General features: G+C 41.5%; 29 protein-coding genes and 1 tRNA gene. 6 read left to right on the top strand and 24 right to left on the bottom strand.

Going from position 1 to position 48,178, the window contains the following annotated elements; all coding sequences use genetic code 11:
* Positions 1-72 precede the first annotated feature (72 nt).
* On the bottom strand, positions 73-246 hold the full coding sequence (locus HMPREF9010_RS25450) for a transposase family protein (RefSeq protein WP_083792326.1): 174 nt from the start codon (positions 244-246) through the stop codon (positions 73-75).
* 363 nt (positions 247-609) lie between these two features.
* On the opposite strand from HMPREF9010_RS25450, the gene HMPREF9010_RS12795 reads away from it, so the two are divergent.
* Positions 610-4,557, top strand: a complete 3,948-nt coding sequence (locus HMPREF9010_RS12795) for a two-component regulator propeller domain-containing protein (protein WP_008648834.1) — start codon at positions 610-612, stop codon at positions 4,555-4,557.
* Between the two features lie 107 nt (positions 4,558-4,664).
* Here HMPREF9010_RS12795 and fsa read toward each other — a convergent pair whose 3' ends face one another.
* The 8 genes from fsa to HMPREF9010_RS12755 all read right to left on the bottom strand — a co-directional run bounded on the left by fsa (position 4,665) and on the right by HMPREF9010_RS12755 (position 16,754).
* Positions 4,665-5,321, bottom strand: coding sequence for a fructose-6-phosphate aldolase (gene fsa / locus HMPREF9010_RS12790; RefSeq protein WP_008648835.1), 657 nt, complete (start codon positions 5,319-5,321; stop codon positions 4,665-4,667).
* A gap of 67 nt (positions 5,322-5,388) precedes the next feature.
* A complete protein-coding gene (locus tag HMPREF9010_RS12785; RefSeq protein WP_004300825.1) occupies positions 5,389-6,441 on the bottom strand; it encodes a class I fructose-bisphosphate aldolase in 1,053 nt (350 codons plus the stop codon).
* Positions 6,442-6,467: 26 nt separating this feature from the next.
* Positions 6,468-7,214, bottom strand: a complete 747-nt coding sequence (gene gpmA, locus HMPREF9010_RS12780) for a 2,3-diphosphoglycerate-dependent phosphoglycerate mutase (RefSeq protein WP_004300826.1) — start codon at positions 7,212-7,214, stop codon at positions 6,468-6,470.
* A 313-nt stretch (positions 7,215-7,527) separates the two neighbouring features.
* The gene (locus HMPREF9010_RS12775; RefSeq protein ID WP_004326491.1) at positions 7,528-10,032 is read right to left on the bottom strand and encodes a zinc-dependent metalloprotease; all 2,505 of its coding nucleotides are present in this window, start codon (positions 10,030-10,032) and stop codon (positions 7,528-7,530) included.
* Between the two features lie 20 nt (positions 10,033-10,052).
* Complete coding sequence (locus tag HMPREF9010_RS12770) at positions 10,053-11,480, bottom strand: RagB/SusD family nutrient uptake outer membrane protein (protein ID WP_008648836.1); 1,428 nt, start codon at positions 11,478-11,480, stop codon at positions 10,053-10,055.
* A gap of 20 nt (positions 11,481-11,500) precedes the next feature.
* A complete protein-coding gene (locus HMPREF9010_RS12765; protein WP_008648842.1) occupies positions 11,501-15,097 on the bottom strand; it encodes a SusC/RagA family TonB-linked outer membrane protein in 3,597 nt (1,198 codons plus the stop codon).
* A 19-nt stretch (positions 15,098-15,116) separates the two neighbouring features.
* Positions 15,117-16,184, bottom strand: a complete 1,068-nt coding sequence (locus HMPREF9010_RS12760) for a FecR family protein (RefSeq protein WP_004326488.1) — start codon at positions 16,182-16,184, stop codon at positions 15,117-15,119.
* A 66-nt stretch (positions 16,185-16,250) separates the two neighbouring features.
* A complete protein-coding gene (locus tag HMPREF9010_RS12755; RefSeq protein WP_008648845.1) occupies positions 16,251-16,754 on the bottom strand; it encodes an RNA polymerase sigma factor in 504 nt (167 codons plus the stop codon).
* 492 nt (positions 16,755-17,246) lie between these two features.
* Here HMPREF9010_RS12755 and HMPREF9010_RS12750 point away from each other — a divergent pair, with 492 nt between their 5' ends.
* Positions 17,247-19,067 (top strand): PAS domain-containing sensor histidine kinase, encoded by a 1,821-nt coding sequence (locus HMPREF9010_RS12750; RefSeq protein WP_004311422.1) that lies wholly within the window; start codon positions 17,247-17,249, stop codon positions 19,065-19,067.
* Positions 19,068-19,102: 35 nt separating this feature from the next.
* Here the strand turns inward: HMPREF9010_RS12750 and HMPREF9010_RS12745 are convergent, their stop codons facing one another.
* The 10 genes from HMPREF9010_RS12745 to HMPREF9010_RS12700 form a co-directional block, all read right to left on the bottom strand.
* Positions 19,103-20,557, bottom strand: a complete 1,455-nt coding sequence (locus HMPREF9010_RS12745; protein ID WP_008648847.1) for an ATP-binding cassette domain-containing protein — start codon at positions 20,555-20,557, stop codon at positions 19,103-19,105.
* A gap of 107 nt (positions 20,558-20,664) precedes the next feature.
* The gene (locus HMPREF9010_RS12740) at positions 20,665-22,803 is read right to left on the bottom strand and encodes an alpha-glucuronidase family glycosyl hydrolase (protein WP_008648848.1); all 2,139 of its coding nucleotides are present in this window, start codon (positions 22,801-22,803) and stop codon (positions 20,665-20,667) included.
* 37 nt (positions 22,804-22,840) lie between these two features.
* Entirely contained in the window at positions 22,841-23,818 is a 978-nt protein-coding gene (locus HMPREF9010_RS12735) for a glycoside hydrolase family 43 protein (RefSeq protein WP_004300838.1), read from the bottom strand.
* Between the two features lie 26 nt (positions 23,819-23,844).
* On the bottom strand, positions 23,845-24,975 hold the full coding sequence (locus tag HMPREF9010_RS12730) for an endo-1,4-beta-xylanase (RefSeq protein WP_008648849.1): 1,131 nt from the start codon (positions 24,973-24,975) through the stop codon (positions 23,845-23,847).
* 39 nt (positions 24,976-25,014) lie between these two features.
* Positions 25,015-26,430 carry an MFS transporter gene (locus HMPREF9010_RS12725; RefSeq protein WP_008648852.1) on the bottom strand — a complete coding sequence of 472 codons (1,416 nt, stop codon included), beginning with the start codon at positions 26,428-26,430 and terminating at the stop codon, positions 25,015-25,017.
* A 16-nt stretch (positions 26,431-26,446) separates the two neighbouring features.
* Positions 26,447-28,105: a sialate O-acetylesterase gene (locus tag HMPREF9010_RS12720; protein WP_004304379.1), complete on the bottom strand. Its 1,659-nt coding sequence runs from the start codon at positions 28,103-28,105 to the stop codon at positions 26,447-26,449.
* Positions 28,106-28,425: 320 nt separating this feature from the next.
* Complete coding sequence (locus HMPREF9010_RS12715; protein ID WP_008648854.1) at positions 28,426-30,651, bottom strand: endo-1,4-beta-xylanase; 2,226 nt, start codon at positions 30,649-30,651, stop codon at positions 28,426-28,428.
* Between the two features lie 24 nt (positions 30,652-30,675).
* On the bottom strand, positions 30,676-32,079 hold the full coding sequence (locus HMPREF9010_RS12710) for a glycan-binding surface protein (protein WP_004311416.1): 1,404 nt from the start codon (positions 32,077-32,079) through the stop codon (positions 30,676-30,678).
* 14 nt (positions 32,080-32,093) lie between these two features.
* On the bottom strand, positions 32,094-33,740 hold the full coding sequence (locus HMPREF9010_RS12705) for a RagB/SusD family nutrient uptake outer membrane protein (RefSeq protein ID WP_004311415.1): 1,647 nt from the start codon (positions 33,738-33,740) through the stop codon (positions 32,094-32,096).
* A gap of 19 nt (positions 33,741-33,759) precedes the next feature.
* Entirely contained in the window at positions 33,760-36,933 is a 3,174-nt protein-coding gene (locus HMPREF9010_RS12700) for a SusC/RagA family TonB-linked outer membrane protein (protein ID WP_004311414.1), read from the bottom strand.
* 395 nt (positions 36,934-37,328) lie between these two features.
* On the opposite strand from HMPREF9010_RS12700, the gene HMPREF9010_RS12695 reads away from it, so the two are divergent.
* A complete protein-coding gene (locus HMPREF9010_RS12695) occupies positions 37,329-41,462 on the top strand; it encodes a two-component regulator propeller domain-containing protein (RefSeq protein WP_008648857.1) in 4,134 nt (1,377 codons plus the stop codon).
* 80 nt (positions 41,463-41,542) lie between these two features.
* Here the strand turns inward: HMPREF9010_RS12695 and pulA are convergent, their stop codons facing one another.
* The 3 genes from pulA to HMPREF9010_RS12680 are packed head-to-tail and all read right to left on the bottom strand — an operon-like array spanning position 41,543 to position 44,466.
* Entirely contained in the window at positions 41,543-43,549 is a 2,007-nt protein-coding gene (gene pulA, locus HMPREF9010_RS12690) for a type I pullulanase (protein WP_008648858.1), read from the bottom strand.
* Positions 43,550-43,600: 51 nt separating this feature from the next.
* Positions 43,601-44,167, bottom strand: a complete 567-nt coding sequence (gene ruvC, locus HMPREF9010_RS12685) for a crossover junction endodeoxyribonuclease RuvC (protein WP_004300848.1) — start codon at positions 44,165-44,167, stop codon at positions 43,601-43,603.
* On the bottom strand, positions 44,164-44,466 hold the full coding sequence (locus HMPREF9010_RS12680) for a DUF4286 family protein (protein WP_004311411.1): 303 nt from the start codon (positions 44,464-44,466) through the stop codon (positions 44,164-44,166). Before HMPREF9010_RS12680 ends, ruvC begins: the two co-directional genes overlap by 4 nt.
* Before the next feature lie 115 nt (positions 44,467-44,581).
* Here HMPREF9010_RS12680 and HMPREF9010_RS12675 point away from each other — a divergent pair.
* The 3 genes from HMPREF9010_RS12675 (at position 44,582) to HMPREF9010_RS12665 (ending at position 46,172) form a co-directional block, all read left to right on the top strand.
* A tRNA-Ala gene (locus tag HMPREF9010_RS12675) sits at positions 44,582-44,655 on the top strand.
* A 97-nt stretch (positions 44,656-44,752) separates the two neighbouring features.
* Positions 44,753-45,751, top strand: a complete 999-nt coding sequence (locus HMPREF9010_RS12670) for an AAA family ATPase (RefSeq protein ID WP_004311410.1) — start codon at positions 44,753-44,755, stop codon at positions 45,749-45,751.
* A 1-nt stretch (position 45,752) separates the two neighbouring features.
* Complete coding sequence (locus HMPREF9010_RS12665; protein WP_004304388.1) at positions 45,753-46,172, top strand: hypothetical protein; 420 nt, start codon at positions 45,753-45,755, stop codon at positions 46,170-46,172.
* A 55-nt stretch (positions 46,173-46,227) separates the two neighbouring features.
* On the opposite strand, the gene HMPREF9010_RS0124400 is transcribed toward HMPREF9010_RS12665, so the two are convergent.
* Both HMPREF9010_RS0124400 and HMPREF9010_RS12660 read right to left on the bottom strand, forming a co-directional pair.
* Complete coding sequence (locus HMPREF9010_RS0124400) at positions 46,228-46,440, bottom strand: hypothetical protein (protein ID WP_004312688.1); 213 nt, start codon at positions 46,438-46,440, stop codon at positions 46,228-46,230.
* A 128-nt stretch (positions 46,441-46,568) separates the two neighbouring features.
* Complete coding sequence (locus tag HMPREF9010_RS12660; RefSeq protein ID WP_008648861.1) at positions 46,569-47,435, bottom strand: hypothetical protein; 867 nt, start codon at positions 47,433-47,435, stop codon at positions 46,569-46,571.
* Positions 47,436-48,178 lie beyond the last annotated feature (743 nt).

A 48,178-nucleotide genomic window follows, 5' to 3' on the forward strand; every position in this document is an offset into this window, starting at 1 on the left:
CTTTATTATACTAGAAGAATCTAATTAAAAGTATCATGACTAGGGATGAACTCCAGACCAGGTATGCGACTTTTAGAAAAAAGCTAATTTCGCATTGCCAAATTCCTCAATCTCATTCCAGGATTGAGCGCCACAGATTACAGCAGCAATGGATATATAGATAATAGTTTCCATTTTATGTACTTTTTTGCGGTTCATCCTAGGATCTTCTATTTGTTTACAAAGGTCAATTATGCCAATTTTCATGTTAGTTTATGTTTTAATATATCTTATAAAGATAAGGAAAATAATCGACATTAGCAAATGATAATATGTTAATAACCAACAATATAGTAAGGAAATTACAAACGAGAATATAGTAAAAAATATAATGCGTCTGCCCTGGCATCTTATAGAATGATAAATAGCACCTTATAAGATGACTATTATCCCATTACAAGGGGACAACTTATCTTTAGAAGGACGGAAAGCTTTAAAGATACAAAATTAAATAGAGAAAAGCAACTATATATAACTCTTTTACCTGAAGGAATACAAAATAAGTTTGCTTTTCAACAAACATTCATCCGAATGTATTATCTTTGTTTTTAGTTTAACTGACCTGATCTCATGAGAACAAAAACCTTTTTACTACTATGCATCGCATTTGTCACACTGTTTATCGGCATACCCCCTCTTCAAGCCGGTCATTATTACTATAAGCAAATCTCCCTAAAAGATGGTCTTCCCTCCACCGTGAGATGCATTTTAACGGATAAACAAGGTTTTGTATGGATTGGAACCCGCTCCGGACTGGGACGATATGACGGACATGAACTTAAAAAGTATGTCCATCAGTCAAACAACCCTCATTCCATTCCTCACAATTTAATCTACCAGCTGATAGAAGATGTACAAAACAATATATGGATTCTGACAGATAAGGGAGTGGCACGTTATCAGCGGCAAAGCGATGACTTTCTTATACCGACTGATGAAACAGGAAATAATATCATCGCCTATTCCGTCTGCCTGACTGATGATGGAGTGTTATTCGGTTCGAAAAATAAAATCTTTTTCTATAATTATCAGGATGCCACTTTCCGCCTCCTGCAAACGTTTGACCTAGAGCCCAATTATAATGTGACTCTGCTAAGTCTATGGGATAAACGAACATTACTTTGTTGTAGTCGCTGGCAAGGACTACTCCTGCTCGACCTGAATACCGGAAAATGCCGCCGTCCTCCTTTCGATTGCGGAAAGGAAATCATGAACGTACTTATAGACTCACAAAAAAGAATATGGGTAGCCCCTTACAACGGAGGGCTGAACTGCCTGACACACGACGGTAAACTACTGGCTACATATACTACCCACAACTCTTCTCTAAGTAACAATGTTGTACTAAGTCTCGCCGAACGGGAAGGAGAAATCTGGATTGGAACAGACGGAGGAGGCATTAATATTCTCGACCCGGAAACCGGACATTTTTCTCTGCTGGAACATGTGCCCGGAAGTGACAACTATTCACTTCCCGCCAACTCTATCTTATGCCTATACAACGACTACAACAACAATATATGGGCAGGCAGCATCCGCAACGGACTAATCAGCATCCGGGAAGTTTCCATGAAAACATATACAGACGTACCACCCGGCAACGACCGGGGACTTAGCAACAATACCGTTCTAAGTCTTTTCCAGGAATCTCAAGATCAAATCTGGGTAGGCACGGACGGAGGAGGTATCAACAACTTTAATCCGCTCACAGAGAAATTTACTCATTATCCCTCAACCTGGGAAGACAAAGTTGCCTCTATCTGTCAGTTTACTCCCGGTAAATTATTAATTTCTATTTTCTCACAAGGAGTATTTATTTTCAATCCGGCAACTGGAGAAAAACAACCTTTCACCATTGTCGACGCTGAAACAACAGCACTCTTATGCAATCGAGGCAAGGCTGTAAATCTACTCCGGAACACTCATCACAGCATTCTGTTCCTTGGAGAACATATCTATATATATGATTTGAATACACGTACTTTCAGTACCGCTATAGAACAGGAAGAACAAGATATTATCGGTGCTCTCCTGCCAATCGGCAATTATAGGAACACCACTTATCTAAATGATACGAAGCACATATATGAACTGGACAACCATACAAACCGGCTGAAAGCCCTATACAGATGCTGGAAAGACACGACCATCAACTCCGTTTCAAGAGACGAAGAGGGAAACTTCTGGATTGGGAACAATTACGGATTGGTACACTACAATCCCGCCACCAAAATACAGACTCCGATCCCGACCTCTCTATTTAGTGAAATCACTTTGATCGTATGCGACCAGCAAGGAAAAGTATGGATAGGAGCTGACAGCATGCTTTTCGCTTGGCTTATCAAAGAAAAAAAGTTCGTTCTATTCGGCGAATCAGACGGCGTAATCCAGAACGAATATCTTTCCAAACCCCGCCTGTTAAGTATGCAGGGAGACGTCTATATGGGTGGAGTAAAAGGTTTACTGCACATTAACTGCAAAATACCATTAACAACTTCTGAACTTCCCCAACTCCAATTATCCGATGTCATCATCAATGGAGAATCCGTGAATAACGAATTAACCAATCGACCAACAGGGATCTCCGCTCCCTGGAACAGTAATATCACTATCCGGATCATGTCGAAAGAGAAGGACATTTTCCGACAGAAAGTGTACAGATACCAGATAGAAGGGCTGAATGACCAGCAAATCGAATCGTACAATCCCGAACTGGCTATACGTTCACTTCCTCCGGGAAGTTATAAGATTATGGCTTCATGTACAGCTAAAGATGGCAGTTGGATTCCCAGTCAGGAAGTACTGGAACTAACCATTCTCCCTCCCTGGTATCGGACATGGTGGTTTATTCTTAGCTGTACCGTTCTTACTGCTGCCGCTATTATTGAAACTTTCCGAAGAACTCTAAAGCGTAAGGAAGAAAAACTGAAATGGGCAATGAAGGAACATGAACAACAGGTATATGAAGAAAAAGTACGTTTCCTTATTAATATCAGTCATGAGCTGCGCACACCTTTAACGCTCATACACGCACCGCTTAGCCGGATACTGAAATCGCTTTCTGCCGAAGATACACAATATTTACCTATAAAAGCAATCTATCGCCAGTCACAGCGAATGAAAAACCTTATTAATATGGTACTCGATGTACGCAAAATGGAGGTTGGGGAAAGTAAATTGCAGATACAGCCGTATGCTCTCAATCAATGGATTGAACATGTATCCCAAGATTTCGTCAGCGAAGGTGAAGCTAAAAACGTCCGTATCCGCTATCAGCTTGACCCACAGGTCAATACTGTAAGTTTCGATAAAGATAAATGTGAGATTATTCTAAGCAATCTGCTTATCAATGCCTTGAAACACAGTCCACAAGATGCAGAAATAACAATTACATCGGAGTTGCTTTCCGAGAAAAATAGCGTACGTATCTCCATCATTGACCGGGGAAACGGATTGAAACAAGTAAATACACAAAAACTCTTCACCCGTTTCTATCAAGGTACAGGAGAGCAAAGCGGCACAGGTATCGGATTATCTTATTCCAGGATTCTGGTAGAACTACACGGAGGCTCCATCGGTGCACGGGATAATCAGGAAGCTGGTGCAACATTCTTCTTTGAACTACCCTTGAGACAACAATCGGAAGAGATCGTCTGTCAGCCGAAGGCATATCTGAACGAATTGATGAACGATGATAGCAAAGAACTGTTACCGGAGGAAAATACGTTCGATACGAGTCCTTACAGTATTCTAGTGGTGGATGACAATCCGGATTTGACGGATTTTCTGAAAAAGTCACTGGGAGAATATTTCAAACGGGTAGTGATTGCTTCCGATGGTGTGGAAGCCCTTCAACTGACCAGAAATCATGCTCCGGATATTATCGTCAGTGACGTGATGATGCCGAGAATGAATGGATATGAACTTTGCAAAAATATAAAGGAAGATATTACGATCAGTCACATTCCTATCATTCTGCTGACAGCAAGAGATGATAAACAAAGTCAGTTGAGTGGCTACAAGAACGGGGCGGACGCTTATCTGACTAAGCCCTTTGAGATAGAAATGCTAATGGAAATCATTCGCAACCGATTGAAAAACCGCGAATCTATCAAGAAAAGATATTTGAATACAGGATTAGTCCCTGCGCCGGAAGAGAGCACTTTCAGCCAGGCAGATGAAACATTTCTGCTGAAACTGAATAAAATTATTCAGGAACATCTGGATAGCAGCAATCTGGACGTCACTTTTATCTGCAAGGAGATAGGTATGAGCCGGGCTTCCCTTTACAATAAGCTAAAAGCTCTGACCGATATGGGAGCCAATGATTACATTAATAAATTCCGGATGGAGAAAGCGATCACATTAATCACCAGTACGGACATGTCGTTCACGGAAATTGCCGAGAAGGTCGGCTTCACTACTTCACGCTATTTCAGTACGGCTTTCAAACAATATACAGGAGAAACGCCAACTCAATATAAGGAGAAGAGAAAACAGGAACGGAAAAAAGAGTAATGAGCAGCTACCCGAAAAAACAAATATTCTTTAGGCACGGAATTCTAAGACCTGAGCAAATAATCCGTGCCTAAAAATTTTAATATACTGCAAGTTTCATTACTTACTCAACCATTGACTTTTTTATAGTCTTCCAGAAACTTCTTCAATCCCGAATCCGTCAACGGATGATTCAATAAACCCTTGATAGCACTCAACGGACAAGTAGCAACGTCCGCTCCCACTTCCACACATTCGATAATATGTTTCGTATTGCGGATAGAAGCAGCGAGCACTTGTGTCTTGTAATCATAGGTACGATACATACGTACAATATCTCCCACAAGCCCTACTCCATCTTCACAAATATCGTCCAGACGACCGACAAAAGGCGAAACATAGGTAGCTCCGGCTTTAGCTGCCAGTAATGCCTGTCCTACTGAAAAGACTAATGTACAGTTAGTACGGATTCCCTTTTCCGTGAAATGTTTGATCGCTTTAATGCCATCGGCAATACAGGGAACTTTTACTACAATATGCGGATTGAGCGCGGCAAGTTCTTCACCTTCACGAATCATTCCTTCATAATCGGTTGCTATCACTTCGGCACTGACATCTCCGTTGACAATCTTGCATATCTTGATATAATGTCCACGCTGATTCTGCGTTCCTTTGATACCTTCTTTCGCCATCAGCGAAGGGTTGGTAGTCACTCCGTCAAGTACTCCGAGGTCATAAGCCTCCTGAATTTGCTCCAAATTAGCTGTGTCAATAAAAAATTTCATACTCTTAATTTTTAATGGTTAACGATCTAATAGTCAAAGATAATAATTTATTTCCATTCATCTCTGATTATGCAATCGTTATTGACGAATCAAGATATACATCCTGAATAGTATTCAATAATTCCACCCCTTCGTTCATTGGTTTCTGGAACGCTTTACGTCCGCTAATCAATCCCATACCTCCTGCACGTTTGTTGACTACAGCTGTAATGACTGCATCACGCAAATCGGAAGAACCGTGAGATTCTCCACCGGAGTTAATCAAACCAACGCGTCCCATATAGCCGTTGGCTACCTGGTAGCGGCAAAGGTCAATCGGATGTTCGGAAGCAAGTTCGGTATACATACGCTCGTCGATCTTTCCGAAACCGATAGCTTTGAAGCCACCATTATTAGTCGGAAGTTTCTGTTTCACAATATCAGCTTTGATAGTCACTCCCAAACGGTCGGCCTGTCCTGTCAGGTCGGCGGCAGCATGATAATCGACAGCACCTTTCTTGAAATCATTATTGCGCAGGTAACACCAAAGAATGGTTGCCATCCCCAGTTCGTGAGCATATTCAAAAGCTTCGGCTATCTCCACGAGCTGACGGCGACTCTGTTCCGAACCGAAATAGATAGTGGCGCCTACCGCTACTGCTCCCATATTCCAGGCTTCTTTAACGGTACCAAACAATACTTGGTCGAAACTGTTAGGATAAGAAAGTAATTCATTGTGATTCAACTTAACGATAAAAGGTATTTTATGGGCATATTTACGTGCTACGGATCCAAGAATCCCAAAGGTAGAAGCTACTCCATTACAGCCTCCTTCAATAGCCAGTTTTACGATATTTTCCGGATCGAAATAGATCGGATTGGGGGCAAACGATGCTCCGGCAGTATGTTCGATGTCCTGATCGACAGGAAGTATAGACACATAACCGGTATTTGCCAGGCGGCCATGTCCCAACAACGTTTGCAGACTGTTCAATACTCTGATGCTCCGGTCCGAATCAATCCAGATTTTATCTATTGTATCGGGAGACGGAACATGAATCAATGATTTATCAATGGTTTCGCAAGTGTGGTCCAGGTAATAACAGGCCTTATCTCTTAATAATTCTACTACTTTACTCATAACTTCTTTTTTAATGTGTAACTTTTCTATTTTTTCTTTCCCTGATTGGCTACTGCTTCCATCAGTTTTTTGATCTCTTCCGGGTTTCCCAGGAAATAGTCATTAGCAACGTTCAGGTTTTCATCAAACTCAAATACGTAAGGCACAGCCGTAGGTAGATTCAGCTTGACAATATCTTCATCGGAGATGTTTTTTAGATGCTTGATGATGCCTCTCAAACTATTGCCATGAGCGACCACCAACAGCGTATGAGCTGTTTTCAGACTAGGAAATATATCACTTTCCCAATAAGGCATAATACGTTCAATGGTATCTTTCAACGATTCAGTACGAGGCAACTCCGCATCGGGTACTTCATGATAACGGTAATCAAAACGGGGATTTCTCAAATCACTTTCTGAAAGAGGATGGGGAGCTATATCATAGCTACGACGCCACACTAGCACTTGTTCTTCTCCATATTTCTCGGCAGTCTCGGCTTTATTCAATCCCTGCAATTCACCATAATGCTTTTCATTCAAGCGCCAGCTTTTCTCTACAGGTATCCAGTCCAGATTCATCTTATCGAGAACACAGTTCAAGGTTTTCACCGCACGCTTCAAATAGGAAGTATAAGCCTTATCAAAATTGAAACCATATTCTTTCAATGTCTCTCCGGCTTTTTCAGCTTCGGCAACTCCCTTTTCTGTCAGATCTACATCTGTCCAGCCCGTAAAACGATTTTCTTTATTCCATGCACTCTCTCCGTGACGAAGTAATACTATCTTTTTCATTTCTAAAATTCTCCTTTCTTCTTTTTATATATACAACAGATTGTTTCTTCACAAAGTTCACTAGAAAATAAATAGTTGTCAATACCCAGAAATAATGATTCTTTCTACAAAGAAGCGGGATGCAGTAATCAGGGATATAAAAAAATACCCTCCTCTAATTCTAAGCTTGCATTATGGATGATGATTCATCAAAGCAAGGTTATCATTAGAGAAGAGTAAGTCTGTAAAAGTAAAAAGAGAGAGTTTATATATACAAGAAAATGTTCTACTGTTCTATTTTTCTATTTTTTTCTATTCTTCGTTTTCCTCAAAGCTATTTATCAGAAGACCGCGTATCAGCATCTTTTCCATAATATCCTTCTTTTATTTTCTGAACGTTGCGCAGCAATGCCGCATAATGCCGGTAATTGAGATCTCCCTCCTTAGAAGCAGCAAGTTGCTCTTTTACTGACTCTTCAATCTTATCTAAATGCTGTTCTACAAAAAGCTGAATATCAGAACGGCTGATTGCCAGATTTGCATTGGCACCATCTTTGCTACTAGGTTTAATCATTCCTTCGACAAACCCCAGATAAGTCCGGTGCAACTGACGGCGGAAATTATTCTCCAGTTCACTGGGATCATTCAACGGTTTCCATATTGCAGTAAATACATCGTTCAAATAATCATCGAGTGCATACGATTCCGAAGAACACAATGAGGTTGAGTAAATATTATACAACATTCCCGGTGCAAGTAGCAAAGCTACAACAGAGCTTTGGCGGTCACGAATCTCATCCACCGGCTTGACTCCGGTACGACTCACCACTTCATCAGGATAGAGCCAGAGCGGAGCTACAAACAAATTGCGTCCCAACCATTCAACAGCTTCTTTCTGCAAACTGCGTGGCAGATAATCATGCACTTTGAGATCCGGCAAATTATTGGTATAGCGTCCTCCTATGTTCTTCTGCACTTGCAGGGTATACTTCAGATGTTGGGCACGAACCGAATTATAAATGGTGGTTAAGTCAGTGTACTCTCCGTCAGGCTGTGCTGTCCAGGTCAGTATGTTTTCCATCACTCTTTTCAGGTTCTTTATACCATATTCATTGGCTTTCATATTATTGTCGCCCAAGTCCTCACTCTGGCTACGGGGATCAAATCCCTTTCCTTCATCACCAACAAACCACAAGCGATGATCTCCCCGCAGTTTTTTGGTTACTTCGGCACGTAATACGTCTTTTTCTTTATAAGGATCCTTAAATTCCGGACGATAGCGATACCCCCATTGGATAGCCCATTTGTCATAAACACCGATACGAGGGAACAATCCTTTTTCGGAAATCCGATCTTCCGGTTGGGCTACATAATTAAACCGCGCATAATCCATGATTGATACCGTATGACCATTGGCTTCTACCCAAGCTTTATCACGCAGTTTCTCTACCGGAGTAGCCGAACTGGCTGCCATATTGTGCCGTAAGCCGATACTATGCCCCACTTCATGTGAAGAGACAAACTGAATCAGACTGCCCATTAATTTGTCGTCAAAAGTCATCGTGCGTGCGCGCTTATCCAGTGGCCCGCACTGCACCATATACCACTTTTTGAGTAAGTTCATTACGTTGTGATACCAACAAATATGACTTTCCATAATTTCTCCACTACGCGGATCGACAATACGCGGACCGTAAGCATTCTCCGTTTCGGAGGGTAGATAACGTATCACACTATAACGCGCATCGTCCAAACTCATATTGGGATCGTTCGGCCATTCTTTAGCTATTATAGCGTTCTTGAATCCGGCAGCTTCAAATGCTGTATTCCAGTCTTCGACACCTGCTTTAAGATAAGGTATCCACTTCTTCGGTGTTGCCGGATCAATGTAGTAGATAATGGGATTTTTCGGTTCGGAGAGTTGTCCCCGACGGTAACGTTCCGGATCTTTCGGTTCCAACCGATAGCGCTGGATGATGGCTCCACGATCGGTAGTCTGCTGGTCGTCCGAAAATTCGGTCAACGAGTTTTGGAAAAATCCCACCCGGTCATCGGCAAACCGTGGCTGCATCGGTTCTTTGGGTAACATCACGATGCTTGTATTCAGTTTCACAGTCACCGAACCAGTCTGTGCAGCCGGTAGTCTACCAGCACTAATACTATAAGTACGCAAAGTCACTGCCTCCACGTTGATAGGATAGGTTTTTATCGTATCCATAAATGTGCGGTCCTGGGCTAAAGTACCGATGCCAAGAATGGAACGGTCGCTTGAGGTAAAGCCGCACAATTTATTATCACCTAAAAAGAGTTTTGATACATCAATGAGCTGTGCCTGAGTCTCCGGATTTCTACCGATTACATCAAACTTATAGATTACAGGATCTACAGTCGATTGTTTCAATGCCTCGGCAATGTTATCACCCGGACGGGCAAACTGTGATTGCACATATTCGCGTAAAAAGAGAGTCTTATCATCATGCTGTTCCCAATAAACAACACTCCGGTTCACCTCTTCTCCGCTAAGCATTTTGAAACCCTGTGGCACTGCTTTAAACCGGGTCACAGCCAACAACAACCGTCCTAAAAGAGTATCCGGCACTTCAAAATACCAGTTATCTTTGATGTGGCGTACCGTAAACATACCCTCACATTCACTTCCTCCATCTTTCAACAGTTTTTCATAAGCCGTTACTTTCTTAACAGTGTCTTTCTTGACCGTATCTTCCTGTGCTACCAGTTTCTTCTTTCCACTTTCCAGAAGAGATATACCACTGGCACGAGCTCCCACACCTTGCAAGGACAGGAACGCCAACACAGCCATCATCAAAATCTTTCGCATAGTTTTCTTCTTTATTTTTTTTATTCGTTAGTGTTCATTGTCAGGTTCGGATTTTTTTCACGGGCAGCCAACGGGAATGGAATGATATACAACCGTGAATCCGGCTTCAACGTATATGTCTTTTTCTCGACATCCGTAGATACCAGCGGGAAAGTACGGGTGATTGTCTTTGCGTAATCAGCTTCCGTATTGTATCGTTTCAAATCCCAGAAGCGACTAAATCCGGAGATTAACTCCTTACGGCGCTCATCAATGACTGCCTGCACCATCGCACGTTCGGTAGCAGGTTCCGGCAATACAGCTTCGGCTCCCTTGATTCGTTTTTCACGCAACTGATTCAATGTTTGGACAGCTCCCGGTATATCTTTCAGCCGTGCTTTCGCTTCTGCCAGAATCAGGTAAACTTCGGCAGTACGCATTCCCACAGACATAGGCTGAAACTTAGAATAAGTAATCGAAGTATTCCACAAAGCAGCTCCTGAACCTTCGTCAAAGTAGTATACACTGTTGTCACTCGTTTTAAAGAATTGGTTCAAACGTTCATCATTCTGCCCGAAAAGTTGTACCATCTCCGGGCTAAGCATACCATAACAAAAGGCCAAAACTTCAGTAGGACCACCCATATAAGCATAGTTCAGCACTTCCGGGTTACCGCCTTTGGCATAAGTAGTAACCTTAGTCGGACCTCCTTTAGCTCCCAAATCAATATAATCAATCAGGGTATTATTCAACTTCAATGATTCTTCGGCAGCTTCTTTCGCTTTTTTCCAATCTCGATGGAACAGATAAACACGGGCAGCCAACGCATATCCAAAAGCTTTTGACGGATGATATACATTCACCGGCTCTTCCTGTAAATAAGGAAGCGCTTCTTCTATATCCTTAATAATAAAATCGTATACTTGAGCAACCGTAGATTTGGTTGGAGTAGCCTCCAAATCATATTTATCAATGATAGCAACTCCACCGTCAGTGGCTGCAGTTTCCGGATTATATGCTTTCGCAAATGTATTTATCAGAATAAAGTGATCCCAGGCACGCATGATCTTTGCTTCCGCTTTTGCCAATTCCTTAACATCTTTATCACCCAGACTAGCATCAACCAATGAAATTACGATATTTGACCGTAGGATATATGTATAACAATTTTCATATAAATTGTTATCACTTAGCTCTTTCCGGTTAGCTGCCTCATTAAAAGTCATGTTAATACCATCCCATGAAATAAATTCATTACCTATGATATTCGATTCTTTCGACCAGACATTATCGCTCAACAAGGCAAAAGCTGCCGGATGGTAGGCCCGGTTGGGCAGGGCTATCAATTCATAATAAGTATCAGTAGAATCCACCGTTTTCTTGCCTGTAGGAGTAATATCCACATAGTCTTCACAGGCTGCAAAACCCAATATGAGAATAACTGGCAATATATAAAGTAATTTACGCATATCTTATATCTTTTAAATGGTTAGAAACTTGTTGATAATCCGATGGAGTAAGTCTTAGGAGAAGCGATGCCACGTGTACCGTCATTCATTCCATAGCTTTCCGGATCAATATCACTTCCTGCCTTACACCAGGTAAACAGATTATTTACCTGCACTTTCACTTTCAGAGAAGAGAGGCGGAGGTACTGGCAAACCATAAACGGCAAGTTATATCCTACACTCAAACTACGCAATTTCACATAACCTGCATCTTTCACATTGATGTCACCAAATTGCCACCAATCCTGGAAAGTTGTTGCATAAGTTTTTACCTGTGCCGGTATATCGAGGTACATACGTACCTGTGCATTCGAATCATCCGCAGTCCAACGGTTGGCAATTCCTTTCAAGGTTTGAGTACCTAACTGGTCATCCATTTTTAATACACTGTTACGCAGTTTATTACCACCAGCATACACAAAGAATGCATTCAAATCAAAATTCTTATAGTTGAATCTTAACCCTACTGACCCGCTGAATTTCGGAGTCAGCGAACCAAGGTTCACCAAGTCATCAGTACCTTTGAGCGAAGAACCAGAAGTGATACTGGCTACCGTACCATCTTCATTGAATTTCACCAGATCATTTCCATCTTTGTCCACTGCTACCGGATATCCATTCTCCATACGATCTATACGGTAAGCCCATAACGTATTATAACTAGTACCTTCCATAAAATAGTTCAGCGGACTCTTTATAAAGAGGCTCGCATTGTCGGATTCACTATGATCCACCTTCAACATTTTGTTCTTATTATGGTCAAAGTTAAAATCTACAGCGAAGTTCCAGTCTTTCTTACGTATGATATTGGCTGAAAGGGAAAGCTCTACACCACGATTACGCATCTCACCATTATTTACTACACGTGAGCCAGCTCCTAAAGTCGGATCCATATATCGGCGTACCAACAAATCAGATGAGTGACGATTATAATACTCCAGAGTTCCACTTATCAGATTCTTGAAAAGACGGAAATCTAATCCTATATTGTAAGTAGCCGTTTTCTCCCAGCGAAGCTTCGGATTCGGCAGATCATCATCCTCGTAAGTCAAATAAGTCGTTTTGATGGGATTGCTCTGTGTTTTTTTCTTTACAACAAAATAGGTAGTCGAAGCTTGATCTACATTACCGTTAATACCGTACGTCATACGTAGTTTAAGGTAATCCAGCCAGGAAATCTCTTTCATGAATGATTCTTCCGACAGAATCCAAGACGCACCGACTGACCACAAAGGATGGCGCTGATTACGTATATCGAGCCCGAACAAATCGGCTTGATCCCAACGAATACTTCCGGAAAGATTATAACGTGACAGATAAGAGTATCCTGCATTTGCATAAAAAGACGCATAACGATGGCGTGACTCGTGCAAAGTAGCAGACAGCCCCGATAAAGTAATCGTTCTGTCAGAAAGAGCACTGGTTCCTACACCGTCACGATAGGCTTGCCAATTCATAAAATCAGAAGTTAATGTTTGCGGATCGTAGCCATACAACAATTGGCGGGCAGGTGTCGGAATCTTGTTTTCACGAAATTCCAGACCGGCAATGGCAGTTACTGCATGGTCCTTCCAAGTTTTATCAAAGTCTATTTGGTTTCGTACCGTGTAACGCTTACTTTCAACTTCTGTCTGAGAAAAACGTCCCCCTTGCGGCAATTGTGCTTTTCCATTTGTATCAACCATACTGTTATGTAGCATACGCATTGCATAAGTATTTTCCGACTCAAATAGTTCACTCTTACCTTTATTCCATTCATATTGATACATGAAGTTGTATTTGAACATTTTCAGGAAACGAGCCTGTAAACTTACAAACGGACGAATACTAACATCATGTGACTTTGTTATGCTTTCCTCCAATGCATCAAGTACATTGAAACCAAACGTTCTATAAGGTGAGACACCTTCAGCTTTTCTTACAACACTCCCATTATAGGAAGGATATGCACCTACATTCACATAAGGAGAAGTATAATGGTTACCGTCGGCATCCAATATCCGCTCATATCGTTGTTGCAGGGTATAGCTGGTATAACTGCTATTCGGAGTATGACTACGTCCCATACGTACGTCCACTCCGGCATTCAGATTCAACCAGTTTGTGACCGCATAATTCGATTTATAGTACAAAGAAATTTTATTGCTTTTACTACTAATAACGCGCTGACTATCCTTTTCATAATTGAAAGAAAGGAAATGATTGCTATTTCCGGCTTTCTGTGATACAGTTACATTATAGCGCTGGGTTATAGCCGTACGCCAAGCATTATCACGATATTCCTTATAATAATCATTATTACGCCATTGTCCCAACGTAGCATTTACTTCACTACTGGTAATATCTCCATTGGCCTGATCCAGATAGAGTTGGAACAAGGGATTATAATAATTGTACTGAAAAGAAGATAAAAAATTCGCCGCACTTCCTTTTTCCGCTACATTAGCATCAAAAACAGCTGTTTGATAATCAATAATATCACTTGTTGAAGCTAAGTTCAAGCTCTTGAAACTTGGTTTGGTAGTGATAAACCAGTCTGCATTAATACTCACGTGCGCACCTTCTTTCTGAGCTTGTTTCGTGGTCACTACAATAACACCATTGGCTGCCAAAGCACCATAAATACTAGCAGCGGCAGCATCTTTCAAGACTGTGATACTTTCCACATTATAAGGATTTATCTCGCTCAAGCTTAAATTGGTTGACATATCGTCCACAACGATCAGCGGATTTGTTCCTACGTCATCCGAGAACGTACCTACTCCACGAAGAATAGGACTCATATCACCCGTATTCGGATTAATATTCATACGCAAACCTGCTATCTGCCCTTCCAGAGATGAGGCCAGGTCACTGTGCATCTGTCTGTTCAGTTGTTCGGAATCAACGAAACCGAAAGCTGCAGTAGAACGTTCACGGCTAATACGCTGATAGCCCGTCACCACAACATCCCCCAATTGTTGCTTGTCCTCATGCATTATCACCCGGATATTGTTACGGTCTTTAACAGAAACCTTTTCCGACTGCATACCGACGAAAGACACTTCCAATGTATGTACATCCACCGGAACTTTACAAGTAAAGTTTCCCTCTGCGTCCGTAATAGCACCAAAGGGACTGTTAAGCACCTTTACATTTGCTCCCGGCAAGGGATCACCACTTTCATCCACTACCTGACCTCCAACATTTCTGAACTTACCTGAAGCAGTTGTCGAGGTAGCTTTCACTTTACGGACAGTGATGAAATTTTGTTTCACATCATACTCAAAAGGCTTTCCTTCCAGAATCTTCTGAAGTGCTGCAAAAGGAGCCATCTGATATATACTCACAGTTACACGATAGGGTGCAACGTCTTCACTGGGAAAATTCACCTTATAACCAGATACATTGCTGAACTGTTTCAAGGCCGAACCGAGCGGTTCGTTTTTCATCTCTAAAGAAATCTGCCTGTTTTCTGCATTCTGCGCCCATCCTTGCAAGGCTGTTGCTGTAAACACCAGCAATAGAAAGGCAGTTCTCATCCACACAAGCTTTTTTTTAGTTCTTTTTTCTAATAATGTAATTTGTTGCTTTTTCATAAGAGTTGTATTTGTATAGTTAAATCTGCTTGATTGTAATGGTCCCGTCCTGATAGTCCACCTGCACTTTCTCCAACTTATTCAGCAGTTCCAATGCTTCATCCAAATGGGTATTTTTATTAGCCCAGAAGTTCAACCTGATATGGTACAGTTCGCACCGCTCAAAATCGATATTCACATTATACCATCTTCCCAAAGCACCCATGATTTCTTCCAACGGCACATCCTCAAAGTAGAACATTCCCTCTGTCCAGGCTGTATATGTAGCGATATTCACTTCTGATACTTTTTCCTCTCCGGTTTCCGTATAGGTCAAATCCTGTCCCGGACGTAATGTTACCGACTTATTGTTAACTGTGTTTGTGACCTGCACCTTACCATTCACCAAAGTTACATGACGATCTTCAACACTATAGGAACGCACGTTGAATTTAGTTCCCAGCACCATGGTATTCATGCCATTAGCACATACAATAAACGGATGTTCGGCATCTTTTGCCACTTCAAAGCAAGCCTCCCCTTCTAGTTCCACACGTCGTTCTTTTCCATTAAATGCCACAGGGTAGCGCAAACGACTTTCAGCATTGAGCCATACCTTAGTCCCATCAGCCAGTACCAGCAGAAAATCTTTTCCACGTGGTGTAGTCAAAGTCTGACAGCATACAGTGTCTGCCGAGACAGTTTTCCAGTCTTTCACATCCATCACACTGTCTGTCAATAACTGCTGTTCACTACGACCATCCATTTGTAGGACCACATGTTCATCATTGTTGTTCGCAGCAAAAAAACGTATCGGCTGTTCTGCAGGTAAAGAAGTGGAAGGAAGCAAAGAAGGAATCAGAAAAGCCAGTATCAAGACAGCTGCAGCAGAAGAAGCAATTGCCAAGATACGCATTTTCTTTCTGTACTTGCGTTTCCGTTGCAGATTCTCACGTATCACAGCTTCCTTACAAGCCATTAATTCCAAGAAAAGTTCTTTATTTTCAGGTATACCTATCCACTGAAGAAATTCATCAGTTTCTCTTAATTGTGGATGTTGTATGGCACGAAGTGCATAATCTAATTTTTTATCTGAATGGTCTATCATAGTGTCAATAGTTTCATTAAACACGTAAAGGTTACTGAAACTGATGACACCCCGATAGGATTTTTTTTAAAAAAAGATGGTTAATTGTTTTCGGAGTATCTTTAAAGCTCTGGCAATGTGCGTTCTAACGGTATTATCACTAATACGTAACTTTTCACTGATTTCCGCACATTTCTTTTCATTTAAGAAGAATTCTTCCACTACGGTTCGCATTTGTGGAGCCATCTGGCGAATACTCTCCTGCATCCGGTTTATCTTGTCTTCATACTCACGGTATTCTTTCACAGTCCAGCCACTGTAAAGTTCTTCCAGATATCTTTCCGCATTTTTATGCACCACGTTCTGATGACGTATTTGGTCAATACAACGATTTCGCACCATGATGAAGAATAACGGCAGCAGATCCTCTTCCGTTGTCAACCGTTCGTTGCTCTCAAGCACCGAACAAAAGACATCGTTCACCACATCTTTTGCGCTTTCCTCATCATTCAGCAGATTATATGCATGAATATAGAGTTTTTGCCAATGTTCCCTGTATATAACAGTTATAGCATTTTGACTATTATTCATGTATTTATAGTTACTTTTTGCGTTTCATAGAGCGCAAAGATAACCAATTGGAGCAAAAAACATTCTATTTATTAAAAAAGATTATAATTCATATAAATACATTTGTTGTTATAGACATATTCTATTCCCATCGTCTGACTCTTAATATTTTGACACTATGTTTCTCTCCAGAAAGATACGATTCACAACTATATCCGGCCGTTTCCATTCATCTGGACGTTGATTTAATCTTCGCTTTATCTTTACGCGTACAGAATGCTTCGATTACTTTTTTTACACGAAGATAATTTATTGATACTCTGCTCATATATGCCCATTTTCTTTGTAATACATACTTTCCTTGTGATACAATCATACTATCTTTTACTTTTTTAAGGTGGAATTCAACAAAAATGATTATTTTTACGAGCAAATTATTGTCTAACTACCTGATAATACAGACATACCTTGAAAATAAACGAACAAAACGAAAACGAATTCCTACAAAAGCTTATGAACAAAGCGAATATAGGATGGTGGGAAGCTGACTTGAAAGCAGAGACTTACAAGTGTTCGGAACTTATCTCCCAACTACTCGGAATAGGAGAAGACGGGCTCATCAGTTTCGAAGATTTCAACAAGCGTATTCTAAAAGAAGATCAGGGATACGCAACTTTTCCGTCTTTTGACAAAGTACAACAGACTGTAGAAGAAATATACTTGTTTGATACTCCCAAAGGTCATGTATGGATTCGTAGCAAGGCATGCTTCCAGGAAACAGACGAAAATGGTAACACCAAAGTATATGGAATTGCCGAAACCCAAGAGGGAATTCATATAGCATCTGCACATCAAGCTCTACAAAATAGCGAGCGGATCCTACATAATATTTATAAGAATCTTCCGGTAGGCATCGAATTATATGATAAGGACGGTCAAATGGTCGACCTGAATAAAAAAGATATGGAAATGTTCCGTATTTCCAATAAAGAAGATATTTTGGGAGTCAACATTTTCGAGAATCCTATATTGCCGGAAGAGATAAAACAGAAAATAAAAGACAATGAGAACGCAGATTTTACATTCCGGTACGACTTTTCCAAAATCAACAAATATTATCAGCCTAACAGTACAACCGGTTTCATTGACTTAACAACCAAAGTCACCACTCTATACGATCACAATCACGAACCTATCAACTACCTCTTAATTAATGTAGACAAGACCGAAGATACAATTGCTTATAATAAGATTCAGGAATTCGAGAGTTTTTTCGACCTGGTAGGAGATTATGCCAAAGTAGGTTACGCGCACTTCGATGCTTTGAGTCGGGATGGGTATGCTTTGAGAAGCTGGTACAGGAATGTAGGTGAAGAAGAGGGTACCCCATTGCCGGAAATCATCGGCATTCATTCCCATTTCCATCCAGAAGATCGAGCTGTGATGATCGACTTCCTGGATAAAGTGATAAAAGGAGAAAGTTCCAAGCTATCCCGCGATGTCCGGATTCGCAGAGCAGATGGAAATTACACTTGGACACGGGTTAACGTATTAGTCAGGAATTACCAGCCCCAGGACAATATCATCGAAATGCTGTGTATCAACTTTGATATTACCGAACTGAAAGAGACAGAGCGGATGCTGATTGGCGCCAAAGAGAAAGCTGAAGAAGCCGACCGGCTAAAATCTGCTTTTCTTGCGAATATGAGTCATGAGATACGTACCCCGCTCAATGCGATAGTAGGCTTTTCCAGTTTGCTTGAGGAAGCGGAGGATGCAGAAGAAAAACATCTGTATGCAACGATTATTGAAGAAAACAACAAGCTCTTGTTACAACTGATCTCGGATATTCTTGACTTGTCAAAGATTGAGGCAGGGACTTTCGACATTATCCCGGAACAAGTGGATGCACAACAACTTTGCAACGAACTGCTACAATCTATGCAGGTAAGGGCTACAGAGCAAGTAGAGATTCTCTTAGCACCGGAACTGCCCGAGCTTACTTTTACCAGCGACAAAAACAGGTTGTATCAGGTATTGCTGAATTTTGTAACGAATGCTCTGAAATTTACTTCCGAGGGCAGTATTGTTATTGATTACCGAATCAACGGAAATGAAGTCAGATTCTCGGTTCAAGATACGGGAATGGGCATCGAACCGGAAAAGCAGGAAGCTATCTTTACCCGATTCGTGAAATTGAATAATTTTATTGCCGGCACAGGGCTGGGACTCCCTATCTGTCAAAGTATCGTCACACAGTTAGGCGGCAAAATCGGAGTGGAATCAGAACCGGGGAAAGGTTCTTGTTTCTGGTTTACGCATCCGATTAACTAAAATCTAAATTCAAAATAAATATCAGAAAACAATGTTTACCGGTTTCTCTTTAAGAAAATACGATCTGTTATAGTGTTGGGAAGTTCCGATTCATAATGTGTCACCATAATCATCGTCTTATCTTTGCGTCGGCAGAAAGCCTCAATCACTTTCTTTACCCGTCGACGATTATAAGTATCCAAGCCATGAAGCGGTTCATCCAGAATCAGCAGTTCCGGGTCTTTGACGAAAGCTCTTGCCAACAAGGACAAACGTTGTTCTCCACTGGATAGTTGCAGGAATGGTTTATCTTTCAAATCTGCAATGCCAAATATATCCATCCACCACTCACAGATAGCCATCTGTTCCGGTTGAGGACGTTTATACAGACCGATACTGTCATGCAAACCACTGGCTACAATCTCAATAGCGGGCAGATTTTTAAGATAAGCACGGTGCATCTCCGGACTTACGTAACCAATATGTTTCTTGATTTCCCAAATACTTTCTCCCGTCCCTCTTTTCCGTCCGAAGAGACTGATGTCACAGGCATACGATTGCGGATTGTCTGCACAGACAAGGCTCAACAGAGTCGATTTCCCAGCACCGTTCTCACCACTCAACGCCCACTTCTCACCACGACGGACTGTCCAGTCCAGTTCTTTCAGAATAGTTCGGTCGCCATAACGGATACTGACCTTATTAAGTTTTACTACTTCCTCCGAATCGTAATTGTTGCCATCAGATGGCAAATCTATAATCCGTTGCTGCAAATCATCCAAAGCGGTAACCACATCTCTACTGCGGAAAGCTTCCAGATAGGCTTCACGTTCCATTTTAGGAAAGACCTCCATTTTGTCCACAGGAATGACATGAGTGATGAATGAAGGTATATCATCGAGCATGGAAAGTACCAGAATGATCTGTACGGACGACATTTTTGTCAGACGTTCGAGCAAAGAAAACAACAGTTCACGCGTAGGAGCATCCAGTCCGATAAACGGATTATCCATAATCAACACGCGGGGAGCAGTCAACAGGGTTTTGGTTAGCTGGAATTTACGTAATTCACCGCTGGAAAGGAGAATAATTTTCTTGTCGAGCAACGGTTCGATACGGAAGAGTTCAAACAGTTCGCGTTGTAGTTGCTCGTCCTTGATTTCTCCCAACATCTCACGAACATCAGGAGCTTCATCCTGATCGTGAGCATTCCAACGCTGCTGGTAGTAGTAATTGGCATCGGCAGCTCCATAGGTATCACGGAAAGCAATGTATTTCACATTATCATAAAGAGTCTGGGTGACAGAGGGGGAAAAATCATATTGTACGGTTCCTTCACGCAATGGATATTTTCCGATCAGGGTATCTACAAAAAGACTTTTACCGCCACCATTGGGACCTACAATAGCTATGTGTTCATTCGCTCCGATAGTTGCCGTGATGGGTTTGGCTAAACGCACAAGCGGGTTGCGTGCTACGCCCCCCGCCATGCAGAATGTATTTTGGTTCATATTCTTTTATTCTGTTTTATTATTGCCCGCAAAGGTAACAATTTTATCATAAAAGACGCCAAATTGCAAACATATTCTTATTCGTTCCGTAGAAGGAATATCTTTATTTACTTACTAAACCCATAAGGTGGACATTCAAAATTGGTAATATCCAATTTGTATTCCATCATATCTTTCAACTCGTGTATGGGACGTTCCAATTCGTAAGGTATCGATTGTCTGCTGAATTGCTGGAAGTAAAGCAAACAAGCATCCCGCCACCAGACAGCATCCCGTGCCTGAATCTTCAGGCGGTGTTGCACATCACGAAAACGTTCGGAATCAATATACGGTTCCATCCTGTCCCACACTTTTTGAAAGTTTCTCACTTCGTTTACACCACGATCATACGCGTAGCACAGTTCTGCCCAAAGTGTACGTCCGCTCTTCATCTGATGATTCCAAGGGACATGGTGAAACCAAAGGAGCAGATTCTCCGGACAAGTATTCACATTGTCCAGTTGCTCGCATAATGGAGAATGGTATTGTCCGGTAGCATTACTTCCTGTACTGCTGCGGTCGAAACCTATCCCCATGTTGTCGGCACGGTGGTAATAAGGAGGCAGCCAATCCGGGCGGGCATCGGGAATATCACACCAGGGTTCCGGTCCGTAATGATGTCCCCATGCAAAGATATGATGCAAGCCGAGAGGCATCATGTAGTCTACTACTGCTTCTCTCGATTTCTGAAGCACTTGGAAGTTGAGAAGGGAGAGTTCAGCGTCGATCTGCTCTTTTTGAATGACTTCTCCTGCCGGAGTATCGGTTTGCGCACCGGTAACGGGAAGAAAAGTTTGTTTCAACCATTCTTCTCCTATCTGTTCGGAAGAGAGCGAATGTTTCCATGCCAATCGTCCGAAAGCATACCAGTTGGCTTGAGCAAAAGGATGTCCACACCAATTAGTATCATCACCGATGTTTGCCACTCCGGAAATAGCCGTGAGCGGATGAAAGAATAAAGAACCATCTGTCACACGGGCAACGGTAGAGCCTTTACCTTGCAGATAAGTATCACTGTCTAAACACTCTTTCCACATAGGAGCAAGGAATGCAAGATGATTGGAAAAACCAAGATACTCTTGTGTGATTTGAAATTCGGGCATAACTGCCGTCTTTTTCATGGCTCCGAACAGCGGGCTGAATGGTTCACGGGGTTGGAAATCTATCGGACCGTTCTTGATCTGCACAATAACATTATCCCGAAACTTATCATCCAAAGGTTCAAATTCAAGATAGGCTTGTTTGGCACGGTCGCTGTCGGTAGGAGAATAAACGAAAGCGCGCCACATCACAATGCCATGATAGGACCTCAACACATCAGCAAGCATATTGGCCCCTTCGGCATGAGTCCGTCCGTAATCACACGGACCGGGCTGCCCTTCGGAATTCGCTTTCACCAGAAAACCTCCGAAATCGGGAATCAGAGAATAAATCTCTTTGGCTTTCTGCTTCCACCAGTTTATCACTTCTTTATTCAACGGATCGGAAGTGGATAAACCGCCTAAAGCTGCGGGAGAAGAGAAATTGATAGAAAGATATATTTTCAAGCCATAAGGGCGGAAAACGTCGGCCAAGACTTTGACTTTCTGCAAATAATCATTAGATAGTATCTTAGGACTTGCATTGACATTGTTTATTACAGTGGCATTAATGCCGATAGAAGCATTGGCACGAGCGTAGGCTTCATAACGGGGAGAGACAACAGACGGAAGTTCGTCCCATTTCCAAAGTGAATGTCCGGCATATCCGCGTTCGATTGTACCATCCAAGTTATCCCAATGATTCAGGATACGAATTCGATAATCAGGTCGTTCGGAGATATTGAGGGATTGCAAAGCTGATTCCGGTAGTTGTCCGGTAGCTTGCAGACGGAGTAAATGATACGTTCCATAAAGTACTCCTTGTTCACCGGAAGAAGCTATCGTTATTTGATTGCCACCTTTGGAGGTCTGAATCGTATATCCCTCATTTCCAAGTGCACGAAGTTCTTTATTGTTCCGGACCTCCAAAGTAACCGGGATTCCTCCCTGCCAGAAGTTCTGTAATTCGGAAACCGCAATACGTAATGTAGGTGATTGTTTCTTGCTGGTAATTTCCGCTTTCGCTCCCGATGCATAACGAAGCCACAAGGCACTTCCATCTTCTGCCCAAATAGAAGAAAAGCAAAAAAGGATAGTGAATATCAATGCAAATATATTTCTAGGCATATTTTTCAGATAGAAGCGGTTGTTTTAATGTATTCTATTATTCATCTTTTCCCTCGATAGTAATGATTCGCCCGTCTGCATCATACTGAAGTTCACAGACTTTTAGGCTACGGAGCCAAGTCTTTCCCTCTGATGGTACACAATCGTGATGAAACAGATACCACTTACCTTTAAACTCTACAATAGCATGGTGAGTAGTCCATCCTACCACCGGAGTCAGAATGACTCCCTGATAAGTAAACGGACCATAAGGGTTATCACCTGTTGCATAGCAGAGCAAATGAGTGTCTCCCGTAGAATAGGAAAAATAGTATTTACCATTATATTTATGCATCCACGAAGCTTCGAAGAAACGGCGTTCCGTATCCCCTGCTGTCAATGGCTTACCGTCTTCATCCAGAATTACCACTGCACGGGGTTCTTCGGCAAACTCCATCATGTCTTCACTCAAACGAGCAACACGCGACGGGATTGCCTCCTCCTCTCCTTCCGGCAAAATGGCAGATTCCAAGGCTTTATTATTACGGTAACGTTGAAGTTGTCCACCCCACAATCCACCGAAATATATATAATAGTTACCATCTCCGTCATCCCATACAGCCGGATCGATGCTGTAACTTCCTTTCATCGGATTAGCTTCCGGTATAAAAGGACCATAAGGTTTATCACTCACAGCTACCCCGATACGAAATATATCATTCTGATCTTTCAATGGAAAATACATATAGTACTTACCATCTTTACAAACCACATCACAATCCCATAGTTGACGGCCCGCCCAAGGAATATCCTCTGTGGAAAGCACCACTCCATGATCTTTTATTTCACCGTTCATCACATCATCCATAGAATACACGTGATAATCTTTCATATTGAAATGATCGCCATTATCATTTTCAGCAATACCACTTTCCCAATCGTGCGAGGGATAAATATACAGTTTGCCATCAAATACATGTACGGCAGGGTCAGCCATATAATCACCGGGAACTAAATATCTTTTTTCTGTTTTCATGCTTTTTCGGTTTTTCTGTTAGAAACTTATTTTGTTTTTTCAGCCTCTTTGATAATCAGGCCGACTACCGGCTTCGGCTGATAATTGCGATCAAAAAGTAACGGATAATCCGTGCGGCCTCTCATCGGCCAGTCATTACGCCAAGAGTTCTGATCGGCTACTCCCCAAAGAGTAACCCTGGTGATGAGGTTATGATGTTTCAGGAACAGACGGAAAAAGTCATTCATTCTTTCAGTCCATGCTTTCGATACCTCTTCCGGTAATCCATCCGGATAAGGATTCATCTCTTTCTTATATTCAAAGGAAGCGGAAACTTCTGCACCTACATTGGGATTCGGTGATGGTATCACCGTCAAATCCAGTTCTGTTATCATTATCTTCACTCCTGTTCCGGCAAAGGCCAGCATACTCTTCTCAAATTCACTGATTTTCGGGTAGTCCATGCCGATGTGTCCTTGCATACCTATGGCATCAATACGGATTCCACGTTTTTTCAAATCGTTCACCATTTTCACGACGGCTTCTCTTCTCCCCGGTTGGGCCATTGAGTAGTCATTGTAGTAAAGTTCGGCATCCGGATCAGCCTCGTGTGCATACTGGAAAGCCAATGGAATATATTCTTCCCCCAGAATCTCATAAAACTTTGTCTTGCGATATACTCCATTATCTTCAATCGCTTCATTTACTACATCCCAGCCTTTGATACGGCCTTTATAGCGTTTCACGATGGTAGTGATATGGTCTTTCATCCGTTTCTTCAGGACTTCCGGAGAAACATTATTCCCGTCCTTATCTACGCAAAACCAAGGAGCCAATTGTGAATGCCAAATCAGGCAGTGACCAATGATAGCCATTTGATTGCTCTCACCAAAACTGACAAATTCATCTGCCTGCGCAAAATTATACTTATTTTCTTTCGGATGAATGACAGAAGACTTCATGCAGTTTTCCGCCACGATGGAATTAAAATTCTTCTTTACAATTTCAACAGCTGCGACATCCTTACCGGAACTTTGATGTGTGTTCACTGACACGCCAATCAAAAACTTGTTTTTCAAAGCCTTTTTCAGCGAATTTCCATCTTTCGCAAAAACTTCTCCATAAGAAAAAGAAAACATCACTGTCAATAACAACAGAATTATTCGTTTGAGTTTCATACGTTATATTTTTGAGTAATAAACATTCTACTATCTTATCTATTCGCCTTTTTTACAGCGCGATTCTATCTCCTCATTTATATTGTCAATCACATTATCTTCCAATTCATATTTAGAAATAATGAACATAGCGACCAAAAGCAACAACGCCGGAATAACGGCTACGAGCCACAGTATTCCCTGTTCGGCAAAAGGTGATTGTGACACTTCATTTGTCTGGTCGAATCCGACAAAAGCCATAACAAGTCCCGGTACAACTCCTCCAAGAGCCATTCCCGCTTTATAGAAAATACCAGTCAAAGCATTGACTATACCCGAAATACGTTTACCATGAGTATATTCGCCATACGAAATTACTTCGGGAACCAAAGCCCACATATACCCTGTCGCAATAATGACTCCCGTCGATTTTATGAACTGCGCCACAAAGACCAACCATATCTGCGTTTTGAGTACCGGAACCACAGAAATAATATACAGCAATGCCATACCCAATATAGCGACTGAAAGGAATACATAAAACATTTGCTTTTTTCCAATGGCACGTTTAATGGCAGGTACCATCGGCATGAAAATGAATGCGGGTATCGAGCCCAAGGCCATGAAATAAGGTAACATCTCCGGTGCACGTACATTATAAATCATATAATATGAACCGGCAGAATTACCAATCGCCATCATTGCAAAAGCAGTAATGAAAAAGAACGCCAAAATACGCAAAGGTTTATTTCTACAAAATTCTACCCATAAGTCGGACACTTTTACTTTAGATGTCTCCTCCTGATCCATAACCACACGCTCCTTCGTCTGGCTAAAGCAGAACATCAATAACGCCAATCCGATAACAGCATAAATAGTCATCGTAATAAACCATGCGTTAGCAGATGCAGTAGTATTGATTTTACCATCGGGAGACAACACCTTCACCAGTATCGGAATACCGTATGCCACAGCCAAACCACCCAAATTGGCAAGAAACATACGCACTGACGTCAACACCGTGATTCCATTCGTATCGCGGGTAAGTGACGCATTCAGTGCTCCATAAGGCACATTAATCAATGTATAACACATGGATAATCCAACGTAAGTGAAATAGGCATAGAACAGTGAACCCGAAAAGCCGTTCCAAAAACAAAGAATAGCAAAACCAGTCAGCGGAATTCCTCCCCAAATAAGATATGAACGGTATTTACCTAGTTTAGGATTGTGTTTATCGACGAAAGCACCCACCAGAGGATCCCAAAGGACATCCACTATCCTGACAATAAGAAACATCACGGCTGCCACTTCCGGTTTAAGTCCATATACATTGGTATAAAAAATCAGCAGATACATACATACGGTCTGGTAAATAAGGTTTTGCGCCAAATCACCGGAACCGAATCCTATACGTTGAAGCCAAGAGAGTTTATAGAAACCTTTCGCTTCATTGGTCTTTATTGTATTCTCCATAAAATAGATAAATTGGTCATTTTCTGTTTTTCGTATTCATTTCTATCAAGATAGCTGCTGCCACTCGTTGCCCTAGCGTCTTTTTATCCAATGGATGAATATCATTCCATTCTCCTAAATCACTATTTTTAATCAGAGTAACATTTTTATTTGTATCGGCTACTTCCGCCTGCGCTTTCCGGAATTCCGCCCAGGCAGTGCGTCCTCCTTTATCTGTGGGTGAAAGGAAATCCGCCAGCTCAATGATATAGAAAGGCATATCCGACTTATTCCATCGTTGTCTCCAATCGCTAATCATAGCCGTCAACAAGTCTTTATACTCATTTCTGCGTGAGACATTCGATTCTCCCTGATACCAGATGACACCGGATACCGTATAGTTCAGCAAAGGAGCAATCATTGCATTATACAGTCCTGTGGGTTTATAATGAAAAGCCGTTTGTCCCGGAGCAGCGGGCATAGGAGCACCGAGATGATATTTCCAACTCCCCTCCAAATTGATCTCCGATTCTCCTTTTTCCGGCTGACCTTTTCCGAAAAGGATTTTATAAGGCTTTTCCTTTACAAATTGAGGACGACCGCCATAACTGAAAAGGCGTATGGTTATTGTATTTTTTCCGGCTTTCAACAATCCGGCAGGAATGGTGTAGATACGGGGAGGATACTGATAAGAGACAGTCCCCACAAATGTGCCATTTACATAGACCGAATCTGCATCTACGATGCATCCCAAACGAAGAGTCGCTTTCTCTCCCGCCTGTTGTGCAGACACCTGAAAGTCTTTACGGAACCAGTGGGAGCCATTGACGGTATTCAGTCCGTTTGTTGCCCAGCCGGAAGTAAACAAATCTGTTTCTGTCCAATTGCTATCATCATAATCGGCAGCATACCAAGGGGTAGCCTCATGCATCCCTTTATCTCCCTGAAACAACGCCACATTCCAGGCATGACTTTTCTTCCTCTCCTCTTTTTTCATCGACTCCATCAAATCGTCTGACTCATAGATACGCTTTTCATTCAAATAAAATGGAAAAGGCTTCAACCCTCCCTCACTGATCCACGCTTCTACCGGTGAACCTCCGACACTGGAATTTATGATTCCTACCGGAACCTTTGTCTTTTGATAGACATCTTTAGCGAAGAAATAGGCTAAAGCAGAGAAAGGCATCACATTTTCAGGAGTCATCGCTTGCCAGGAAATTCCCGGAATATCTGCCTGCGGAGCATGAAAATTATAGAGCAGAGGTGTTTTTATATAGCGTACCATCGGATAGTTACTGTCCGTAGATATTTCATCGCGAAAACGATCTGTAACCCGTGAAACAGGCAATTCCATATTCGACTGTCCCGAACATACCCAAACATCACCAATAAGAATATCCTTTAATTCGATATCATTAATGGCCATCGTATAAGGTCCGCCAGCTTTCAATATAGGCAAAGTCACTTTCCAGTTACCTTGTACATCAGCAACAGTCTTATATTTCTTTTTCAGGAAAGTTATATCAACGGTTTCATCAGGATCAGCCGTTCCCCAGATATTGACAGGTTCCCCACGCTGAAGTACCATTCCGTCGGAAACAAGAGTCGGAAGTTTAACCTTTGCTCCGCCCAACAAGGCGAAGCAAAGGAACACAACTACTAACCCTACCTTATAAAACCAATACTTATTCATTCTGTCTTTTCTTTTATATGTCTTTATTTCATGATAATTTAGCAAGAGAAGAAATCCATCGGGATTCCACTTTGCAAACTTAGGAAGTTTCTTCCCACTTACCCAGAAATTCTGATTCAAATCATTACTCGCTTGTTACATCATCGTTTACGTATGTTACAAAAACTTGTTGCAATGTTACATTCAAGCTGAAACCACCGATGAACAGGAGGAAAACGAAAGTTTTAGAAAGAGCGGATTACAGTAGTTATTGTTATTCATTCGATCCGCTCCAGGATGATAACAACTACTGTAACCCTCACTCTCCCCCTCTTTAATTATTATAATTCCAAATCTCCGGTAAAGTCTTCGCTGACATCCTTACCAGCCAAACCATCGGCTACTCCCTTATAAGCATGTTTACGTGCATAATTAGCATCCCAAAGGTTCGGAGCGTCATTCGGTATCCAATTCACATGTTCTTTTTCATTGTCCGATACTCCCCAGATGGTAATACCATATTGTTTATCCACCGGAATATACTTCTTGTACATATCAATAACATACTGATACATTTCTGCCTGTTGTGCCAGATTTTCAGTAATAGGCGACGAGGTGTTAACCTTAATATCCAACTCGGATACTTTAATCAACTTGCCGGTAGCACCCAGTTTCTGGAACATTTGAGCAATATTGTCTTTATTGGAATCAATAGCAATATGCATTTGTGTACCAATACCATCCACTATGGCCCCTTTGCTTTCGATGTATTCCACATATTTAATCAGACCGTCACACTTATTGAGGTTATATTCCAGATTATAATCATTGATGAATAGTTTATCATCCGGATTTCCATACTGACGGGCAAGTTTGAAAGCTTCTACTGCATAGTCTTTCGGAGTCAGGAAATAATCTTGCCAGTAGAATTCATCAGAAGCCAGATCAGTTTTGCCTTTACCAGTCTTAATGTCTGATGTTTTTCCGTCATCCATTGGTTCATTGACTACGTCCCATGCATGAACATAAGGTTTGCAATGGGTAACCATCTTTGAAATCCAGTCTTCCATAGCATCTCTGATAATCTCGGCTTTTTCTTCGTCGGTCTTCTCAATGATAGTAGGACCGGAAGCGCGAGTGACTGCACGTGTCTCCACCACTTTCTCCGACAATACGATATTATCTATATAATAATCGCCTGCACTAACTCCGAAATTGATACAGAATCGATTCATATCCTCTTTAGACACTGTAAATTCTTTCTTAAATTCTGTCCAAGTCGTACTCACATTTCCATCTACATAGCATTCACCTGCATAACTCGTTGAGTTCTGAATTTGAATTTGGAAAGTAGTTGAGACACTTGCTTTAATCATAGCAGAGAACTCATAGGTCTTGCCGACTTCCAAAGGAGTATCAAAGCCATATCCAGCCTGTGCCTTATATGCATTGCCCGCCCCTCCGTCAACAGAACTAGTCAGCTTCATCGAATATGAACTTCCATATCCTTCACCTTCTTCCGAAATCGCGGCTTTTCCACTACTCCAAGCTCCCCAAGGAGTAATAGCTTTGCTTTCAAAATCTCCGTTAGAAATCAGATTAACCACAGTAGGATCGGCATCTTTGTCTGTCACAACAATATTATCTACATAATAAGTCACATCCGGCAAATAACCAAATTCAAATGCAATCTGAAATGTAGTACTAACAAAATCATTCACTGTGATCTTCACCTGCTGCCATTGAGACGTTGTCTCAAAAGCTTCCGTCCAACTGCCACCTGTAGCATACCAGTCTTTATATGGATAATTATTTCCTAACCCAGCGAAAGTCAACCGGGCTTTACCAGCTTTATCCGAACGGACAAAAAATGAAATTTCATAATTATGCCCACTTACTGCTGAAATGTCAGGAGTATATAATTGCACAGAATGAGCAGCCGTTACAGAAGATCCTACTGTAAATTTCAATGCTTTGGAAGTAGTTGTCAGTCCTTCCCCTTCCACAATGGACATCGCATCACTTCCATTTTTACGATTCCAGCCATCAAAGGTTCCATCTTCAATGCCTGACAGATCCAACAAATTACTGCCCGCCGGTCCCGGAATAACTTCCGGTGCAATCAGACTATTCAGATAACTCGCATTCTGATTAGTGTGCCAAATCAGACAGTGTCCATAAATGCTTATACCCGCTTCTGTAGTCTTTGTAAACAATTGATCTACCTTATCAAATTTCAAATTCCCTTTAGAATCGACCATAGGACCGTGCTTCATGGCATATCCTATCGTCAGATCATTAAAGTTCTCATTCACAATGGTAGTCGTTGTCTCGTCACCAAGATATTCATCCATCCCCACTCCGATACCCAACTTAAAGTTGGGATCGGATAAATATTCTTTCAACGGCTTGTAACGGGAAATCTTTTCAGCCAACTGTAAAGGCAGTTCGGAAGAAGTAACCGCTCCATGTGTAGGGTCTTTATACCACTCCATCTTATTATCGTCACACGATGTCAATATCAGCACCGACAAGGCAACAAACGGAAGCATATTTCTGTATTTCATAATCTTTTCAATTTAAAGTCATTATTATTCTGCATCCTCTTCTTCGTCCGGGAAATCGGTATATTCCGGCTTCGTCAAAGGTACGACACGCCAGTTATCAATATAAATCTTCACGGAAGTTGCTTTGGATAGAAACTCTGTTTCTTTATCCGAGCTCGCACCTGTGATCTTATCCAATGTAATATCAGAGTTCTCAAAATAGAAACCGAAGTTGGCATAAGAAGCAGATGCACGGGTAGCGGCCACATCGGCAAAAGTGGTCCAAGCTCCGCTGGATGCTTTCGATTTGTAGAATTCACTAAACGGAACAGTTACAGTCTGCCAACCGGTTGTCTGGAAAGGAACAATCTTTCCGTCTACAAGCCACGGTACGTAATTATAACAGTCTCTCTCCCATTCTCCACCGTTGAATCCGTTCTGACCACAAATCTTCAGGAATCCGGATTCAGACCAAGGTTCGGGCACATAAATTTCAAACTGAATAGCACATTCGGCAACAGGAGTTTCAGCAGGGACACCCAGCGTCAACCAGTCAGGATCAGTGCCATTACCAGCTGTCCAAACTTCAGCACAACGATTCTTCGCTGCTGCCACCGGCAACTGTCTTTCTAATGGCAAACGACAGTAAGCACCTTGCGACACATTACCTTCACCAATCGAAGCAGATTCCAGTTCGGTTGTTTGAATCATACTTTCAGAATCGCCCCATGCCCCTTGTGCACCCACTCCGTCGAAGTTCAACAACAAGCCTTTCTTATAATTGAAATAGGCAGGAGAATAAGCACCACCATTCGAACCTTCTACGAAAATAGAACCGCCCTCTTCAGAAACTCCGGCAGGCATATCCACCATAAAATATTCACCGTCAAGATCAGAAATAATACCTTCTGTCACCACCACATTTCCGGGGAAAACGACTTTTGCTATTTCCGTCAATCCACTTCCGTAAACAATGATAGGTTCACCTATATTCGGCATACAGTTGGAGATTTTCGTTATAGACGGTGCAGCAGCACGAATCTGGAAATCATAAACGTATTCACCGCCATCTTTTACCAAACGAATTGTATTACGTACATTCTCGTCAGCTTCTGTAGTCGGAACTTTACTGTTCACACTAACCAAAAAAGATTTATTCGAAACAAAAACCGGATTAAAATAACAGTTATATCCATTAATATACACTTTCTTCAATCCGTTGAATCCTTCACCTTCAATTCGAATCAGTTGTCCCAAACGGGCAAAATCAACCAAACGGTCAGGAACATTCGACTTCGCGTCTTCCAGATAGATCCCGGTTATGTTCATCACAGAACTTCCGCCATTATCGTCATCGTCGTCACACGAAACAAATGAACAAGAGCAGATGAGCAGACTCACCAATAAGCCAAATGCTTTCATACTATTTTTATATATCAAGCTTTTCATTCGTATTCTCGTTTTTAGTTAAACAAATCGGTTATTCTGTCTTCCTTAAATGCATAAGGCATAGGATCCGCTTTCAACAAAGGATTTTGCACAGTCTCCGATTCCGGATAAGGAAGAAGGAATATACTGGAATCGACGTCACCTATGGCACGCTTCGTTTCATCCGAATCCTCGTCTCTCTTCAAAGTCTGTGTATCCGCATCCCATACTACAGGAATAGCAGTACCCCTATCCTGTCCGGTGATATAATTGAGTACTTCCTGTTGTTTATAATAAGCTCTACGTACCAAGTCATACCAATACTGTCCTTCCAGACAAAGTTCCAGTCTACGCTCACGACGAATATCTTCGTAAGTAATCGAATTTTGGGGTTCCAAACCGGCACGCTTGCGCACTTTGTTAAAGTATTCCATTGCATCGGCATCATCTGTTGAAGGATTATTTCCCAATATAGCTTCTGCATAAATCAGATATACTTCTGCCAGACGCAACATGTAAGTATTGATAGGAGTACTTCCGGAAGTGATCTTCGCATTATCTTTGCTAGAACCACAAACATATTTCTTACAATAAATTCCGGAAACAGTACCCGATGCTTTCTTCTCACAAGTATATCCTCCGTTTGCTTTCTGTATTTCAGGATAATGATCGCCATAAGCCATCCAAGTCGGCTGACGCCGTTTATCTCCTTTTTCATACTCCCAAATCACGTCCGGTTGTGCAAAAACATAACCGCCCCATGCACGGTCATTACCGGTAATAGCCGACTCACAAGCAAAATAATCCTGTATCGTATTACATTCTCCATACGTACCATTACTAACCCATTGTAAAGCAAACAGTGTTTCCGAGTTGTTATTTTTATCAATCATAAACAAATCGGCATACTCAGTCATCAGTTCAAAATTTCTGTTTTCTATCACTTTTAAAGCCGCTTTCTTTGCCAAATCCAGATAGTCCTGATTACGGGTCGCACTATTAGGGTTACTACTATAACCGGCATACGTCAGATAAACACGCGACAACATGCCAAAGGCACTGTATTTATTGACACGTCCGGCAGCAGAAGAAACCTCCGGCAAATATTTTGCCGCAAATTCCAAGTCACGCATCGCAAATTCATAGACATCACTTACCGGGCTAGTATTGACAATTGGATTAGCCACCAGTTCATCCGTATCCTCATTTATAATAACATTTCCCCATAACATCGCCAGATAGGAATAAGCAACTCCACGCATGAACCGTGCTTCAGCAATATATGGGTTCTTCACTTCTTCGCTATTGGATGAGTTACCTTTGATCCCGTTAATAATCTTATTAGTTTGCTGTACTATATTGTATAATGAGCCCCAAGCCGAAACTAACGGCCCCGTCAATCCGGTTTCGGTCAAATCGGCAAAAGGATAGATATAATTAGAGGTTGTCGCACAAAGGTTGAATCCGCGTCCATCACCCAGTCCATAATAGAACTTATCGTTAAAGTCGAACCACACCTTATTATACAAAGGAGCTGTTGCTGCCCGGAAATCATCTTCCGTTTGATAAAAGTTATCTCCTGCGATATTGGAGTTATCTTCAGAATCGAGGAAGTCACTGCATCCTGCAAACGCCAAAGCTACAGCCAACATGAAAGAGTATATATATTTACTTGTTTTCATATTTAGTCACTTTAAATGATTAAAAGGTTAAATTCAGACCGAATGTATAAATTCGCGGAGAAGGATAACGATAGTTATCAAAGCCTGTAAGCAAAGCGTCCTGATTGGCAGAACCTATTTCCGGGTCCATCCCTTTGTATTTTGTGAATGTATATACATTCTGCAGGTTACAATAAAGTTTCAGATTCTGAATACCAATCGGTGCCAACCATTTACGCGGGAACGTATAGCCGAAAGAGATAGACTGAATACGCAGGAAAGAACCATCTTCCACAAAGCGGTCACTGAAACGATAATTGGAATCATCTGTCCCTTTGGCAATAGCCATACGGCAAGCATAAGGGTCACCGCCTACAATCTGTATATTCCGATAATCATCCGGACCATTCGGATCAATCAAAGCCAGTTGTGCATAATCCAACGCCGATTTCAGGATATTATTATTGCCCCGTGGATTTTCAAGTTCACGACGCCCCCAGTTTACAACTTCATTTCCCACCGATCCGGTCAGGTTAATGCTCAAGTCGAAGCCTTTATAAGAGAAAGAGTTACCGAAGCCGAAAGTAAAGTCCGGTTCAGGATTACCGATATAAGTACGGTCCTGTTCATTGATAACACCGTCTTTGTTTACATCTTCAAAAATATAATCACCAATCCAGATACTATTCTTGGAAATCGACATACCTTCAGGCAATGCTACCGGCTTAATTGCTCCGGAAGCATCTTTATAGTAAAAGTCAGTAGCCTTTTCAAAGCGGCCAATCACTTTATAACCATAAAACTGTCCGATAGGGTTTCCTACTGATGTACGTGTCAGTACGGTTATTGTTTCGCCTGTCTGATTACTCTTATCTATCAGGCTGGTTGCCGTATCCAGCGATTTTACTTTATTACGGTTCATAGAGAATACCACGTTACTTCTCCATTGAAATCCGCCTTTATCAATATTCACTGTATTTAAAGTCAACTCAAGTCCTTTATTCTCCAAAGAACCCACATTCTTCCAGGGTGCGGAAGTAGAGCCCTGACCTGAAGTTCCCACGTAAGCAGGAAGAGGCACTTGCAACAACAAATCATTTGTTTTCTTATAATAAATATCGGCTATCAATTCAATCCTGTTCTGGAAAAGATTAATATCAAGTCCCAGATTACTTGAATAAGTAGACTCCCATTTCAATTCGGGATTCGGAGTATTGCCAGCCAGCAATCCTGTTCCCCAAACGGTAGCAACAGATGAATAAATGGCTTTATATGCATTATTAGGCACATTCTGATTACCTACAACACCCCATCCTAAACGCAATTTCAGATTATTAATAATATTGTTGTCTTTCAAAAAAGATTCATTGGAAACCTTCCAAGCCAAAGCAGCCGACGGGAACCATCCCCAACGATTATCTTTGTAGAATTTGGAAGAACCGTCGCGACGAAGAGTAAATGTCAACAGATATTTGTCATCGTATGAATAGAACAGACGGCCGAAATAAGATAAAATCGAACTTTCTCCACTATTACCATTATTCTTGGCTGTTGCGGCATCTCCCAATGTCAGGTCGGTTGCGGCATTGGACAAATATCCCATACGGCTTCCCATCAGATATTCCCATTTGCTCTCCTGCATTTCCTGGCCAATCATTGCATTCACATTGTGCACTCCAAAAGTTTTCATGTAATTCACGATATTTCTCCAACTCCAGAACTTATTATATGATTTGGAGAAAGTCCCCTGACGGTCCGTATTTTCAATCGCACCAAAAGTATATGAGGGATCAAATTTATAAGTATTAGTTACCCCATAATCGAAAGACAATTCCGTTTTAAACGTCAGTCCGTCAATGATAGTAGCTTCAGCATAGGTGTTTGCCCGAATACCCATTTTCTCATTGCGGTTATCCTTAATCATGGCAAGACCCACCGGATTCGTTTGTACCCATTCGTCCGTATCCGGTCCGTCAAATGTGCCTTCAGCATTACGAACAGCCACACTCGGACTCTGCAATAAAGCAGTTCTAATCAACGACTCGTCAGATACAGTCAATTTCTGACGGGAATTACTAAACGCAAAGTTAATACCCATTTTTAAATAGCTCTTCACCTGGGCATCAAAACTACCTCGTAAGTTCAGACGCCTGAACCCTGAACCAACAGCAATACCATCCTGATTGAGGTAACCTGCTCCCAATGCATAGTTACTTTTATCAGTACCTCCGGTCACAGAAAGATTATGACTGGTCATCATAGCTTTAGAGAACATCTCATCCTGCCAGTCTGTACCCTCACCTAGTAAATCCGGACGAACAAAGTTATTATCCTTGTTCACTATTCCCCAATCATTTCCCGAATAGTCTTTTCCTGAACGAACATTCTTATGCTCCGCATATTCACGCAGATTCAGCATATCCAGTTTTTTAGGCATTTCCTGCCATCCTATATATCCGTCATAAGTTATTTGCGCCTCACCCTTCTGTCCACGTTTGGTAGTAATCATAATCACACCGTTTGCAGCTCGCGCACCATAAATAGCAGTGGCGGAAGCATCCTTTAATACGTCCATAGAGACGATGTCCGAAGGATTGATAGATGCCAGTGCATTATCACTTCCCGAACCTGTGGAACCGTCGATGATAACACCGTCAATGACAAAGATAGGTTCATTGGAGGCATTCAAAGAGTTGATACCACGAATACGGATGGAAGAACTACCACCGGGCATACCGCTATTAGCCTGTACCTGCACACCAGCAGCACGTCCTTGCAGTACCTGGTCAACGGAAGTCACTACAGATTTCTTAATGGCTTCATCGTTGACCGATACAACAGAACCGGTCAGGTCACTACGTTTCATCTGACCATATCCAACTACAACTACTTCGTCTAATACTTTTGCATCTTCTTTGAGGGTAATATCAAACTGCTTTTTCCCGGCTACAGGAATCGTTTGTGTCTGATATCCGATAAAAGAAATCTTCAAGCTACCTTTGGCTGATACATTCAACTTAAAATTACCATCCAAATCGGTAACTATACCATTGGTAGTGCCAGCTTCTACTACACTGGCTCCGATAATCGGTTCGCCCGATGCATCTTTGACCATCCCCGTCACGGAAACAGTCTGTGCCAATACCCATACAGGGAAGAGGCAGAAAAGAATGATAAGACCTAACGGTCGAAAATAATGATTTGTGCTTTCCATAAAATCATTTTTTTAATTAATAATGATAGTGGTTAATCCAAGTTATAGGTTTTTCTCTTCTTATTTATAATAAGGAATAGAGTAAGGAATTCATGTTTCCATAAGCAGTTATTATTTTAAGGTGTCCGACAATTCATTTTTTTGGTTAATGCAAATTTATGGATAATATATCAAGCATAGGTGGAGATTTTGTTTCAAGCAATTGACAGGCGGTTACATACACTTGCATGTACGTTACAAGCTATTGCACACCCGTTACATACCCCTCCCAGAAGCATCCCTAAAGGGTTTGCACGTAACATCAGTAAAAGGAAAAGTAACAAAGCTAATGCTATTTTAATTTAATATAGTATCTTTGTCTATATAAAAAGCACCAATAAACCCTGCTTATATTAATGAGTATGAAAGCACAAATCCTATTCCTTTTTTCCATATACTGTTTCCTGATAGGAAGCACTCCTGTTATGAAAGCACAGACCGGCAAATTCTATTCAACAGACAAAGAACTTTCCAACAGTCTGATCAATGCCGTATATCAGGACCGGAAAGGATTTATCTGGATAGCTACCGAAAACGGACTTAATAAATTCGACGGGACACGTTTCTCGATCTATCGACATAATGCTACGGATAGCACCAGTTTGAAAAACAACTATGTACGGACATTATTCGAAGACAGTCGCGGTAATTTCTGGATCGGATGCATCAATGGCTTACAGCGATATGACCGCGCCACAGACAACTTTCACGAATTATTCATCTCTCGGAAAGACGGACGAAAGAATCCTCATATCACTTCCATTATTGAACGCCGGAACGGAGATCTTTGGATAGCAACTTCCGGACAAGGCGCCATATCCCTAAAAAAGAACAGCAATCCCGCCTCCTTCCATATCGAAACCGAACTGACAGACCGGATAGGTAGTAACTACCTGAATGTCATTTTCGAAGATTCCCGGCAAAATTTATGGATTGCTACAGAAGAAAAAGGACTTTACCGTTATTCTCCGGAAAGTAAAGAGCTTAAAAGCTATAAAGCACCTTATCATATAGCAGGTGATGACGTTTCTGCCATTTGTGAGGATGCACACGGACAAATTTTCGTAGGAACCTTGACAAAAGGTCTTTTCAGACTATCATCCCGACAGGAAGGAAACTTCGAACCTGTCCTCTACCAAAACCGGATGAATTTGAATATCCGGACTCTCATCATTGATACCCGTGGAAAACTTATCATAGGAACAGACGGTGAAGGAGTAAAAGAATATCAGCCTCAACAAGATATTATTGTGGACAGTGAGATTAATGCGGGTCCCTTTGACTTCTCCAAATCCAAGGTTCACTCGTTAATCGAAGATAAAGATCACAATTTATGGCTGGGCATTTTTCAGAAAGGTTTGATACTAGTGCCCGGCATTTCAAATAAGTTCGACTACTACGGCTACAAATCAATACACAACAACACCATTGGTTCCAGCTGTGTTATGGCTATTCATACAGATGAACAAGCTACAATCTGGATAGGTACGGATAACGACGGATTATATGCCATAAACGATCAGGGAAAACAATTACGCCATTACACCCATCAGGCAGGTAATCCCCAATCTGTCCCCGGCACTATCCTATGTCTCTATGAAGATTCCAATCAGGAACTTTGGCTAGGATCTTACTTCGATGGTCTGGCACGGATGAACAAACAAACCGGAACATGTCAAGATGCCACCTCGCTTTTACAAGGAAATCTTAACGCAGGCAAGCCCAAAGTTTCCTGCATCATTGAAGACAAAAACAAGAATCTCTGGGTGGGTACTTATGGTTCGGGCTTATACAAAATCAATTTACCAACTCAACATGTCACCTATTACGAATCTACCCGCAACGAAAACGATGACTGGAGCATCAACCGACTTCCAAACGATTGGATCAGCTACCTACTGGAAGATAGAGAGGGAATGATATGGATCGGCACTTATAAAGGTCTGGCCGTACTCAATCCTCAAACGGACAATTTTATCAATTATAAAAAGCAAAACAATCTCCTCCCCGGGTATGTCGTTTACAGTTTATTGGAAAGTAGTAATGGAGAGATCTGGGCTGGTACTTCCGAAGGATTGGTCTGCCTGAATAAAGACAGACTAACACCTGTACTTTTCACTACTGCCGATGGACTCCCCAGTGATATTATTTGCGGCCTGGCTGAAGACGAGAAAAAAAATATATGGATCAGTACCCATCAGGGAATCTCCAAACTGAATCCTCCGGAAAAGAAGTTTATCAACTATTATGCAGGCGACGGTCTGCAAGGAAATGAGTTTACGCGCACTGCTGTATTTAAAGATAAACGCGGCAAGATATTTTTTGGAGGTACCAATGGAGTAACAGCTTTCTACCCCCAGGATATCACCGAAATCAAAAAAGAAATGAATGTATTGATTACCGGCTTTCACGTTGCTAACCGCCCTGTGAAAAAAGGGGATAAATCCGGCAACAATGTCATCACTGATACTGCTGTCATGGATACCGAGCAATTTACACTGGCATATAATGAAAATACATTCAGCATTGATTTTTCTGTTTTGGAATTCAGCAATCCCGACCGGATTAGTTATCAATATAAGATAAAAGAATTAGGCGATGAATGGATCAGTACGCAACCGGGAACAAACCGGGTGACTTATAGCAGTCTGAAACCGGGGAAATACACTTTCTCCGTACAGGCACGCGACCATAATAATTTCTCTAATATCCGCACAGTTACTATTGCCATCACTCCACCCTGGTACCAGACCTGGTGGGCAAAAGTAATCTGGGGATGCCTCGGAGCATTACTAATCTATGCTCTTACCATGTATATTCTGTCACGTATCCGCCACCGGCAAGAAGTGATGCGACAAAAACACATGGAACAGATTAACGAAGCCAAATTACAATTCTTCATTAATATCTCACATGAAATACGTACCCCGATGACTTTTATCATCAGCCCGTTAGAGAAACTGTTAGCCGAACATTCCGAGAAACAACCGGTTTATCTCATGATTTACCGGAATGCCCAACGTATTCTACGTCTGATCAATCAACTGATGGACATACGAAAACTGGACAAAGGACAAATGCATCTGAAATTCCGGGAAACAGACATCGTAGGATTTATCAATGACTTGATGCAAACATTCAATTATCAAGCGCAAAAAAAGAACATCACATTTACTTTCGAAAAAGAACTGGAAGGTGCTGATTCTCTGAAAGTATGGATTGATCTAAATAACTTTGACAAAGTATTGATGAATGTCCTTTCCAATGCTTTCAAATATACACATGAGGGAGGAAATATCGAAGTGTTATTGAAAACCGGTCACAACGATGCCTACCGGGGTGCTTTGAAAGATTATTTCGAGATAGATATCACCGATAACGGAATCGGTATTGACAAAAACAAAATAGAACAAATATTCGAACGTTTCTATCAGATTGACAACGACATGACACAATCTAATTTCGGTACAGGAATCGGACTGCATCTTTCACGGTCGTTAGTGGAACTGCACCACGGCATCATCAAAGCAGAAAACCGCGAAGACGGACAAGGAACCCGTTTCATCATCCGCCTGCCGTTAGGTAGTAATCACTTGAAAGCAGAAGAACTGGAAAATCCTGAAGAAACCGGAAGCGAACCAACAATCTCCCAACTTCCCAAAGATTCGATCTATGAAACGGAAGAAGAAAACAAAACTAACGAGTACAGGAAACCCAAAGCAAAAACACGTTATCGCGTCTTAATCGTAGAAGATGATGAAGAAATACGCCGCTACATACGTAGCGAACTGGATAGTGATTTCCGTATCTATGAATGTACAAATGGACGGGAAGGACTGGAAACCATTTTGAAGGAGAAACCCGATCTCGTCATCAGTGATGTTATGATGCCCGAAATGGATGGGATCACTCTCTGCCGGAAAATAAAACAGAATATCAATATCAATCATATACCGATTATATTATTAACCGCCAAATCGAAAGCCGAAGACCAAATCGAAGGGCTTGAAATTGGAGCAGATGCTTATATCGTAAAACCATTCAACACTGAATTATTACGAACTACTATCAGTAATCTGATAGCCAATCGGGAAAGACTGCGCGGCAAACTGGTAGGTGAACAACAAGTAGAAGAAAAAATAACAAAGATAGAAATGAAGTCCAATGATGAGATCTTGATGAGTAAAGTAATGAAAACCATCAATGACCATCTTGCCGACCCTACCCTTAATGTAGAGATGCTGGCAGCCAACGTTGGAATGAGCCGCGTACATATGCACCGCAAATTAAAGGAGTTGACTAATCAGTCAGCACGAGATTTCATTCGTTCTATCAGACTGAAACAAGCTGCCAATCTGCTACGTGAGAAGAATCTAAGCGTTTCGGAAGTTGCATACGCTACAGGCTTCTCCAACCTCTCTCATTTTTCCAATACATTCAGAGACTTTTACGGAATTTCACCGAGTGAATATAAAGAACAACAGATGTAACAAACAGAATTAGACTTGTTACAAACAAGAATCTAAATTAGAAAGAAAGCCGTTATTGATATGACAAATAATGACTAAAGCTACTTATACATAATCAATGCAGACTGTCCGGGAATAATTACTTCCGGTCCGATCTGCGTACCTAATCCACGCACATCTATCACACCATCTTTGCATACCACTGTATATTTACCAACAGGCACTTCCAAACGCGCAGGAGTCATACGGGAATTAAAAGCCACGATAATATCTTCCCAACTATCTCCGTTCGCATGATCCTTCAGGCGGAATGCAATCAGGTTTTGTCCTTCCACCGGAAGAAACTCCAGATGCTTCCGAACCTTTTCCGCATCTCCCATACGGAAAGCGGGATGGGACTTACGCAGATCTATGAGTCGCTTATAATACATGAAAACATCTCCGTTCGTCGTTTTACGTCGCCAATCGATAGCATTGACTGCATCCGGACTCTTATAACTATTGTCCACCCCTTGTTTATCGCGCATCACTTCTTCTCCTGCATAGATAAAAGGAATACCTTGCGAAGTGAAGACTACCGTCTGCGCAAGCTTATCAAGTCGAACCTGTTGCTCGGGAGTAGCTCCCGGCATACTTGCTTTCAAGCGATCAACAAGGCACAAACCGTCATGGCAGGAAACGTAGCTAATCATCTGGGTAGGCTGCTCCGCCCACGGTTTCTGACTGTAATTAACAGAATCACACCGTACTTGCGGATGCTCAATAGCACCCACAATACCGAATTTAACACTCATTTCTGCTCCCGGAACTCCGGCGAGGAAAGCCCCTTTCTCCTTTTTCCACACAGGTCCGCAAAGCCCATCACGCAATTCATCCGAGAATACGGCAATTCCCGGCATGTGGGAAACATTCCCTTTCATTGCCAACGAATCTGCCGGATATTGGGGAGTGTCGGCTGCCCAACCTTCTCCATAAATACAAATGGTAGGATCAACCTTGTTCACCGCTTTCCGGATCTCATTCATGGTTTCAATATCATGCACTCCCATCAAGTCAAAACGGAAACCGTCAATATGATATTCTTTTATCCAATAAAGAACGGACTCTATCATAAACTTGCGCATCATAGGGCGTTCACTTGCCGTCTCATTACCGCATCCGGAACCATTTGCCAATGTCCCGTCTTCTTTCTGACGATAAAAATAACCGGGAACAGTACGTTCAAAATTACTTTCAACGGTATTAAAAGTATGATTATAAACCATATCCATTATCACACGGATACCAGCTCTATGCAGTGCTTGTACCATTTGTTTGAACTCTTTCACACGAGTGGCAGGTTGATAAGGATCAGTTGAATAAGAGCCATCCGGCACATTATAATTCGCCGGATCATATCCCCAGTTATAGTGGTTTTCTTCCAGTTTTGTTTCGTCGATAGAAGCATAATCAGAGGAAGGAAGAAGATGTACATGTGTCACTCCCAGTTCTATCAAGTGATCGATACCGGTCAATAACTTATCTGAATTCATGGTCCCGTGTTCAGTCAATGCGAGGTATTTACCTTTATTCTTAATTCCCGAAGTAGAATCAACCGAGAAGTCACGATGATGCATTTCATAGATAATCATATCAGCAGGAGATTTCAGAGAAGGACGCCTGTCACTCTCCCATCCCTCGGGATTTGTAGTCTTCCAGTCAATAATGGCAGCACGTTTCCCATTCACTCCGACAGCATGGGCATTGATTCCCGGCGTGTCTCCCTGCCATTTATCATTGATTTTTACATTGAAGGCATAGAATTTACCAAGTAGGTTCTTATCTACTGAAGTTGTCCAGGTTCCATCTTCTGTGGGCTCCATCTTTACTGTTTCATAAGCATGTCCGCCTTCACCGGCATCATATAGCATCAGGCGTACTTCTTCTGCAGTTGGTGACCAAAGATAAAATTTGGTTGCCAACGGCGTATATTCCATTTCCGTAAGACTTCCCGTACGAACCGGATACAGCTCAAAAGAAGCATATTCCTTTTTCGCAGGGGAGCAGCTCATTACTGTTGTCACTGTAGTCACCCCTAATATTGCTAAATAATTACCTCCCATCTTCATTTAAACCTCCCCTAGATATTTCCTTTATATCTATCCCTATAATCAGTCGCTTTACTTCACCTTATCCGGATTCTTCGCTATAAAATCCTTCCAGCTATTATAACCTTTTTCCATTGTCGGCCGCCCCATTTGCAGGAAATGACAATAGGCTGCTGCCAATCCGTCTGTTGCATCCATAAAAGTAGGCATATCCTCTTTGGGAAAGCGCAACATCCGCTGCAACATATCCGCTACCTGTTCTTTGGATGCCTGCCCGTTTCCGGTGATAGCCATCTTTATCTTCAAAGGAGCATATTCCGTAATCGGAATATCCCGACTCAACGCCACTGCCATCGCTACCCCCTGTGCACGGCCCAACTTCAACATCGATTGTACATTTTTACCGAAGAAAGGCGCTTCAATAGCCAGCTCATCAGGCAGATAACTTTCAATAATGCTCAATACCCGTTCATGGATATGGCGAAGTTTCAGATAGTGGTTGGCAAATTTACGCAAGTCGATAATCCCCATCGCAATCATTTCGGGCTTGGTTCCTTTCACTCTTAGAACACCGTATCCCATGATTGTCGTACCGGGGTCAATCCCCAGGATTATCTTTTCTTTTACCGGTTGAATCACTCTATCACCTCCATCAAGGTCGGAAACCCGATCACTTTATCTTTAAATATTTTTGCCAGTTCGTCATTCAAACGTACTCCCTGTTCCAAATGCCAACGATGCAGTAACCCACTGCTTTCCACCTCCCATTGCAAAGAATACGCACTTCCTTCTTCCCGATGACTTAATATCCTGCAAATGCGCGGTGCCTTCAACGTACCGTGTTTCTGTACTTCAGGAATATAACTCTCTTTTATCCAAATCATGAAATTGTCGTGAACGTCATCGTCCACTTGAAAAGTTGTATTATAAATCAGCATATCTTAATTTCATACTATTATTTACCGCAAACATAGCAATTATTTCAGAATAATGCATTATATTTGCGGCAACAAAAAAGATTCGTTTACAAACGTTATCATATAAGATAGAAAAGGGGCGTTAGCTCATCTGGCTAGAGCGCGACACTGGCAGTGTCGAGGTGATCGGTTCGAGTCCGATACGCTCCACTTTTTAAAAGAGCAATTTCCAAAAGAGTTGCTCTTTTTTGATAGCCTTCTTGAAGTAATTATATTGTACGAATCAGAACCAAGTTATTTGATAATTATGGAGCGCAAACTTATCATTCGTAATTTTGGAGCTATCGCTTCAGCAGATATTGCATTGAAAGACTTCAATATCTTCATAGGTGAACAAGGAGCCGGAAAGAGCACAGTGGCCAAACTAATTACTATCTTCGAGAATAGTAGGGATAAAGTTTTGAAGGTTGATTCCGACTATTTAATGACTAAGTTCTCCGAGTACAATATTATTTCGTATTTTAATCCGGACAGCTATATTAGTTATTCTTCAGAACAAGGAGATATCACCTACGAAGATGGTTCCTTCAATTTCACTTTTTCGTACCATTCGACAAGCCATAATTTATACATTCCGGCAGAACGCTTCTTCATTAGTACATTCTCCCGCTCCATAGCTACTTTGGTGTTGTCCAAAGCACCTATACCAGTCACATTGTTGGAATTTGCCTCTTTCTATGAAAAAGCAAAGAACCTATTCGTAAATTATCAAGTTCCTATTTTCAATATAATATTCCAAGTCCGTGAGGCTAGTGAGAATCTAGTTTTAAGCAATTATGATAAAATCATTCCATTCAAAGACGCATCGTCGGGTATTCAATCCGTCGTACCCTTACTCATGGTTATTGATTACATCACCAAGGAGCAATCGGACACTCACTTCGTAATAGAAGAACCGGAACTTAATCTCTTTCCTGAAACTCAAATTGCTTTGCTCCAACACATAGTAAAAGAATGTCATCAGCTGACAATAACAACTCATAGCCCATATCTACTGTCGGCTTTAAACAATATGCTAGAAGCCGGTAACGTATCTAAGTTACACCCGGAAAAAGAAGAAGAGATTGCAGCACTCATGCCTAAAAGCAGTTGGGTTGACTTTAATAAAATTACTGCCTATAAGATAGAAAAAGGACATATCATTTCTATCTTAGATAAAGAATATAACATCATTGTCGCCGACCAAATAGACTCTACTTCAGATGAACAGGGAAGGATTTTTTCTTCATTATTAGATTTAGAATAATATGGCAATATTCAAACAAGCCTGCACATGGGAAGTAACAGATAAGTTGCTGGTAGTAAAAGAAAATAAATGCAAATGCGTTTTCTCAAATCCCAATCAGCATCTACTCACAAAAATAAAGGTTGATGGTTGCCAAATTACTGATGGCATCAGATGTGACTACCTGATACTCGACCATTGTCACAACGAATATTTTGTTGAATTAAAGGGGAAAGATCTGCCTCATGCTGTTGAACAACTGGAAGCCAGTATCCAGCAATTATCAGCCCCCAACCATACAATTAAAAAAAAGGCTATTATTGTATCAAGCCGTAATCCCTCCAATGACACTTCGGTACAAAGAGCTAAAGCTATGTTCAAGAAAAAATATGGAGTAGAGCTTATACCCAAGAATATACAAATAGAAATTACAATCAAATAATATCCCGACAAATCAGACTTCCTTTTTTTTTGCATAAATAGCAAAAAAAGGACCTTTATTCAAGGTCCTTTTTAATCACTTCGTCCATTTCTTTTATACGTTTCTCACGATCTTTAATGGGACCGTCTTTCTTGTCATTCTTAAATACGTCATCGGCACGGTCGGCAACCTCGCCGCTCCATTCCTCAAACTGGTCCTTAGCCGGACGACCATTCGGCTCGATATTTTCCTCGGCTATCGAATCATGCCTGTTAATCATATCATCCATAAGTTTTCGTTTTAAAAGTTTATGGCTATAAGACAATACAAACGAAGAAAAGTTTTCTATTTTAATGATTTTTGAAGAAATCAGCCATGTTATTATACTATCAAAGAAACACTCCAGCCCAATCTGTGTCATTCATCCAGATACCTATATAAATTGCAGTTGCCGGCAACGTCCAGTACATTCAGCTCTTTCAAGCGTTTTTCCACTTTCTTTTGTGAAACCAGCCCGAAATTCCGTAACATATCACGCAACTTCCTAAACCCATATTGAGAAGTGATTTGTAGCAGTTCCCGAAGTGTTTTTATATCAGCTTCAGAAATGATCCGCTGCGACCGAATATCGAATTTCAATTCTGTGATAGGAGTATCAAGTAAAGCCTTTGCCGCTTTTATATCTTCGGGAATAAAAATTTCCGGATTCGTTTCTTCCGCCTCTCTCATGAACATATCATTATCAAAGCCATTTTGGCGGGATTTCATTTCATACGCCCGTACTGTTGCTCTAAGGCGGATATTTTCTTCCTTATACGTCCTAAGGAATCCCGCTTGAGATTTTATTTCCTGTACAAGTCCCTCAAATGCTTTCTGCGCTTGACGATATTTCATGCGTTTCCGGACACTAAAATCCTTAATATTTCCTTGTAAGACGGTATAAAGAAATAGTTGCCGTCTTTCATCATTCCTTATCATTCCGGCAAGCTCCTTTATTATTAACCGGATCAATGGGGTCAACTCTTTCAGTGATTGAAGTAGAAAAAATTCCTCTTCATTTTCCTTCATCTTCTCATCCATCCGGCGTTTGTGTTCTTCTTCGGAAAGACTGAACCGGATATTTCGTTCAAGACAATCCGTCAGACTGTTTTCATCAAGCATTAGATAATCGCCGACTTCTGAATAAATAATCTCTTGCCTTTTACACCAAGTAATAATACGTCTGGTAGATACCTGATACTTGGTTGCCGCTTCTTCAATACCAATCCATTGTTTTGTTGTCATACCTCGTTTTATTTTTAGATGTATGCGTCGCAACCAGATATAAAAAAAGGTGCGAACGATACATGTATTTCCTAGTAGAGGTAGTCGCATACCCATAGATGAAAAATACAGTATGCCCGCACCAGAACTTATATATCGATAGGGATATAAGCTTGGCACGGACATTTGATTTATCATCTATTCGAAAATGCGACTTTCCTACTAATAAATTAAATGTCCTATAAATACAAGTCCGGCTGTCAAAGGTCCGGTCCTTGATTGCAAATATACTTCTTTTTTCTGAAAAGAAAGATAATAAATGACAAGCTTTTTAGTTACAATAGAATTTTATATAAGACAAATAAGTAAACAACTACACGGGAGAATAGTTTCATCGGTGAGAAACTAAAGTTCCATCAGTGTGAAACTATAGTTTCATCAGTAAGAAACTAATAGTTCCAAGCAAGAGAAACTAAAGTTTCAAGGCTTGAAATGTACTGTACTGGATTTAGTTGACAACTTCGCTTGTTATACCTAAGTTAGTTTACTCAATATTTTTTAAAACCTAAATAAGTTTACTTGTCCCTTTGTAATTCCTGTATAAGTTGTCATTTTAGATATGTTGCAAAAATTATGTATCTTCTCTTATAAGTGCAAGACTTCGGGCTGTAAACTTTCATTAAACAACAAAAACTCTTCGTCTCGGGGAGTCGCCCTACGCGGCAAGGGGCGGGGAGCACCCGTCCCGACCGAGCGGGACGTTC

It is taken from the genome of Bacteroides sp. 3_1_23, from assembly GCF_000162555.1.
GTDB classification, from domain to species: domain Bacteria; phylum Bacteroidota; class Bacteroidia; order Bacteroidales; family Bacteroidaceae; genus Bacteroides; species Bacteroides ovatus.

Bases quoted from the DNA above. Each gene is read 5' to 3' on its own strand.
- HMPREF9010_RS25450 (WP_083792326.1), bottom strand. From the start codon at position 246: ATGAAAATTGGCATAATTGACCTTTGTAAACAAATAGAAGATCCTAGG.
- HMPREF9010_RS12795 (WP_008648834.1), top strand. From the start codon at position 610: ATGAGAACAAAAACCTTTTTACTACTATGCATCGCATTTGTCACACTG.
- fsa (WP_008648835.1), bottom strand. From the start codon at position 5,321: ATGAAATTTTTTATTGACACAGCTAATTTGGAGCAAATTCAGGAGGCT.
- HMPREF9010_RS12785 (WP_004300825.1), bottom strand. From the start codon at position 6,441: ATGAGTAAAGTAGTAGAATTATTAAGAGATAAGGCCTGTTATTACCTG.
- gpmA (WP_004300826.1), bottom strand. From the start codon at position 7,214: ATGAAAAAGATAGTATTACTTCGTCACGGAGAGAGTGCATGGAATAAA.
- HMPREF9010_RS12775 (WP_004326491.1), bottom strand. From the start codon at position 10,032: ATGCGAAAGATTTTGATGATGGCTGTGTTGGCGTTCCTGTCCTTGCAA.
- HMPREF9010_RS12770 (WP_008648836.1), bottom strand. From the start codon at position 11,480: ATGCGTAAATTACTTTATATATTGCCAGTTATTCTCATATTGGGTTTT.
- HMPREF9010_RS12765 (WP_008648842.1), bottom strand. From the start codon at position 15,097: ATGAAAAAGCAACAAATTACATTATTAGAAAAAAGAACTAAAAAAAAG.
- HMPREF9010_RS12760 (WP_004326488.1), bottom strand. From the start codon at position 16,184: ATGATAGACCATTCAGATAAAAAATTAGATTATGCACTTCGTGCCATA.
- HMPREF9010_RS12755 (WP_008648845.1), bottom strand. From the start codon at position 16,754: ATGAATAATAGTCAAAATGCTATAACTGTTATATACAGGGAACATTGG.
- HMPREF9010_RS12750 (WP_004311422.1), top strand. From the start codon at position 17,247: ATGAACAAAGCGAATATAGGATGGTGGGAAGCTGACTTGAAAGCAGAG.
- HMPREF9010_RS12745 (WP_008648847.1), bottom strand. From the start codon at position 20,557: ATGAACCAAAATACATTCTGCATGGCGGGGGGCGTAGCACGCAACCCG.
- HMPREF9010_RS12740 (WP_008648848.1), bottom strand. From the start codon at position 22,803: ATGCCTAGAAATATATTTGCATTGATATTCACTATCCTTTTTTGCTTT.
- HMPREF9010_RS12735 (WP_004300838.1), bottom strand. From the start codon at position 23,818: ATGAAAACAGAAAAAAGATATTTAGTTCCCGGTGATTATATGGCTGAC.
- HMPREF9010_RS12730 (WP_008648849.1), bottom strand. From the start codon at position 24,975: ATGAAACTCAAACGAATAATTCTGTTGTTATTGACAGTGATGTTTTCT.
- HMPREF9010_RS12725 (WP_008648852.1), bottom strand. From the start codon at position 26,430: ATGGAGAATACAATAAAGACCAATGAAGCGAAAGGTTTCTATAAACTC.
- HMPREF9010_RS12720 (WP_004304379.1), bottom strand. From the start codon at position 28,105: ATGAATAAGTATTGGTTTTATAAGGTAGGGTTAGTAGTTGTGTTCCTT.
- HMPREF9010_RS12715 (WP_008648854.1), bottom strand. From the start codon at position 30,651: ATGAAATACAGAAATATGCTTCCGTTTGTTGCCTTGTCGGTGCTGATA.
- HMPREF9010_RS12710 (WP_004311416.1), bottom strand. From the start codon at position 32,079: ATGAAAAGCTTGATATATAAAAATAGTATGAAAGCATTTGGCTTATTG.
- HMPREF9010_RS12705 (WP_004311415.1), bottom strand. From the start codon at position 33,740: ATGAAAACAAGTAAATATATATACTCTTTCATGTTGGCTGTAGCTTTG.
- HMPREF9010_RS12700 (WP_004311414.1), bottom strand. From the start codon at position 36,933: ATGGAAAGCACAAATCATTATTTTCGACCGTTAGGTCTTATCATTCTT.
- HMPREF9010_RS12695 (WP_008648857.1), top strand. From the start codon at position 37,329: ATGAGTATGAAAGCACAAATCCTATTCCTTTTTTCCATATACTGTTTC.
- pulA (WP_008648858.1), bottom strand. From the start codon at position 43,549: ATGAAGATGGGAGGTAATTATTTAGCAATATTAGGGGTGACTACAGTG.
- HMPREF9010_RS12680 (WP_004311411.1), bottom strand. From the start codon at position 44,466: ATGCTGATTTATAATACAACTTTTCAAGTGGACGATGACGTTCACGAC.
- HMPREF9010_RS12670 (WP_004311410.1), top strand. From the start codon at position 44,753: ATGGAGCGCAAACTTATCATTCGTAATTTTGGAGCTATCGCTTCAGCA.
- HMPREF9010_RS12665 (WP_004304388.1), top strand. From the start codon at position 45,753: ATGGCAATATTCAAACAAGCCTGCACATGGGAAGTAACAGATAAGTTG.
- HMPREF9010_RS0124400 (WP_004312688.1), bottom strand. From the start codon at position 46,440: ATGGATGATATGATTAACAGGCATGATTCGATAGCCGAGGAAAATATC.
- HMPREF9010_RS12660 (WP_008648861.1), bottom strand. From the start codon at position 47,435: ATGACAACAAAACAATGGATTGGTATTGAAGAAGCGGCAACCAAGTAT.